Here is a 55,345-nt window from a genome sequence, read left to right as displayed (position 1 = left end):
GGATTTGTGTAGAAGAGACAGCACCTTTCGGAGGGATCAAAAAATATGAAATAATCGGGATAAGCCGTCATATCTATCTTCATCTATCTTTTCTTTTTCTTCCAGATGTACAGCATACTTGTCCCATATCAGGCATTTTTCCCCCACCCAGGGTGGAGTAGTGGGCTTGCCTCCTTCCCAAAACTGTACTTTTTTAGCGACTCTGGGATTGGCCCGGTGTCTGAACAACCATCTTAACTCTTTTCCAGTTATACTTTTTATATTTCCTCTTCTCTCTCCCTCTAAACTCACACTCACAAACTGACTACTATTTTTATTTGTGTTTATATCATCATTATTTATGTTTATATCATACTTTTCAACGACGCTTTCCATATTAATACCGTCAAGTATGAAATGTATATGTATATCCCGAGTTAATTCATTATCACCTATGCTTATCCACGATATTCCACCTTTACATTTCCTTCCTACAAGTTTACGTCTGTATGTTGTGGATTCGATCACACTTCGATATTTATTATCCAGATTTAGATGTCTAAAGAAGCTTTCTTCATATTTTTTGTAGTTATCATTTTCAATGTATTGGAATTCCTTATAAATATCACGCTGTATTTTTATATGTTCCAGATTTTTTTCATCCATATCTTCAAGAAAATCAGCCATATTTTCTAATTCTGAAGGAATTAAATAACTAGCAATCGTTACCGGAGGATAACCTTTATTATCATAATGTTTTTTTGTATCTTCAAAAAATTTTATTGTATATTGATATCTCCTTATTACTTCAATAGATAACCCATATATTAAATCACCTTTATAAAACCTTTCTCTATAAGGAGGAATAAATGGCATATATTACCTCACTCAATACCCAATATATTTAAAATGATTTTTTATATCACCTGTTATTTAAAATAGTGTATTCATTAGTATAGTTTTTAAAATTAAAATACCCGATTAAGTAAAAATCCTGCCAACCGCTCCAAAAACAACTGTATAAATAAACATGGGGTGCTATAATTCAGATTATTGTCTTAATACCGAAATATTATGCAGATAAATCCTGTTGAACAAGGCTTCATCCTATCCCGTCATTGGAAAGACACCCCATCCGGTATTGAATTGGTGTATTGGTTAGCCACAGTTAAAGGTAGCCGACGAATTATCATTCCTCACCAAAAAGCCATCGCTTTTTTTCCTCAACGTGATTTGCATAAAGCGCAGCCTCTGCTAACTCAAGAACGATCTTGTGAGTTCAAGACATTACCACTGAAAGATTTTAATCGCCAAGCTGTCTCCGCTTTGTATTGTTCGCAATATCGTCAATTACAACATTTGGAGAAAGTATTCAAGGATCAGGGCATTCCGCTTTACGAAACTGATATCCGCCCACCGGATCGTTTTATGATGGAACGCTTTATTACCGCTCCCGTCTGGTTTCATCAGAAGCCAGACGGGAGCTATCAGATGAAACCGAATCCTGATTATCGACCCAACTTGAAATGGGTTTCTCTGGATATCGAAACCAGTCAGCATGGCGAGTTGTATTCCATCGGTTTAGCAGGGTGTGGTGAGAAAACCGTGTTTATGCTAGGACCAGAAAATGGTGAAAAGCGAGAACTGGATTTCAATCTGGAGTATGTTGCCAGCCGCCCACAACTGTTGGAAAAACTAAATGAATGGCTGAAAGTCTACGATCCCGATGCCATTATCGGTTGGAACCTGATCCAATTTGATTTAAAGGTGTTACAGCAACATGGCGAACGCTATAACATTCCTCTGCGATTTGGTCGTGGTGGTAGCCTGCTGGAATGGCGCGAGCACAGTTTTAAGTCTGGACACTTTTTTGCCTCAACAGAAGGTCGTTTGATCATTGATGGTATTGATGCACTGAAGACAGCCACCTGGAATTTTCCCTCATTTAGTCTTGAATATGTTGCTCAGGAGTTATTGGGAGAAGGGAAAGCGATTGATAGCCCTTATGATAGGATGGATGAAATTAACCGTCGCTTTCAGGAAGATAAACCGGCACTCGCCCACTACAATTTGCAGGACTGTATTCTGGTTAACCGAATTTTTGAGAAAGCAGATCTTATCGCATTCTTACTGGAACGAGCGACGGTAACAGGATTGGCTGCGGATCGGACCGGAGGTTCTGTTGCCGCATTCACCCATCTTTATCTGCCGAAAATGCACCGTATGGGTTATGTCGCTCCCGTTCAGCCAACGGATTTCACGGATCACAGTCCGGGTGGTTTTGTGATGGATTCCTTTCCAGGCTTATATGATTCGGTACTGGTATTGGATTACAAGAGCCTTTACCCTTCCATTATCCGTACTTTCCTTATTGATCCCGTCGGGCTGGTAGAAGGTCTTGCCCATCCAGATAATAAACATTCTGTGCCCGGTTTCCGGCAAGCGTTTTTTTCCCGTACACAGCACTGTCTGCCTGATATTGTCACGCAAATCTGGTATGAACGTGATAAAGCAAAAAAACAGCAGAATGCCCCACTGGCTCAAGCTTTGAAAATTATTATGAATGCCTTCTATGGTGTACTCGGAGCCTCAGGCTGCCACTTTTTTGATTCACGCCTGACATCATCCATTACGATGCGTGGGCACCAGATTATGCATCAAACCCGCGATTTGATTGAATCGCAAGGGTATCAGGTTATTTATGGCGATACGGATTCCACATTTGTCTGGCTGAAACGCCCTCATTCCGAAAAAGAGGCCAGCCTGATTGGTCACTCGCTGACACAGTTTGTCAATCAGTGGTGGAAAAATTATCTCAAAACCCAATTCAATCTTGAAAGCACACTGGAACTGGAATTTGAAACTCACTATCGGCGTTTTCTTATGCCGACAGTAAGGGGCACAGAGGAAGGCAGTAAAAAACGTTATGCGGGTTTGAGTGGCAACAAGATAGTATTCAAGGGATTGGAAACAGTAAGAAGCGACTGGACGCTATTAGCACAAACATTCCAGCAAGAGCTGTATTCCCTTATTTTTCATCAGCAACCTTATCAAGATTATATTCGTGATTATGTCGCCCGCACATTGGCAGGTGAATTCGATAAGCGACTGATTTATCGAAAACGGCTACGGCGAAAACTGGCTGATTATCAGCGCAATGTTCCCCCTCATGTCAGAGCAGCCCGTCTGGCTGACGAGTATAATCAGCGGAAAAACCGCCCATTACAGTATCAAAATGGCGGTTGGATCAGCTATATCATCACGCAATCCGGGCCTCAACCACTGGAAACCCTGACTTCACCACCAGATTATGAACACTACATTAATAAACAGATTATGCCGATTGCTGATGCTATCTTGCCATTTCTTCAGGATGATTTTATAACCTTGTTGACGGGGCAAATGAACCTGTCTTTTGATTAATTGATATTTTTGCAGGTGACGACTTGCTCAGCTTGAATTAACATAACGTCCCTCTAAAGGGAAATGACCCTTTTATGACCTATTTTTTCCGAAAAAAGTGATGAAAGGTGTCACTGAAACGAGTCAGAAAAGCTAGTCATAAAAACTAACCCTATCGATAACTAATGATGATCGATATCCAACAAAAGCAGCCATCCTGCAACCATAAATAACATTATCTAACAGAAAACTGAGCCAAAATTTATGCCATTTACTCTTGGTCAACGCTGGATAAGCGATACAGAAAGCGAACTTGGATTAGGTACAGTCGTGGCGCTTGACGCGCGCATGGTAACGCTGCTTTTTCCAGCCAGCGGAGAAAACCGCCTCTACTCACGCAATGATTCCCCTATTACCCGTGTTATGTTTAATGCAGGTGATACCGTGACCAGTCACGAAGGCTGGAAACTCAAGATCGATGAAGTTCAGCCAGAGAATGGCCTGCTGATCTATGTCGGTACTCGTTTAGATACTGAAGAAGAAAATGTCAGCCTGCGGGAAGTATTTCTGGATAGTAAGCTGACGTTTAACAAGCCACAAGATCGCCTGTTTGCCGGGCAGATTGACCGAATGGATCGCTTTGCGTTGCGTTTCCGTGCCCGTAAGCATCAAAGCGAACAATTTCGTCTGGCAGAGAGTGGACTACGTGGTATTCGTGCCAGCTTGATTCCTCATCAGTTACACATTGCCAACGAAGTCGGCAAGCGCCACGCTCCCCGTGTATTATTGGCAGATGAGGTCGGCTTAGGTAAAACCATCGAAGCCGGGATGATTATTCATCAACAATTGATGGCTGGCCGTGCAGAACGTGTATTGATCATTGTGCCAGACAGCCTCCAGCATCAATGGCTGGTGGAAATGCTGCGCCGTTTCAATTTGCGTTTCTCCCTGTTTGATGATGACCGTTATGCCGAAGCCCGGCACGATAGCGATAATCCATTTGAAACAGAACAATTGGTTATCTGCTCTCTGGATTTTGTTCGCCGCAACAAACAGCGATTTGAACATCTGCTGGAAGCAAGTTGGGATTTGATGGTCGTAGATGAGGCCCATCATCTGGCATGGAGTGAGCAAGCGCCAAGCCGTGAATACCATGTTATCGAGCAATTGTCAGAGCAAATTCCATCTGTACTGCTGCTGACCGCAACGCCAGAGCAATTGGGGCAGGAAAGCCATTTTGCCCGTTTGCGTCTCCTCGATCCGAATCGTTTCCACGATTATCAGGCTTTTATCGATGAACAACAAAAGTATCGCCCAGTTGCTGATGCGGTAACTCTGTTACTATCCGGCGAGATACTAAGCAATGACCAGCAAAACCTGATTGTTGAACTGATCAATGAGCAAGATATTGAACCTCTGCTGAAAGCGGCTAACAGTAATCAGGATGAAGAGAGTGAGAACGCTCGCCGTGAGTTGATCTCTATGTTGATGGATCGCCACGGCACCAGCCGCCTGCTGTTTCGTAATACCCGTGGTGGAGTGAAAGGCTTCCCGCACCGTGAACTGCACGAAATTAAGCTGCCATTGCCAGCTCAATATCAGACTGCCATTAAAGTGTCTGAAATTATGGGCGCAAAAAAATCGGTAGAAGCACGCGCCAAAGATATGCTTTACCCAGAGCGGATCTATCAGGAGTTTGAAGGCGAAAACGCAACCTGGTGGAACTTTGACCCGCGTGTGGAATGGCTGCTTGGTTTCTTGCTGGCAAATCGCGATGAAAAAGTACTGGTGATCTGCGCCAAAGCACAAACCGCTCTGCAATTAGAACAGGTTCTGCGTGAGCGTGAAGGTATCCGCAGTGCAGTATTCCATGAAGGACTCTCCCTGCTGGAGCGCGACCGTGCCGCTGCTTACTTCGCTTCTGAAGAAGAAGGAGCACAAGTGCTGCTCTGTTCCGAAATCGGCTCCGAAGGCCGTAACTTCCAGTTCGCTAATCAGCTCGTGATGTTCGATCTGCCTTTCAATCCTGATTTATTGGAACAACGTATCGGTCGTCTGGATCGTATTGGTCAAAGCCGCAATATCAAGATCAGCGTGCCTTATCTGGAAAGCACCGCACAATCTGTTCTGCTGAGCTGGTATCACCAAGGTCTGGATGCTTTTGAACACACTTGTCCGACAGGTCGTTCCATCTATGATAAATATTATGAAACACTGTTGAACTTCCTTGCCAAGCCCAATGAGCAAACAGGCTTTCAGGAGTTTATTACCGAATGTCGCGAACACCACGAGAAACTCAAACAACAATTGGAGCAGGGCCGTGACCGTCTGCTGGAAATGAATTCCAACGGTGGCGAACAAGGACAAAAATTGGCTGAAGTTATTGCCGCACAGGATAATAATACCGATCTGGTGAATTTTGCTCTGAATCTGTTTGATATCATTGGTATTAATCAGGAAGACCGCAACGATAATATTATTGTCCTCAATCCATCTGATCATATGTTGGTGCCTGATTTCCCAGGGTTGCCGCAGGATGGTTGTTCTGTCACATTTGATCGTGAAAAAGCGCTGTCCCGTGAAGATACGCAATTCTTAAGTTGGGAACACCCAATCATCCGTAATGGTTTGGATCTTATCCTGTCAGGAGATACCGGAAGCTGTGCTGTTTCTATTCTGAAAAACAAAGCACTGCCAGTCGGCACACTGTTGGTTGAGTTAATTTATGTTGTCGAAGCTCAGGCACCGAAACATCTGCAATTAACCCGCTTCCTGCCACCAACACCATTACGCTTGTTGATGGATCTGAAAGGCACCAATCTGGCACCTCAGGTAGAGTTTGAAGGTTTCAACCGTCAGTTGAATGCTATCAATCGCCACAATGCCAGCAAGCTGGTTAATGCAGTTCAAAAAGAAGTTCATGCTATTTTGCAGCAATCTGAGCCCTTGATCGAGCAACAGGCGCGTGAATTGATCGAAAAAGCGAAAAAAGAAGCTGATGAAGTATTGTCCGCTGAGTTGTCACGTCTGGAAGCATTAAAAGCGGTTAACCCGAACATCCGTGATGATGAGCTGGAAGCGATTGAGTCTGAGCATAAACATTTACTGCTGAACCTTGACCAAGCAAACTGGCGTCTGGATGCTATCCGCCTGGTCGTAGTTTCTCACCAGTAAATAACTCTCGCCCGGCGACTGACAATCAATCACTGTTCATCAATAAGTCGTTATCAATAACACTTATCTTGCAACTAAGGGATATCCTCAAAGAGATATCCCTTAGTTTTTTACTTACTGTTGTCTTATTCGTTTTATCTTGATCAGTTCACGTTATTTTGATCTCACACACTCAATCATATACTGCTAGAATGCGCCCCGTTATTTTTTTGAGCAAATTTTTTCCGAACTCATTGGAGCTACTATGCTGGAGTCTTATAATCCCCCGACTGACCCTTGGTTACATGTGCTTTATCAGGATGAACACATTATGGTTGTCAATAAACCAAGCGGGTTGCTTTCTGTGCCGGGTAAAGCAGAGGAGCACAAAGACAGTATCATGACGAGGATCCAGGCTGAATTTCCAACCGCGGAATCTGTTCACCGATTGGATATGGCAACCAGTGGTGTCATGGTGGTTGCCTTAACCAAAGCAGCAGAGCGTGAACTCAAACGGCAATTCCGTGAGCGTGAACCGAAAAAAGTCTATATCGCACGCATTTGGGGGAAATTGGAACAAGAACAAGGGCTGGTTGATTTACCGCTGATCTGCGACTGGCCAAACCGACCAAAACAAAAAGTCTGCTTTGAAACAGGAAAATCGGCACAAACAGAATATCAGGTACTTGAATACGAAGCTCAGGCAACCCGCGTCAAGCTGGCTCCTATCACCGGACGCTCCCATCAACTTCGCGTACATATGTTAGCACTGGGAAATCCCATTCTGGGGGATCGGTTCTATGCCCATCAGCAGGCCAGGGAACTGGCACCCCGCCTGCAATTACATGCTCAGGAGTTATCGATCACTCATCCGGTCTACGGCTCTCCAATGCATTTTGAGTGTAAAGCTGACTTCTGATTACGGCTATTTATTTTTTATTGGCAATGACTATTACTTGAAGCCTTTCTCTTTTTTAATCAAATCGTAAGCGGCTTGAATAGATTGTGCTTTTTGTTTGGCAATTTCCATCATTTCCGGTGGTAAACCTTTTGCCACCAGCTTATCGGGATGGTGTTCACTCATCAGTTTCCGATAAGCCCGTTTAATCATTGTAGCATCATCATTTTGGTTAACACCCAATACCTTACACGCATCTTCCAACGTCGCCCGTTGTTGGCCAGGCCCCTGATAATGACCATGCTGCTGGTATTGTCCGCCGAAATGGCGTCCCCCTTCCATCATGGCAAGAAATTGTTCAAATTGGATGCGGGAAATTCCCAGTTCTTCCGCGATCACAAACAGCACTTTTCTTTCATTCGGATGCAGCTCACCATCAGCAAATGCTGCCTGAAGCTGAATTTCGAGAAATATTCTGACCAGATCAAAGCGTCCAAAGCAGGCTCGACGAAGTTGTCTCAGTGTCTCACGCAGTGGAAATTCAGGATGTTTACCTTCACGAAATGCTCGCTGTGCTGCAATCCGTGCCTCACCATGCAGTTGCATTCTATCCATAAGCTGACTGGCTAGCTGGATATCCGTTTCAGTCACCCGACCTTTCGATTTGGTCAGATGTCCCAATATCTGAAAGGTACTACGGAAAAACAGCGCTTGTCGGGATGGATTTTTGGCTGGCGTTCCCTGATTGCGTATTCTGATTTTGTCAAGAATGTGCCCTAGCAATACCCCAATAACAATGCCCCAGAAGCCGGCACCAGACGCAATACCAAATATTAACCCTAATAACTTTCCCCAATACTGCATATACTCTTCAATTCCTCAATGCCCTGAGCGAAATTTTGCATTATCATACTGTTCATCATTATCATACTATTCATTAAGCTCTGTGCCTAACAGCAAGATTAGTGAAATTTAACTTTACTCTGGCGCATATCTATCAAGTGCGTTAGTCTCTCAGCGTTTGTCGGCGTGATGCCACTGATGATGGAACCGCATAAGCATCTATGAATAAAAGTTACCCCACTTTGCTAGCCACTATGGTATGGGCAGCACTTTACAGTCAGCAAGCACACGCTGACCTTGCAGCACAGTGTATGCTGGGCGTCCCTGTTTACGACAAACCCATTATTACAGGGGACCCTAATAACCTCCCGATTCATATTCAGTCTGATGATACACATGGTGAATATCCCACTGCGGTTGAATTTGTCGGCAATGTAGATATCCAACAAGGCAACAAAACGCTGACAGCCGACAGAGTCAGATTCGAACAAACAGAAGATTCAGTTCCAGTACGGACTATTACCGCCACAGGGAATGTCAGATATGATGACCCCCAAATTATCCTGAAAGGGCCACGGGCCTGGTCTAACTTAACCACTAAAGACACAGACGTGGAACAAGGCAAATACCAAATGGTCGGTCGTCAAGGGCGTGGCAACGCTGATAAGATGATGCTGCGCAATGAAAACCGCTATACCATTTTAAATAATGGGGTGTTCACATCCTGTCTGCCGGGCAATGATAGCTGGAGTGTTGTGGGTTCAGAAGTCATTCTGGATCGTCAGGAAGAAGTGGCTGAGATTTGGAATGCCCGATTCAGAGTTGCCAATGTCCCCGTATTTTATACCCCTTACCTGCAATTGCCGATTGGTGATAAACGCCGCTCTGGTTTTTTGATCCCTAACGCCAGTTTTTCCAATAAAAACGGCATCCAGTTCCTGTTACCCTACTACTGGAACATTGCCCCTAATTATGATGCTACCATTACTCCACATCTGATCAGCAAACGTGGGCTTAAGTTTAATAATGAATTCCGTTACTTAACGAAAGCAGGTTCGGGAACTGTCGCCTTGGATTGGATTGGTAATGACCGCCTGTACGCAGATGATAAAAAATTCAATCTCAGACCTGAACGGGGCAGCAACAATCGCTGGTTATTCTACTGGAATCACAGCGGTGTCATGAACCAGGTTTGGCGTTTCAATGCCGAATATACTAAGGTCAGCGATCCTCACTATTTTACTGATTTCAACTCTCAATACGGTACTAGTACTGACGGCTATGCGTCACAAAAATTCAGTATTGGTTATGCGCAACAAAACTGGAATGCAACCTTAACAACCAAACAATTTCAGATTTTTACCGCCAGTGATAGCAGAAAAGCTTACCGTGCAACACCTCAGTTGGATCTGAATTATTATAAGAATGATTTGGGGCCATTTGATTTCCGCACTTATGCGCAATTTGCCAAATTTACTAGTGTAGGCAAAGATCAGCCAAACGCAATTCGCTGGCATCTGGAGCCATCCATTAATCTGCCACTTTCCAATCATTGGGCGAGCCTCAATAATGAAGTTAAGTTGATGGCAACCTATTATCAGCAAGATATTCCTGCTGCTCAAAAAAATTCTCAATTAGAAAAATCAGCAAGCCGCGTTCTGCCTCAATTTAAATCAGATGCGAAGATGGTGTTTGAACGTGCCATGTCTTTTAATCCGGCTTATACCCAGACACTGGAACCTCGCATCCAGTATCTCTACGTTCCTTATAAGAGCCAGAATCACATTTACAACTACGATTCTTCTTTGCTGCAAGCCAACTATACTGGCTTGTTCCGTGACCGTTTCTACAGTGGTCTGGATCGCATTTCATCAGCCAACCAGTTTACAAGCGGTATCACTACCCGCATCTATGATGAAGATTTAGTTGAACGTTTTAGCTTGTCTGTAGGTCAAATCTATTACTTTGAAGCTCCGCGTGTTAAAGATATAGAACCTACTCAGACAGGCCAAAGTACCGTTGGTACTAAGAAAAGAACAGGGTCTACAACTTGGGCCGGTGATGTTGAATGGAAGATCAGCTCATCATGGGGATTCAAAGGTGGAGTTCAGTACGATACCCGCCTGAATAAAGTCGCAATGGGTAATTCGATAGTGGAGTACCGACGTGATGCTGACCGTCTGATACAATTAAACTATCGCTTTGTTGATCGCGATTATATCCAGGCCACCCTCAGGAGCGCTCCGGCATACCAGCAGGGCATTTCTCAGGTAGGTATGGTAGGAAGTTGGCCGTTAGGTGATCGTTGGGCGCTCGTAGGAGCGTATTACTACGATACCAAAGAAAAGCAACCTGCCAGCAAGATGGTTGGTATGCAATATAGTACCTGTTGCTGGGCTGTGAATGTCGGTTACGAGCGTAAGATCGTCAACTGGAAGAACAACCAAAGTGAATATGACAACAAATGGTCACTCAATGTTGAACTCCGTGGCTTAAGCAATAATTACAGTTTAGGTAGCTTGAAGATGCTGCAACAAGGTATTTTGCCTTATCAACGTGCTTTCTGATACCAATTAAACACAATGTAAACACAATAACCCCGCCTTATGGCGGGATTGATATGATGGGAAACATATGAAGAACTGGAGAACGATTATTCTCGGGTTGATGTTTGCAATGAACACTGCCGCTGTTGCAGCTCCGCAGGAACTCAATAAGGTTGCTGCCATTGTGAATAACGATGTCGTACTGGAAAGTGACATCAACAACCTTTTAGAATCCGTTAAAATCAACGCAAAACAAGCTGGTCAACAAATACCAGATGCGAAAACATTGCGTCACCAGATCCTTGAACGTCTGATTATGGATGACATCATTCTGCAAATGGCAACACGGATGCAGCTCTCTGTCCCTGAGAAGGACGTAGATTCTGCTATCGAAAATATTGCTGCGCAGAATCACCTGAGCGTTGCTCAACTGAAACAACGTCTGGCCGCGGACGGTATGAATCTCGATACCTATCGCAATCAAATCCGCAAAGAGATGCTGATTGCAGAAGTACGTAACAACGAAGTACGCCGTCGTGTTTCTATCCTGCCACAAGAAGTTGACTCTATAGCTAATCAGCTCAGTAGCCATGATAATCAGAATACTGAATTGAATATCAGCCAGATTTTGATCCCTCTGCCAGAAAATCCGACACCTGCTCAGGTCGAAAAAGCAGAAGCTACTGTAAACAAAATTTTGTCTGAACTTAAAAGCGGCAGCGATTTCGGTAAACTGGCTATCACCTACTCCAGCGATACACAAGCCTTAAAAGGCGGCAATATGGGCTGGAACAAATTACAAGAGCTGCCATCACTCTTTGCCGAAAAACTCCGGTCAGCTCAGAGAGGACAGGTGATTGGCCCAATCCGTTCTGGTGTTGGTTTTCACATTGTGAAAGTTAATGACATCCGTGGCGGCAATGCATCCGTTGCAGTTACTGAAGTCAATGCTCGTCATATCCTGCTAAAAGTATCACCTGTTATGAATGATGATCAGGCCCGCGATAAATTGAGACAGATCCGGGAAGAGATCTTAAGCGGCAAAACTACCTTCGAAAAAGCAGCAAAAGAGTATTCTGAAGATCCAGGTTCTGCCCTGCGTGGCGGTGAACTAGGCTGGAATTTACCAAGTACTTATGCCCCTGCTTTCCGCGATGCTTTGGTTAAACTCCAGAAAGGTGAAATCAGCCAACCCATTCACTCTTCTTTCGGCTGGCATTTGATCCAATTACTGGATACCCGCAAAGTAGACAAAACTGATGCTGCACAAAAAGATCGCGCCTACCGATTACTGTTCAACCGTAAATTCAATGAAGAAGCGCAAACCTGGCTCCAGGAATTACGCGCCTCCGCTTATGTGAAAATTTTAGATGGCAGCGATGCACAATAATAAACCCATCATTATTACCCCCGGCGAACCAGCCGGGGTTGGTCCTGATTTAGTTATTGCCCTTGCACAATTTGAATGGCCTATCCAATTGGTTGTGTGCGCTGATCCTGAGCTTATGCTTTCTCGTGCCAGGCAACTGAATCTTCCACTGCACTTACAACCTTATTCTCCTGAACACCCATCTTCCTCACAAGCTGCCGGAACACTGACCATTCTGCCCGTTTTTCTCCATACTCCAGCTATTGCTGGTGAATTAAACCGAGAAAATGGTAGTTATGTCACAGAAACCCTGGTAAAAGCCTGCGATGGTTGCTTGAGGGGTGAGTTTTCGGCACTGGTGACAGGCCCTGTTCATAAAGGCGTTATCAATGAGGCAGGGATAGCCTTCACCGGGCATACTGAATTTTTTGCTGATCTTAGCCAATGTTCAAAAGTCGTTATGATGTTGGCGACAGAAGAATTACGGGTAGCATTGGCGACAACACATTTGCCCATTTTGGACGTTCCTAAAGCGATTACCTTTGATTCTCTGCGGGAAGTGGTAACTATCCTCAATCATGACCTGAAAACCAAGTTCGGTATCCAACGCCCTCATATTTATGTTTGTGGCTTAAATCCTCACGCTGGTGAAGGTGGACATATGGGGCGTGAAGAGATAGATGTAATTATTCCGGCATTAGACAGCTTAAGGGAAGAAGGTATTTGGCTGGAAGGTCCATTGCCTGCTGATACCCTGTTTCAGGCAAAATATCTGGATCATGCTGATGCTGTGCTTTCTATGTATCACGATCAGGGGCTGCCCGTGTTAAAATACCAAGGTTTTGGCAGGGCCGTGAATATTACTTTGGGGCTGCCATTCATTCGAACTTCTGTCGATCATGGCACAGCATTGGAGCTGGCGGGGACAGGTCAAGCTGATGTGGGAAGTTTTATCACCGCATTGAATCTAGCAATTAAAATGATACAAAACAGTAATGAATAATAAAGTCCACCAAGGGCATCATGCCCGTAAACGCTTTGGGCAAAATTTCTTAACCGACCAGTTTATTATTGATAGCATTGTCGATGCTATGAATCCACAGCCTGAGCAGGCTATGGTAGAAATTGGGCCGGGTCTGGGGGCCCTGACCGAACCGGTCGGTGAGCGTATGGATAAATTGACTGTCGTCGAACTTGACCGTGATCTGGCGGCTCGTTTACACGTCCATCCTAAATTGAAAGACAAGCTAACTATTATTCAGCAGGATGCCATGACCGTTGATTTTGGTCAGATTGCTAAAGCGCAAGGGCAGCCTCTGCGTGTATTTGGTAACTTGCCCTATAACATCTCTACTCCGTTGATGTTTCATCTTTTCAGCTATACTGATGCTATTGCTGATATGAATTTTATGTTGCAAAAAGAAGTGGTGAATCGTCTTGTTGCAGGGCCTGGTAGTAAAGCCTACGGGCGTTTAAGTGTAATGGCACAGTACTACTGCCACGTAATCCCTGTTCTTGAAGTACCACCTACAGCATTTACCCCGGCTCCGAAAGTGGATTCAGCCATAGTACGGTTAATCCCTCATAAGTCTATACCTTATCCGGTTCAGGATATTCGCAAGTTAGCCCGGATCACCACCCAAGCATTTAATCAACGACGCAAAACTATCCGTAATAGCCTGAGTGATCTATTTTCAGTTGAACAGCTATCTGAGTTGGGAATCGATCCGAGTACACGAGCTGAAAATATTTCGGTCGAACAATACTGTAAGATGGCTAACTGGTTATCGTCTCAACCTGAAACGGTCTAATTACCGAACATCCGTTGCAGTAACAGGAGGCAGCTATGCTCAACGAACCAAGAGTTTATATTCAAGTTCAAAGCACTTACGTAGAAAGCCAATCAGAGCCGGAACGGCAACGTTTTGTGTTTGCTTATACAATATCAATTCGCAATCTTGGGCATTTCCCGGTGCAACTCATTAGTCGTTACTGGTGTATTACCAACAGTAATGGTCACCAAACAGAAGTTCAGGGGGAAGGGGTTGTGGGAAAACAACCTGTCATCCCACCCGGAACGGAATATCGCTACAATAGCGGAACTGTTCTTGAAACACCTTTGGGGACCATGGAAGGTCACTATGAGATGATTGATCACAGTGGTCATCCATTTCGTGTGATTATTCCGGTGTTCCGATTGGCTATTCCAACACTGATAAATTAACTATGGCTACATACCTTATCGGCGATATTCATGGCTGTTATCGTGAGCTGATTGCGCTCTTACAACAGGTCGATTTTCATCCTGACAAAGATACGTTATGGCTAACGGGGGATTTAATCGCCCGTGGCCCTGATTCACTGGCTGTTCTGCGCTATGTTAAACAGCTTGGTTCCGCTGTTAAGTTGGTTTTAGGCAATCATGATCTGCATTTGCTGGCTGTGTATAACAAGATCAGCCGCAATAAACCCAAAGATCAATTGGATGAGTTGCTTGCTGCTCCAGATGTCGATGAGTTGGTTAATTGGCTGAGAAAACAGCCGGTATTACAGATCGATGATGAACTGAAGCTGGTCATGACACATGCAGGGTTGACTCCACAATGGGATCTGGATACAGCCAAAATGTGTGCCCGTGAAGTGGAAGCGATTCTGCGCAGTGACAGTTATCCCCTGTTTCTTAACGCTATGTACGGTGATATGCCCAATAGCTGGTCGCCCAAATTAAGTGGATTAGCACGGTTGCGCTACAGTACTAACGTATTAACACGGATGCGCTATTGTTTCCCGAATGGCCAGCTAGATATGATTTGCAAGTCTAAACCTGAAAATGCGCCTGCTCCACTGAAACCTTGGTTTGAATTACCACGCAATATCCCAGAGGATTATTCCATTGCGTTTGGTCACTGGGCAGCGCTGGAAGGTCGGGGCACGCCTGCCGGTATCTATGCTTTGGATACAGGTTGTTGCTGGGGAGGTAAACTGACTCTTTTACGTTGGGAAGATAAGCAGTATTTCAGCCAACCAGCTTTAGTGATAGCTTCAGATTGATTAGACTCGTGATATTTAGTCATGCCGGAGTGTCTTTTGACACTCCGTATCTCAAATCTGATTGGCAAATAAGATCATTTGCGTCGTTCTAGAATCTCAAAACAGTAGCCATGTGAGTTATGTTCATCTGCGTCATGGTATTCGGTAAAGATCGAGTTCCATTCATCTGGTTCATAATCAGGGAAATGGGTATCACCAATCACTTCTGCATCAATATGTGTCAGATACATGCGGTTAGCCAGAGGAATAAATTGTTCATAAATTTTACCTCCGCCTACCACCATGACTTCCTCAACATCACCTGCCGCAGCCAGTGCTTCTTCGACTGAGCTTACCCAAGTTACACGATCGTCACTGGCTGGCTGACGGCTGATTACGATGTTCAGACGCCCCGGTAAAGGACGACCAATCGATTCATAAGTTACCCTTCCCATTACGATCGGTTTTCCGAGTGTATTACGTTTAAACCAGGCTAAATCGCCCGGCAGAGCCCACGGCATGGCATTTTCCATACCAATAACTCGATCCATAGCCATCGCAGCAATCAAGCTGATATTCATTAAGTCACCTTACAGGCATGTAGTATAAAAACTGTGGACACTATACGGAAAGGGGTAGTGACAGTCGATAAGATTAGCAATTTATTCAGAACAAATAATTAGCCTATACATCTAATAGATTTCAGTAGGAAAGATTGCCCCTGGTCACATCAATAACGATATGACCAGGAGGACTCTTTGCAACTAAACAACAACTTGAAACTAACAGTAAATTGCAACCAAACTACAATTCTAATTCTATTAGCAAATATTATTTTTTGTCAGCCATCATATGATATGAAACGGCAATACCTGCGGCTTGACCAGCAAGTGAAGGCTCATCGCTGGCCAAGTAAATCCCCGCAATATAGTGATGATCAACAGCATATTTTCTGTATTTTTTCGCGTAACGCTCACCAATACGCAATAGACGCCCATCACTTAACTTAAATAATGCCTCATCAACAGCACCATTTCCCCATACTTCCAAGCTTTCGATAACACTATCATTTAGCTCAATCGAATTCGTTTCTGAGGTCACCGTACCAAGTGTATAAGATGAACCATTAGTAAATGTAATTTTAATACCACCAACTCTAGGTGCATTCCCAATTCTTTGTACATATCCAATTATGGATTGTATTTTATTGTATTTCCCATTAATTAAAGATGGCTTGAAAGGCTCCTGCATTGCATCATCTTCTGTAAGAGCCTGAATTCTCATTTTGTTAGTCTGACGATCAAATACAGTCGAATAACTGATAGTCTTAGGATAGAAACCACTTTCAAGGCTATTATTCTGTATATGCTCAATTAACTCAATACATTCTAAACCGTGTAATAAACAATATCCTCTTACAGATAATAAATTATTAGTGACACTCCCTGCTGTTGATGTGTTTATAGCATCGTTATATTCATTAGAATACATCGTATGAATATAGTTCTTGGCCTTACCTACTAATTTGTCGATAAGTTCTTTTAATTCATTGACTTCAATATCTGTCAGCCCAATATCTTTTTTCTTCTCTATTCCCATTTTCCAATAAGGGATCTGTAACATAATAGTATTAGTATACATTGGGAGAATCTGGTAATTTGTCCTATTATCAAAGGATTTGAATTTTTCATCTATACTCACCAGATATCTTGCCAAGAACATATATGCATCATGACTTTCCTGACTGCCAGGCGAGTTTTTCAGCATAGATTCTACATGTTCCATTTTCCCTTTGATCTCTTGTATATCTCCATTAAGTATTCCTTTAATGGTTTGTAAAACAGCATTCTCTATCATCTGCTCTACTTTTTGGAGAATTTGCTCCCAAGTATTGTCTTTCTGCTGAGGCCAAAATAGTCCTAACAGAAAGGATAATGCCGGACCTGGACCTGGAATAAATCCTATGCCACCAATAATAGCATCCTTTATGATTGACGACATATCCCATTCATAATCAGGAGTGGAGACTGCATAAAGATCCATAGCCATTACGTCCGTCAGTAAAGGCGATGTTTCATTTTCAGATACAGTAATAGGTGTGGTATTCATAATATTATTTTACCTTAATACCTTAATTAATATGTAGTTAAACAATAGCTTAATTGGATATTTCTTAAGTTAAAATCAAAGCATTTATTATAAATAGATTTTATATCATTATTTATTATATCCAGTAACAAAGGCCCGTTTATCTGTGTCATTATAAATGACGACTTTGCTGTAATATAAAGAGTTACCAGGTGCTTTTAATATTCCATCCTCTCCTGCTTTCACTGTGATAGAGGAAGATTCGAACCATTCTGATGTGAAAGAATGAGACCAATAAAAAACAGCCCTAACTGTTGGTGCAGGGCCAGAGTTGGCTATATAATAATCGGGACGTACTTCAGGAATAATAGGCGTGTCAATTCTTGTTGCCTGCACAGAAGAATGTGGTTCTATTGTTATATCACTATAATTACTGACTGTAAGGGGTTCTGATGCTGGTGTATTTGGGCCGTAAGTTGTCGATACTGGAGTAGGTTCGTTATTACTATTTGTAATTGTAATACCATTAACGCCGTTTGTATTTATATTTATTGTGATCATAAAATCCTTTCCTATTGTTAATGAGTAGTTAAAATATGATTTCTCTCTTGTAGAATATTAACTATTTTTATTTTCATGGTTTTTCATATATCATTATATAATTATAGGGTTATCTATAATTATGAATAGCTTCTCCTTACAGTGAATCCATTTATTTTATTAGTGGATATATTGAACCTATATGTTTTTTCCGCGGGTATTCTAAACATATTGGTAAGCAGTATGAAATATAAAAAATGGCAACTCGGATTAAAAATTATATTACTTATTTAAGTGTATGCTTTAATAATTAAATGCAGGGAATATTTATTGATAGATATTAATCTTAGCCGTGTAAGTGATAAGTCCTGTTATTATTCGTGTTACAGCCATATTTATTTATCTAAACCGAAGATATTTCCATAAGAAAGATTTAAATAATACGATTTACTGATTATTATCAATATCCGTTTTCTTTATTTCTCCTTCAAATCAGACATGCTAACGACCATGAAAAAGGCCTCATAAGAGACCTTACATCCCCGCCGGACTAATAACTAATTGCCCTGCCACCCCATGATCCGCCATTTCCAATATCTGGCTGTAATACATAAAAGGGTAATGTTCATACGATGGCTGCATCATATTTACCAGTAACTCTGTTCTGCCATCAACCCAGACAGTATCTTTCCAGCCATAATCCTGAGGTTCTGGCCGCACACCGTTGTGGTTGATGACCTTAAATCTGGCACCTTCAATATGGAAAGGTTGTGGAACCGAGGTAGTGACTACCCAACGTTCCCACGCCCCTTGGTGGCTGGTTATATCAATACGGCCTGAATGCAATAATGCGCCATTGATCCCTTGTGTTTCATCCCCTAAAACGATCTGCCGATTGCGAATCGAAGTATTAATTTCCGCCGTATCCACGACAAGCTGAGAGGGTAACGCTTCCGTGACCAGGGGTAATAATCCCCCCGATTTAATTGTCAGAACGTTCGTTGAACGTAATTTGTTGGATGGTTCAAACAGCCCTTTCAGGCGATCAATCATGCCAGCAGATTCACCTGCGGTAATAACCACGCTATCCACTTTTGACATATCCACCAGCACTTCACGACGTTCTCCCGGTGCAAGAAAAAGCGTCTGCACTGCAACTGGCGCAGGCAGTAGCCCCTGGTCGGTCGCAACCATATAAAAAGGTCTACCATCACTGAGTTGCAATTGGAAGCGGCGAGCATTGGCTGCATTCAATAAACGCAGTCTGATCCAGCCCTTGGCAACTTCAATAAAAGGATCTTCCACACCATTAACAACTAATGTATCACCAAGAAAGCCCTGAGCGGCAGAGGCTTTGTCATACCGGGGAGCGCCAAAATTGTCCAACCGTTTGTCTTGCAGAATAACGGGGAAATCATCAACCCCATAATGTTTAGGCAAAGGTAGGTTACGGCTGCTTTCATCTTCTACCAACCACATTCCCGCCAGCCCTGCATAAACCTGTCTCGCCATTCGGTGTGGTGTATTAGCGTGATACCAGCATGTCGCTGCCGGCTGCTCAATGGGAATGACGGGCGACCAATTTCCATTAGAGGGGATCAGACGTGTTGCTCCACCCATTAATGTTCCGGGGACTTGCAACCCACTCACCGTCATTGAAACAGGCTCCGACAAGCGGTTGCTATATATCAGCTTTACGTTATCTCCTTTACGGACACGAATAGTCGGCCCTAAGTAAAGCCCATTGATACCCCATACCGAAGCCTTATTTTTTCCATCAAAAGACCAGTTGGATTTCTGTAGAGCCAAAAACAGAGGCTGTCCGCCACGGGATTCCAGCAAAGGGGGAACAGGCAATGCTGTTTGTTGATCTTTATTAGCTCGAACCGCAAAAGGGAGCGCCCCTAAACACATTGCCAAACCAGATGCCTGAATAAATTGGCGCCGACTCAGTGACATATTTTCTCCACGGCAGGAATAATCTCCACGACAAGAAAGAATAGCATCCCAAATTGATTGCTTATGCACACTCAATAAATTTCGAGTTACATCACGGTGGTAAGTGATTGAATTCCCCAATGTAGGGATATTAGGATTTATTATTCTGTCGAATTACGTTCTATTGATTACGTTTTATCGATTACATTTAATAAAAACGCTAATTTATTAAAAAACAATCATATCGCGAATAGGGGATAAATTCTAAAACTATCTTAAATTTATAGTCAGAATTCATCCCCAAACCAGAAAGGAAAGGGCTGTAATGCTAGAATATTTAGTTTTAATTCAACTGACTACGTTTGTTAAGTTCGTCTACTTCTTTATCCAGCTCTTCAATCTTGGTTTGCATCATTTGGCGACAATATTCAGCCAATTCACGCACCTGCTCTTTTGTATATTTCGCCGTATCAATGGGAGGCAACATCTCAACAATAACAACACCATTGTTCCAACGATTGAGTTTTATTCTGTCATGGGTTGAGGAGACACAAACAGGTACAATCGGCACACCAGCCGCAATGGCCGCATGAAAAGCACCGGTTTTAAACGGCAGTAAACCACGCCCACGGCTACGAGTACCTTCCGGGAACATCCAGACAGAGACTCGATTCTTTTTGATCTGATCCACAACTTGTGAAATCGTTCCGTGCGCTTTTGTCCGGTTTTCCCTGTCAATCAGGATATTCCCCGTCAGCCAATACAACTGACCAAAGAAAGGGATAAAGAGCAGACTCTTCTTACCAACAGTCACCGTGCGTGGCTGTACGGCATTCGACATCGTTATCATGTCGTAGTTATTCTGGTGATTACCAATATAGATGCTCGAACCATATTGAGAAGAATCTTCAGGAATGCGCTCTATCAAAGTGATACCGAATATTTTATGTAGCTTGCCAAATGCCCGGCCAAAGGTCATCACATGGCGCGGATCTCGCGGACTAAATAAACAATAAATTCCACCAAATATACAGATCAAAATGGTGAACAAAATAACAATGATCCCACGAATAATGGTTAACATAGTTTTCTCTTGCAGTTTCCTGTAGCAAGGCAGGCCAGCGCCACACTGACCCGCTATTAAAGGTTATTTAAGATGTTTTTATTTATTACACACTCAACACTTCTACACGTTCAACACGCTGTAATCCGCGTGGCAGTGAAGTTCCTTTGCGTCCTCTCTCTGCCCGGAATTTCTGCAAATCCTCTGGGTAAAGCTGCAATTTGCGTTTACCGAAATAAAGCGTGATTGAGGATTTCGGAGACAGTACCAGCAACCAGCTCAACATATCTTCTCCTGAAGCGGCCTGAGAAGCGGTAATGGAAACAATTTTGTTACCTTTACCTTTTGAAAGCTGTGGAAGATCTGCGACCGGGAACATCAACATACGACCTGCTTTAGTGATAGCCAGTAACATATCATCCTGCTCATTGGTGATCTCCAATGGTGGCATGACCTTAGCATTCTGTGGCAACGTGATCAGTGCTTTCCCCGCCCTGTTTTTAGCAATCAGGTCATTGAAAGTACAGATGAAACCATAACCTGCATCAGATGCCATCAAAAATCTCTGATCGTCTTTCGCCATTAGCAGATGTTCAACTGACGCCCCTGCCGGTAATGCCAGTTTGCCGGTCAGAGGTTCCCCCTGCCCTCTGGCAGATGGCAAGTCCAATGGGTCAACGGAATAACTACGCCCCGTACTATCAATAAAGACCACTGGCTGATTACTCTTACCACGCACAGCACTACGGAAGCTGTCACCAGATTTGTAATTCAAACCCGCAGGATCGATTTCATGCCCTTTCGCACTACGTACCCAACCCATTTGAGACATAACAACAGTGATCGGCTCAGATGGCAGGATATCGTGATCGTTCATGGCTTTCGCTTCTGAACGCTCTTTCAGCGGAGAACGGCGCTCGTCACCATAGTTTTCCGCATCGGCAATAATCTCTTTTTTCAGCAGGGTATTCAGCTTACGCTCAGAAGCAAGGATAGCCTGAAGTTTATCCCGCTCTTTTGCCAGCCCATCCTGCTCAGCACGGATTTTAACTTCTTCCAGCTTCGCCAAATGACGCAGTTTCAGCTCCAGAATCGCTTCCGCCTGTGTTTCTGTTAATCCAAAACGCTGCATCAATACTGGTTTTGGTTCATCTTCACTACGGATAATATGGATAACTTCATCAATGTTGAGATACGCTGTCAGCAAACCTTCCAGAATATGCAGACGCTTAAGTACTTTTTCCAGGCGATGGTTCAGGCGGTTACGCACCGTTTCACGCCGGAAAACCAACCACTCACTGAGGATTTCAACCAGACCTTTTACACTTGGACGATTATCCAGACCAATCATGTTGAGGTTAACACGATAGCTTTTTTCCAGATCGGTTGTTGCAAACAGATGATTCATGACCTGCTCAACATCCACACGATTCGTTCTTGGCACAATCACCAAACGTATCGGATTTTCATGATCGGATTCATCACGTAGATCATCTACCATCGGCAGTTTTTTCGAACGCATCTGGCTTGCAATCTGTTCCAACACTTTCGCACCGGATACTTGATGTGGCAGAGCAGTAATAACAACATTGCCCTCTTCTTTTGACCACACGGCACGCATGCGTATTGAACCACGCCCATTTTTGTAGATTTTACGGATATCTTCTTTTGAAGTAATGATTTCTGCTTCTGTTGGATAATCCGGCCCCTTCACATACTCCATGACTTCATCAAGTGAACATTCAGGTTTATCCAACATAGCGATCAGCGCGTTTGCTACTTCACGTGTATTGTGTGGAGGTATATCGGTCGCCATACCAACAGCAATACCCGTAGTTCCGTTTAACAGGATATTCGGCAAGCGCGCAGGCAGCATTTTGGGTTCCTGCAACGTACCATCAAAGTTTGGCACCCAATCTACAGTACCGTGACCAAGTTCACTCAGCAGTAATTCTGCATACTTAGACAGGCGGGATTCGGTATAACGCATCGCTGCAAAAGATTTTGGATCATCTGGAGCACCCCAGTTCCCCTGGCCATCCACCAGTGGATAACGGTAAGAGAAAGGCTGCGCCATCAAGACCATTGCTTCATAACAGGCTCCATCTCCATGTGGATGGTATTTACCCAGTACATCACCGACAGTACGGGCAGATTTTTTGAATTTTGCACTGTTATTCAGCCCAAGCTCTGACATCGCATAGACAATACGGCGCTGAACAGGCTTTAAGCCATCACCAATAAAAGGCAGCGCCCTGTCCATGATGACGTACATGGAATAGTTCAAATAGGCGTTTTCAGTGAATGTATGGAGCGGTTGACGCTCTACACCATCGTGAGTTATCTCACTCATGTATTAATTTCCTCAGAATCTGTCTTGACTACCGTGCGCTACGCTTCTGTTGGTTATATCTAATGTTGGTTACACCTTATATTGGTCACACCTAAAGTTGTGCTACACAAACTGTGTTATAACCAAGCAGTGTTATAACTAAATGCGTTATAACTGGGTTGCGCTATAACTCAATCTCGATGGCATCACCCTTTTCTTGCAACCAATTACGGCGATCTTCCGAGCGTTTTTTCGCCAGAAGCATATCCATAACAGAGAGGGTTTCCTGATAATTCTCATCGTTGATAGTCAATTGCACCAGACGGCGAGTATTGGGGTCTAATGTGGTTTCACGTAATTGTATTGGGTTCATCTCACCTAACCCTTTGAAGCGCTGAACATTCGGTTTTCCACGCTTGCGGCTCAGGCGGTCTAATATCGCGCTCTTTTCACCTTCATCCAACGCATAGTGCACCTCTTTACCAAGGTCAATGCGATACAATGGAGGCATTGCCATATAAACATGACCACGTCTTACTAATGTCGGGAAATGGCGGACAAACAAGGCGCACAAAAGTGTTGCAATATGCAAGCCGTCAGAATCTGCATCCGCCAGAATACAAATTTTACCGTAACGTAATTGGCTGATATCTTCACTGTCAGGATCAATACCGATGGCTACGGAAATATCATGCACTTCCTGTGAAGCCAGTACCTCATCTGAAGAGACTTCCCATGTGTTCAGGATCTTACCACGCAGAGGCATAATCGCCTGAAACTCACGATCACGAGCTTGTTTGGCAGAACCGCCTGCGGAATCCCCTTCCACCAGAAACAGTTCGGTGACATTCAGATCCTGTGACGTACAGTCTGCCAGTTTACCCGGCAGTGCAGGGCCGTTGGTCAGTTTTTTACGCACGACTTTCTTTGCTGCACGCATACGGCGCTGTGCACTGGCAATTGCCATTTCAGCCAGTTGTTCAGCTTCCTGAATATGCTGGTTCAGCCACAGACTGAAAGCATCTTTGACAACGCCGGAAACAAAGGCCGCAGACTGGCGCGATGATAAACGCTCTTTGGTCTGTCCGGCAAATTGTGGGTCCTGCATTTTGAGAGATAACACGTAGGCACAGCGATCCCAGATATCATCTGCGGAAAGTTTAACACCGCGAGGCAGTATATTGCGGAATTCACAGAACTCACGCATTGCATCCAACAGCCCTTGACGCAAGCCATTAACATGGGTTCCACCTTGTATCGTCGGGATCAGGTTAACATAGCTTTCTCCCAACAATTCGCCACCTTCCGGCAGCCAGAGCAATGCCCAGTCAACCGCTTCGGTTTCACCGCTGAGAGTGCCCACAAATGGCGATTGCGGTAATGTTACCAGCCCATTGACGGCTTCCAGCAAGTAATCTGTCAGACCATCGGCATAACACCATTTTTGTGCTGTTCCTGCCAGTTTGTCCTTAAAGACAATCTCCACGCCAGGACACAAAACCGCCTTCGCTTTCAGAAGGTGGGTTAAGCGAGAAGTCGAGAAGCGAGGAGTATCAAAATAACTTTCATCCGGCCAGAAATGAACACTGGTGCCTGTATTGCGTTTTCCGCAGCTCCCGATAACTTCCAGCTCCTGCACCTTATCGCCATTTTCAAAAGCGATCTGATGAACCTGACTATCGCGACGAACGGTCACTTCGACTCGTTTGGAAAGGGCATTAACTACTGAAATCCCCACGCCATGCAATCCACCGGAAAATTGGTAGTTTTTATTGGAAAATTTACCACCTGCATGCAGACGGGTCAGGATCAACTCAACTGCGGATACTTTTTCTTCAGGATGGATATCAACCGGCATACCACGGCCATCATCTATCACTTCCAGAGACTGATCGCTGTGGAGGATCACTTCAATATGCTTCGCGTGACCAGCTAGCGCTTCGTCCACACTATTATCGATCACTTCCTGTGCCAGATGATTCGGGCGGGCTGTGTCGGTATACATTCCTGGACGACGACGAACTGGCTCCAGGCCACTGAGGACTTCAATGGCCTCTGCGTTATAACTAGATTGAGTCATGTTGTAATTCTGTCGGTTGCTTCATGATTTAAAGAGGGTCAATCAGTATTGATTACCCTGCGTTTCCCGGGTTACCGATTTATGGGTTGCGGCCTCACCCGAAAATCCATTGGGTAGATACTGTTGATAATACCAGTCACTTACTTGTTTTTGGCAATTTTTTTACTATCGCCACTGGTTAGCCCCAAGAAGTCAATAATTTGAGGAAAATAGTATTCGAAACCAATAAAAGCATGATTCCCACCTGATTCGACCGTCTGCCTGCACTGCATTAGGTATGCAACCGCCTGACGGTAATCCAGCACTTCATCCCCGGTTTGTTGCAATAACCAGATAAGATCCGGTGACTCCAACGGGTCAATGTGCATCACTTTGAGATCATAGATGTGGCTTTGTTCAAGAGTATACCGCTCTTTGGTATAGGGGTTCACGTTTTCCCCAAGATACTCCTGAAGAATATCGAATGGACGAACCGCAGGATTGACGACTACGGCTGGCAGGCCAAAACATTGTGAAAGCCAAATAGCCAGATAGCCACCGAGTGAAGAACCGACCAAACCAATCTGTTCCCCGGCACGACTTATTACCAGTTCTTCCAGCAAGGCGGCTGTATCTTCAGGATAAGGAGGTAATTGTGGCACCAACATATCTATTTCAGAATGCTGTTGGTGCAGCCATGTTTTCAGCGTATTTGCCTTCTCTGATTGTGGCGAACTGTTAAAACCATGTAGATAAAGTAACGTTGACATTAATACCCGTCCGAATCTAAATCCGGGAAAAATTCATTACTCTTGAGCCTGTGAAGCTGCGTTTGCAATTTCGCTTCTCCCTCGCCAGTCACAGACAATTCAAGATAACGCCAACCCGGGGCCACTGTATCAAGCATAAAATTAGTACAATGTGGTTTAAATTGCACACAAGTTGATGGCGTCGCCATAACACGAATACCATTCCACATATCATCCAGCTCCTGATGAATGTGCCCACATAGTATTGTTTTCACCTGCGGTTTATTTTTCAAGAATTCTGCTAATGCAGGAGCATTACGTAAACAGTGTTGATCCAACCAGGTGCAACCCGATAGTACAGGATGGTGGTGCAACATGACAATCGCATAACGATCCCTGTGCTCATCCAGACATTTTGTCATCCACTCAAGCTGGTAATCCGTTAATTCACCGTGAGGAACTCCTTGCACTTGACTGTCTAGCATGATTAATTGCCAGTGCTGACCAATGAATATTTGCTTAGAAAGAGGGAGCCCCGCGGCTGTCAGTACATCAACCATCGCAGGCTGATAATCATGATTACCGGGTAACCAAACGCAAGGGGCAGGCAAACGGGCAACACCTTCAACAAAATGTTGATAAGCACCGATAGTTTGATCCTGAACCAAATCACCTGTAGCAACTACCAAATCGAGATCGAGATTCTGCTCAAGGATCGCATCCAGCACAGCATGATAACTGCGATAGGTATTAACGCCTAGCAGCGAGTCACCCTTATTGGCGAAAAGGTGCATGTCGGTGATTTGCAATATTCTTGCTGTGGCGCCTTTTGCCACAGGTATTTCAAGCAGGCTTTCCAAATGGTTTCCTTTTCCTGTCGATCTATAGGAGATTATTCTAACGTGCTTTTTCACATAAGATCTGCTGACTGGGGCACACTTCGCGTTTCCCAAGGCAAATGAGAGATTATCTCTCCAACCACGCTTTTTTGAGTTTTTCATGGTGCAACGTCAGCCATTGTATTGCAATAACGGAAGCCGCATTATCGATAATTCCCTCCTCAACCCATTGGTAAGCCTGTTCACGACTGACAGCCAGCACCCGGATATCTTCATTTTCACCTTCCAGACCGTGAATACCAAAAGCAGTAGAAGAATCGACCTCCCCAACAAAAATATGCATACGCTCTGTTGTTCCTCCGGGGCTTGAAAGGTAACTCAATGCTGGTTGACAACGTTTGACCTCAATACCCGCTTCCTCCATCGCCTCACGGCGAACAACCTGTTCGGCAATTTCCCCTTCTTCGATCATGCCTGCAATCACTTCCAGTAACCACGGCGTTTGACTGGTTTCAATTGCCGGAATGCGGATTTGTTCAATCAGAACCACTTCATCACGTATCGGATCATAAGGTAACAAAACGCCTGCATGACCTCGCTCAAATACTTCACGTTTAATGGTTTCACTCCATCCTCCACAAAACAGACGGTGTCTGAATTGATATTCCGTCATTTTAAAAAAACCACGGTAGAGCGGCTTACGGGAAATAACTTCAACATCTTGTTTCGTAAAAGTACGTGGTTTTGTAGGAACAAGCGGTGAGGTAAAATCTTCACGCATAAAGACTCCTGATTGTTATCTTTTATTTACCTATTATTAAAATGTATTTTGTCATATTGGTCTAAATAAATTCGTTTTGAAGATACAAACAGACCAGAAAATAAGGCAATATGGCACAAACAGCCACCCTATCCTGCAAGTATTCTCTGCTAGAATCTGTAATATTGTTTTTTATGCAGAGGCAACTTAGGCAAAATAGCTGCACAACAAGGAACGCAAATGAAAAAATTGCTATCTCTTTTTATCGCTATAAATCTGGTAGGTTTCAGTACCTCAAGCCATGCAGAAGATCTATTGCAAATTTACAAACAGGCAAAAGAAACTAATCCTGAATTGCTTAAGGCACTAGCTGACCGCAATTCGGTTTTTGAAGGAATTAATATAGCCCGTAGTCCTTTGTTACCTCGGTTAGAGCTAGATGTGAGCGCTAAATATGGTAAGGCTTTCCGTAATAGCAAACAAGAAAACTATGGTACTAATGCAGATTTAACTCTGAGCCAGACAATTTTCGATATGTCCACATGGAACAAACTGAGTCAGGCTGAAAAGAATGCAGGAATTGCCGATATTACTTACCAAAAAACTCAGCAGCAGTTAATTCTGGATACTGCCAACGCCTATTTTGATGTTCTGAGTAAGATCGATTCTCTGACTTATACCGACGCCCAGAAAGCCTCACTGTATCGACAATTAGATCAAATAACTCAACGCTTCAATGTAGGGCTGGCTGCCATTACTGACGTGCAGAACTCCCGTGCCCAATATGACAGCATTCTGGCACAGGAAGTTTCTGATCGTAACAACCTGGACAATTCTCTGGAAAAATTACGTCTGATTACCGGGGTTTATTATCCACAGTTAGCTTCATTAAATATTGAACGCTTCAAAACAAATAAGCCTGAACCTGCCGAAGTTATACTAAAAGAAGCTGAAGCCCGCAATCTGAGCTTGTTATCCGCACGCTTGACACAAGATTTGAGACGCGAGCAAATTAAAGAGGCACAAACTGGCTACATGCCAACCATCAAATTATCGGCAAGTACAGGGGTCGGTAATGAACATCAACGTAACGGAGGATACAGCAATCAATATTCTGGAAACAATTCTGTCGGTGTATCCTTAAATCTGCCACTTTATAATGGCGGAGCAACCAGTTCTCAAGTTGAACAGGCCAAATATGATTTTGTCGCCAGTAGCCAAGAACTGGAAAATACTTATCGCAAAGTAATTCAGGATGTACGTTCTTCTACCAATAATATTGCGGCCTCTATCAGTAGTATTGAAGCTAACAAACAAGCTGTGCTCTCTGCCGAAAGTTCATTACACTCCACAGAGGCCGGTTATCATGTAGGAACCCGTACCATCGTTGATGTACTGAATTCCACCTCTAAGCTGTACGAGACAAAGCGAAGTCTCTCTAAAGCACGTTATGATTATCTGCTCAATCTGTTAATTAATCAGCAAGCCCGCGGTACTTTAAGTGAAGACGATCTGGCGGCACTGAACAACCTGTTAGGTTCACAGGTTCCAACTTCCGCCAGCAGTATTATTAAAGAGATGAAAACACCATCAATTCGATGAATTAATGCGCTATCGTTTTCAATTAAAAAAAGTTATATTAAAGACGCTATACTAAAAAAGCAGCCCGCCGTTGTGTGGGCTATTTTTTAATAAGATCCTCAGGAGCCGTCCCATTGCGCATCATTGGTGGGATTCGCTCTTAATCTGATACCTTTAAGATGGATGCCCCCTATGACAATGAAACGGACAAAAGAGATTAACCGTGATAATTTTCGTAAAGCATGGCGAAATTATCGTCTTGCACCTGTGGCACTCGCTGTCAGTGCGGTTTTCATGCTTTCTGCCTGTGAACAGAACGATGAAACGGTATCGCTTTATACCAATGCCGATGAGTGTTCCAAGGCAAATCCTTCTCAAAGTGAACAATGCACTATCGCTTATAACAACGCCCTGAAAGAAGCAGAAAAAACGGCACCGAAATACGCAACCCGTGAAGACTGTGTTGCTGAGTTTGGTGAACAACAATGTACTCAAGCCCCCGCACAGGCCGGTGTTGGTAATCAGGCTCAGGCACAAAGCAGCAGTGGTAGCTTCTGGATGCCGTTGATGGCAGGCTACATGATGGGTCGTTTGATGGGCGGGAACTCAGCTCCTTCACAACCGCTGTTCTCATCAAAATCTGCCAGTAGCCCAGCTAATGGCAAGTTTGTTGATGCAACAGGTAAGAGTTACGGCCCGGCTACGGCTGGCGGTCGTACCATGTCTGTACCCAAAACAGCAATGGCACCAAAACCAGCAACCACATCGACCATTACCCGTGGTGGGTTCGGTGATACAGTAGCAAAACAATCCAGTATGCAGCGCTCATCTGCTGGTTCAAGTTCCAGCTCTTCCCGTTCAATGGGCGGTTAAGTCAAGGTGAGTGATTAAATAAAGATGAAACGCATTAATATTAATGAACGCCCGGACTGGCGCGAAAAAGCAACAGAATATGGTTTCAATTTCCACACCATGTATGGCCAACCCTACTGGAGTGAAGAGGCTTATTATCAATTCAATCTGAGCCAGATTGAAGAAATTGAAGGCGTCACCGAAGAACTGCATCAGATGTGTTTGCAGGTTGTGGAAAAAGTCGTCAATAGCGAAGAACTGCTGACTAAGTTTCAGATCCCTAAGCATTGTTGGGAATTTGTCCGTTCTTCATGGGTAACCAGCCAACCTTCACTCTATTCCCGCCTGGATTTAGCCTATGATGGTCAGAATCCACCAAAATTGCTGGAAAACAATGCAGATACCCCGACATCGCTGTATGAATCTGCTTTCTTCCAATGGATCTGGCTGGAAGACCAGATGAATGCCGGCAATTTGCCCTCAAATGCAGATCAGTTCAATAGCTTACAAGAAAAACTGATTGAGCGTTTTGAACAGTTACGTGAAAAACACGGGTTTGGCCTGCTGCATATGGCGTGTTGTCAGGACAGTGACGAAGATCGTGGCACAATCCAATATCTACAGGATTGTGCTTCAGAAGCGGGTATTGCAACGGAATTCCTGTTTATTGAAGAGATTGGTCTTGGTGAAAAGGGACAGTTTACGGATTTGCAGGATCAAGTGATCAGCAATCTGTTTAAGCTATATCCGTGGGAATTCATGCTGCGTGAAATCTTCTCAACCAAACTGGCTGATGCGGGAGTCCGTTGGCTGGAGCCTGCATGGAAGAGCATTATTTCCAACAAAGCGTTACTGCCAATGCTGTGGAAGATGTTCCCGGATCATCCAAATCTGTTGCCTGCTTATTTTGCCGATGAACGTCCGGCAGAGATGAACAGTTATGTAATTAAACCTTTCTTCTCCCGTGAAGGAGCCAATATTCGTATTATCGAAAATGGCCGGGAAATTGCCAACGCCGATGGCCCATATGGTGAAGAAGGTATGATCGTTCAGCAGTTCCATTCCCTGCCGAAATTCGACAATAGTCATGCGCTGGTAGGTAGCTGGTTAGTCAATGATCAAGCGGCGGGTATCTGTATTCGTGAAGATCGTGAATTAATCACGCAAGATCTGTCCCGTTTCTACCCGCACATTATTCTGGATTAAGTCATCCGAATTGAGTTATTTATCCGAATTGGATTGTCAACATACTCAAAGAGCCGTCTTCAATACCTTCAACAGGCGTTGAAATTGGCTCTTTTTTATCCCATGTTCCTAACACATAGAAAAGTGGCAGAAAGTGTTCTGATGTCGGGTGAGATAGCTTACCATCTTCCCTGTCCAGGGCCTGCAATAAAGGATGTGGTTCCTCAAGGCTGGTCAAATTCTCGCGCACAAACTGTTCAAAAGACAGAGCCCATGAATAAGGCTCAGCTCCCACCTGCTCTGCAAGCTGGTTATGCACAACATTCCCGCTTCCTATGATCATAACGCCTTCATCACGGAGCATAGATAATTTCTTACCCATCTCATAATAGAAAGAAGTGGATTGATTACGATCTATACTCAATTGAATAACAGGAATAGCCGCATCAGGATACATTTTAGCTAATATTCCCCAAGAGCCGTGATCCAATCCCCATTCTCCAAAATCCGTTTCGACCTCAATGGGTTCAAGAATATCCTGTACCAATACAGCCAGTTCAGGAAAACCTTTCGCTGGATACTGTTTCTCATGTAACTCTCTGGGGAAGTTGCCAAAATCATGGATAGTTCTTGGTTGGACCATTGCCGTCACAGCAGTGCCGTTTGTATACCAATGCGCAGAAATCACCAGAATTGCCCTTGGTGTGGGTAACTTTTGTCCCAATTCGAACCAGGCACGTGAATAACAGTTGTCTTCAATGGCATTCACTGGACTACCATGACCAATGAATAACGCGGGTATTCTCAGGAGACTCATTTTCGTCCCTCATGCGGCAAATCAAACATGATAGTTATGATAATGACAAAAAAATTATGGCAAGATTATGAAGCTTCTTCCTTGAATGTGACCAATCAAAAAATAATGGAGCACTTCAAAAATACTGAAAGGCCACAGGGTGTGGGCTGCGGCCTTACAAGCGTACATGCGATATAACTGATATATTCTACCCCGTCCGGCCCTTTATGCCGAACTATTTTTACCCTTCATCCGTCAATTAGCAGTTTTATTAGCTGTATATTGAGAATTATGGGGTATTCCATGCTAGTGGAAGAAAATTTCAGTAGTAAAAAACAACTATGCTAAGTCAGCTAACCGCCTTTTCCATCTTAATACGATAGTCAACCAGATCGTCAATGGTGACCACTGGCATATCGTGCTGTTTTGCAAACTCAATAACCTCAGGCGCTCTAGCCATTGAACCATCATCGTTTGTCAGTTCACATAGCACCCCTGCTGGTTTGAAACCCGCAAGTTTCACTAAATCAATCGTCGCTTCGGTATGACCACGGCGGGTTAACACCCCCCCATTCTGTGCCCGCAGAGGGAAAACATGCCCAGGGCGATTCAGATCATTCGGTTGCGCGTCATCAGCTATGGCTGCACGAATGGTAGTAATACGATCTGCGGCAGAAACGCCGGTTGTTACTCCCTGTGCAGCTTCAATAGTGACAGTGAAAGCTGTCTGATATTGGCTGGAGTTGTTTTCGACCATCATAGGTAACTGCAATTGCTGACGGCGTTTTTCCGTCATACAGAGGCACACAATCCCGCTGCCATGGCGGATAGTTAATGCCATCTGTTCCACGGTCATAGTTTCGGCAACGAAAATCATATCGCCTTCATTTTCACGATTTTCATCGTCCAGTACCATTACACCATGGCCTGCACGCAAAGCAGCTATCGCACGTTCGACACGTTCAAATGGCGTACCATAAGAAGAAAGTAGCGTCTGATTCATGGTAAAAAAACCTCTTTTAAAATGTATGGATTACCAGAATCAGGGCGATTTTGAGGAGTTGATATTGCTTAAAAATACAGCAATAAAAACAACAGACGAGCGCAAGCGCCCGGTTGATACTGTTATTCTCTCCCATCCGGACTATTACCGTCGGCTCCAGAATCACACTGGATCTGCTGACCTCTGTTTTATCCTCATTAGTTCCTGACAACCAATTTTTGACAACACGTTTCTATCAAAAAAGGATAATGACAAACAGAGCGCTCGCGGGCTTCATGAAATCACTCGAAGTCATTTCACTTTACCGCCGGTAGGGACTTTCACCCTGCCCTGAGATAAACAATTTGACTATAACGTTTATAATTCATCAGAGCAATCGACAAAAGCAAATATAAAACCGATCTCTCAATCAATTGTGCTTTTGTCATCAGGTATTAAAATAGCAACAATACACTGTTTTGTTATTCATTTAACAGCCCTGTCATTTAAACAGCGCAGCCATTAAAAGGATGATCATCATGCTCGATACCAAAAAAATTGAACAAATTGCCCGCCAGATCCACAGTGCTATGCCGAAAGGCGTAAAAGAGTTCGGTGATGATGTAGAGAAAAAATTGCGTACTATATTGCAATCCCAACTGAGCAAACTGGATCTCGTCAATCGTGAAGAGTTTGATATCCAGACTCAGGTATTACTGCGTACCCGTGAAAAATTGGTTAGTATGGAACAGCGTCTGAGTGAACTGGAAGCTCGCCTCAAAAGCCAACAACCAAGTGCTGAAAAGAAAGCGGAATAACGGTATTGAGGAGAATTGCGACAAGAAACAATTCTCCTGCTTATTCAGGCAATGCCGTTTATGTCACAAGTTAAATCACAAAAGGAACATAACGGCATTATGATGCAGGTATATTACTGATTTTTAATTATTTTTATGATATTGGTCGTTGAGATCCCATCTTCAAAATTTAGTACCTTCACTTCTCCACCAGCAGCCCAGACTTCTTTGCTACCGGCAATCTCTTCTGGCTTGTAATCCCCGCCTTTAACCAGAATATCAGGCAAAATTCCCGCAATTAAGCGCTGTGGTGTATCTTCTTCAAATGCCACAACCCAATCCACCGATTCCAGCGCAGATAATACAAGCATCCGTTGTTCCAGTGGATTCACGGGCCGAGTCTCCCCTTTCAGGCGCTTGGTTGAAGCATCACTGTTCACGGCCACGATCAGACGATCGCCCAGTTTACGGGCATTGGACAAATAAGATACATGACCCGCATGGAGAATATCAAAACAACCATTAGTCATCACGATACGTTCACCGCGCTGACGCGCCTGTTCAACGACCTCTTTCAGACGTGATTCATTCATCACACCAAAACCTGTTTCTGCACGACCGCGTACTGCGTTTTCCAGCTCTACCTGAGAAACAGTAGATGTTCCCAATTTTCCAACCACGACCCCGGCGGCTGCATTAGCAAGATAACAGGCCTCCGCCAATGGTTTTCCTGCTGCGATTGCCGCTGCCAAAACACCAATCACTGTGTCACCAGCCCCCGTTACATCAAAAACTTCTTGTGCCTGCGTTGGCAAATGCAGCGGTGGCTGTCCCACACATAGCAGGCTCATGCCTCGTTCAGAGCGGGTGATCAACAGGGCTTTCAGTTCCAGATCCTGTACCAGTTGCGTGCCTTTCTGCACCAACTCGTCATCATCTTTGCAATGACCAACCACGGCTTCAAATTCTGACATATTCGGTGTCAGTAATGTTGCACCACGGTAACGTTCAAAATCGTTGCCTTTGGGGTCGATCAAAACAGGAACACCTGCTTCATTCGCCAATGTGATCATTGCCTGAACCTGATTCAATGCTCCCTTGGCATAATCTGAAAGCACCAGCGCACCGATATTTGGTAAGGATTGCTGGATTTTTTCCAACATTGGTTGTGCGTCTACGTTCTGGAACCCTTCTTCAAAATCCAGACGGATCAGTTGCTGATTACGGGATAAAATACGTAGCTTTGTGATGGTTGGATGCGTTGCCACAGGAACAAAATCACACTGAACTTTCACACTACTGAGTTTTTCGCTCAATGCCCGTGCAGCATCATCAATACCCGTCAATCCCACCAAATGTGAATGGGCACCCAGTGACGCGATATTCATGGCGACGTTAGCCGCCCCTCCCGGACGCTCTTCAATGGTATCGACCTTAACGACAGGAACCGGAGCTTCCGGTGAAATGCGGCTGGTTGGGCCGTACCAATAACGATCTAACATGACATCGCCAACAACCAAAACACCTGCGCGGTGAAAATCAGGGAGTGCTACGTTCATCCCATGCTCCAAATATCAAAATAAATTGTTGCGGATATTACCATAACCAACCTAAATACCAGCAAGAACCTCAGAAAAAGCCTATTTCTCTCTGGCTTATTCAACCCGATTAGCACCAAGCCACTTCTGCCAGCTATTGTGCACCCGTGTTTTCTGCTGACTGAAACGTTCAACAGAGACACGATTGGGTAACGCCTGCAAAGTAAGATAATGCAGTTCATTGCGCAAGCTGATATAAGCCTGTGTTAATGCCACTGCCTCCTGTTCATCCATAATATTGTGTTCAGCCATGAGTTCAAAAATGCGAACATTATCAGACCAGCGGGTCAATTTGGCATTTTCCTGTGCATAACGCAGTACTTGATATTGAGCGATAAATTCAATATCGGTGATCCCTCCAGGATCGGCCTTAATATCAAACTGGTCATGTTGATGACTTCCCAAATGTCGGTACATTTTTTCGCGCATCTCACGTACCTGCCGACGCAGTAGATCAGGATCACGCGGCATACATAAGGTTTCCCGACGAATGCGTTCAAAATCCGCCCGCATTTTTTCATCACCAAATACCATACGGGCCCGAATCAATGCCTGATGTTCCCATGTCCACGCTTCGTTTTTTTGATAATCATCAAAAGCCTCAAGGGTACTGACCAACATCCCTGATTCACCGGACGGACGCAAACGGGCATCAACTTCATACAATATGCCCGAAGCCGTTCGGGTACTGAACAAATGAAGAATGCGCTGAGCAAGACGCAAATAGAATTGACGGGCATCAATAGAACGAGCACCATCAGTCATTACACCCATCGGACAATCCAGTAAAAATACCAGATCCAAATCAGAACCATAACCCAGTTCCCAACCGCCCAATTTACCATAACCAATAATGGCAAAACCAAGCCCCTGACGCTGAGATAAATGGGTCGGTACACCATAACGTTTTACCATCTGATACCAGGCCTGTTGGACTACCGCACCGATAATCGCTTCGGCCAAATAAGTCAGGTGATCACTGACTTTCATAATCGGCAAGGCTCCGGCTATGTCTTCTGCGGCTATCCGCAATAATTGCGCCTGTTTGAATTGCCTCAACGCCTCCAGCAATTGTTCCTCATCATCTTCCGGGATGCGCAATAAATATTGGTACAGTTCATCCCGATAAGCCTCCAGAGGCAAAGGCTCGTACAACGACGTAGGATCGAGTAATTCATCTAATAATAAAGGATGACGGCTAAGCTGGCTGGCAATCATCGGAGAGGCGGCACACAGGCGGATAACATGGGTCATCACCTGTTCTGATTCCAGCATCAGCTCCAGATAAGTGGTTCGGCTAACGATACTGAGCAGCAAAGGAATAATCCGCTCCAACACAGTATTTGTATCTTCCCTTGCCCCCCTTTTCTTTGTCGCAATCTTTACCAAAAGGCGCGGCATCAAATGATCCAGCACATCACGCCCCCGTGGGCCAATGGTACGCTTACTGATGTCATGACGTAACAATGCAACCATATCGAGCATTTTCTGGGCTTCAAACTCATTCAGATGAGGAACAAGCGCCATCAGCTCATCCCTGTTCAGGTTTTCCTGCCATAAACTTTTAAACGGTATATGTGCAGCTTCCTCATTATTTTCTTCCGCTTCATCTCCTATCAGGTGTTGAAAAATGTCCCGGACGGCAGACATTTTTTTTGCTACTTCCACAACTAAATCATCCCAGTCAGCAAATCCCATGCCCCAAGATAAACGGGCACGGTCCAGCGTATTTTCCGGTAAAGTTTGTGTCTGTTGATCACGAATGGATTGCAGCAGATTCTCCAACCGACGCAAAAACAGATAACTTTCTTCCAGTTGCCTGACCTGCTCTGACGTCAATAATGCTAATGTTTCGATGGATTTCAGTGTCAGTAATAATGAGCGGGATTGCAGGCTTGGTTCTCGGCCTCCACGGATCAATTGAAATACCTGCGTGATAAATTCAATTTCCCGTATCCCTCCCGCTCCCAGTTTAATATTGTCTTTTAAACCCCGCCGGCGCACTTCCCGTCCAATCATACCTTTCATATTGCGTAAAGATTGGAGCACACCGAAATCAATGTAACGACGAAAGATAAATGGCCTCAACATCTGGCGTAGTTCATAACAATATGCCTGATCATCAGGTCCCAAAATCCGGGCCTTTATCAAAGCGTAACGCTCCCAGTCCCGTCCCTGTTCCTGATAATAATCCTCCAGCGCCGGAAAGCTGAACACCAACGGCCCACTGTCACCAAACGGACGTAATCGCATATCAACACGATAAACAAAACCATCCACCGTCTGTTGATCCAATACCTTGATAAGTTTCTGCCCCAATCGGGTAAAAAACTGGGAGTTATCCATCTCGCGACGACCGCCCTGGGTCACACCATTTTCTGGATATGCAAAAATCAGATCGATATCAGAGGAAAAATTAAGTTCTCCTCCTCCCAGTTTCCCCATGCCCAGGATCAGCAACGGCTGCGCTACCCCCGCTTGATCAGTCGGTATTCCCCAATCCTGACAACAATGCCGATACAACCAATCGCGGGCAGCGATAATTAGACTTTCAGCTAACACACTTAATTGTTGCAGCGTTTGCTCTGTCGTACTTATTTGCAGCGCTTGCAACCATGCGATTCTCACCAGCATCTTGTGCCGAAAAAGACGCAGAGCCCGCATCAGTGAATTCTCATCACCAACCACTGACAAAGACAGATTCAACCAATCTGCGTAATGTTGCCATTCATCAGGCTGAGGGGGATTTTGACGCATTTCAACCAACCATGCAGGACGTGACAGTATGTTTTCTGCGACAAAATCACTCAGTACCAATGCTGCCTGTTCATGAGGAGCAAAAACTTCTGTTGTTTCTGTTGTTTCCGTCGATTGCTGAAAATTCGTAATAACCTGTTGTAATTGTTGAGTTAAAATTGATGAAAGTGGCAACATAAGTCAGGTTTTCCTTTTTTTAATTATTATTGAGCCATCAACCACTGAGTCAACGCCAGTTTGCATTGCAGCCATTTTGCGCTGTAACACAATACTTCTGCATCACTTACTTCTGCATCACTTGCAGAAAGCGCCTCTTTTAATTCAGATAATAAACCCAGTGCCGGAACCGTTTCTCCCTGCTTTTCAGTCAGAAGTTTTACCCATTCCAGAGTCTGTTCTAATCCTGTTTTTCCTGCGGCTATTCCTGCCAGCCACTCTTCTTCCTGCGCCTGCCACTGCTCCAGAATTCCGGCAAGAAGAACAGATAACGGTTGCTGCCATTCGAGTTTTTCAGGTGTTTTTCCTTCCACCCACTTGGCAGGAGATTTATGACTGGCAAGAGCATATCCCCGCGCAGCTTTACTCTTGTTCGCCAGCCGCAAGCCACCCTGTATTGCCAGTTCATCTGCTAATAACAACACATCTGACACATTGCCTGTTTTCAACTCCAGTTCAAACTCACAAATTGGCGAGGTTCTCTCTCCAGCCCGGATTTCCCCCTGATCCAACACAACTTCAATTTCACTCTGACCATAATTCACAATCCATTTTTCACGGCAAAAATTTGTAGTGAACAACTCAGTCAATTGAGCCTGCAATTGGGTAAGGTCAGTATTCTCAGGCCAGATTTCAGCAGGAAAGCGGGCTAAATCCAGTTCTGGCTGCTGAAGAGGAACATTAAATTCCGGCCGCTGATGGAGACCTCCGATAACTCGCCCTGCTGTTTTGATAGTCATTTCATACTGTTCACCGAAACCACGGATACGCAATCCCATATCCCAACGGCGCAATTGATTATTCTGTGTTTCAAAATAAATATTAGTTAAATATTGTGGTGAAGTGTAATGATTAGGAAGCTGAAACAACTGGTTGCGAATTGCCAATATCGTTTCGGGTTTTACAGACAGTTTCAACTCTACCTCTACAGAACGCATATTTTTTTCTCTCAATTAGGGCCTGTTGATGTTTTATGTTCATCATTTATTCCGCCCACATGGGTAGCCAGACAATGATAAACGCCAGCGCTAACATACTGGCGTAATTTCGCTCTAATTTATCGTATCTTGTCGCTATTGCACGAAAATGCTTGATTCTTGCAAACGTATTTTTGAATAATAAACCCAAAATAGCTTTTTTTGACCAGGCATTAAAACGTCGAAATACCGTGTTCCATTTTCCAAATTCATCCGGTAAGTCACACCATGGAATACCCGTTCTTATGCGGTAAAGAATACCTCCGAAAGTGAGGCGATGTTCTTCTTTGTTGTAGACAAGTCCATTTTGTTGCATGAATAAAAATAGCTTATTCCACAAAGGAGCTGGTAACATAGTTCTCGGCATGGTGTTCTCAAGGTAACGGTTTTTTGGCGAAAACAAGGATACCCGATCATCATGCCGTTCAAACTCCCTTCACAAAACGTCAACAGCCCCTACTTCCCCAAAGTAATCCAACGATGTAATGGATTGCAGCGTTGGTTAAAAGGCGTGATAACCCGTAGTGGACTCAATAAGGCAGCAGTAGCGCTGGCAAATAAAAATGCCCGAATAGCGTGGGCACTAATCAACCAACAATCAAGTTATGAAGCGCGATGAGTCACCCTTTATGTAGCAAAAGTCCATAAGTTGATGTCATTGGCAGGTAGTACCGACTCTCTGTGAACCTGGTAACCCGGTCAGTCTATCGAGACTATCGAATTAATGAGAACAGAGAGTGCGGATTTTCATCAGGGCTCGCTGAAGCCGAAGATATGTTTGCGACTACGTTGTCAGAAAAATTTACCCACTCACTTGAATTAAGTCGGTGTCCATATATACCGGGTTAATGTATTAGCCCGGTAACTCGGAGAAGACAAGCGGAACGCGTCAGTGTGTCCCAAGCAAACCAGAATGTTTGTCATCTAATGTTACTAAATCAAAAGTTAGTATGAAGTTTCATATTATTGAGCAGTTATTGTGTATTAAAGAACCCCCTTTTAAAATTCAATAGAACTCAAACCAAATACTAAAATCCATTAATAGAACCGTATTAAATGTGCAAAACCATAATAAATCATATAATAATAAGCATTTCTATAAAGAAATTTTTTATTTTGAATGAAACGTAAATTTCAATAAATAAACATAGGAAATAATCACAATGATAAACAATAAAACTATCATACTGAGCATATTATTAAGCATAGCTAATATAACTGGCTCGTCAGGATTGACTATTTGGATAGATAAGACACTAAAGGAAGGAGGAGAAATATTAAATACGTACGCACCAATGTTTTCTTATTTAATAGGGCTATCCATCGGTTGCATGACGATATCTTTTCTTATTAGAAAAATAAGAAGTGTTTTCCTTAAGAAAAATATCTTTATATTATCTTTATCATTGGCAGCAATAAATTGCTTTCTATTTTCAAAAGAATGGATGGTTATATCAGTCTGGGTTGATGCTACCCATAGGATTATATGGGGAGTAATGAGTGGATTTACTGTTATATTAGGAAGAAATATTCTTATAACAGAAGGAAACGAAAAAAAAACAAATAAAAGCTTTTCTATTTTAAGCCTTGCTTTATTATGCCTTCCATTTTTAATTCCAATTACGTTCTCTTTTTTTAATTTAAATAATCGCACATCTGCAGATCTATTTTCTTTCATTATATATATGATATCTTTTGTTGTTTACTTAGTTTTAAATAAGGATAAAACCATTAAAAAAAATGACGCATTCCCAATTTCATCACTTAAAAAAAATAATCGCATAGTTATTCTTTCTTTTTTAAATTTAGTAATAATAAATGTCTGTTTTTTTTTACTATTAATGATTATGCCTGCAATACGAATAATGTATTTTAATTACATTGATATGACTAAAATGTATATAATATTATTAATGATATGGTTTCCTTGTGCCATTGTTATTATAATGGTAACAAAATCAACTAAACTTGAAAAAAAAATAATAATAGGGAATATGATGCAATTAATTTCCCTTGGATTATGCTTCATCTCTATGAATATAAATTCTGGAATATTATATGTTATTTTTATGCTACTAATATTCTTAGCAAATATGATCATGCAACCTATTTTTTTTTCCTACTTAGGATTATATTCTAAAAACTCTCTTTATACTTTTGGAATGCAATCAGGTAGTTATGTATTTATAACAACAATTATTCTTTTATATACTGTTTTTATAAATTTAAAAACAGATAAAATAATAATCGGATTTACTTCTTTGATAATTTTATCTGTAATAAATTCCATTGTATTTATCTTTACTGCAAAAAGAATTAAACATAAATACAATATCAATAATATAAAATAAATTTTTTACAAAAAAATAATAAATCCAGTTTTATAGACAGTAAAACTGTCCTAATTAGACGTTGAGTTAATTCAATGAATACAAAATTAAACTGACATATTTTCTATTGCTTTTCAAAAAAATCGTTTTCTTTGTGAAAGCATTCAAAATAAAGTTCAATTGAAAATATTATTTACCTCAGATAACTAAAAGATAAATTATTTTATTGAAATTAATGGAATATTATTTTAAAAATAAAGAAAAACCAAGGAAATATTATTCATGCATTAAACATTAATAGATTCTAAATAGACTTCGAAATAAATAGAAAAGCACTTGATTCCTCGTGCTGAGAGAAGTTAATCTTTATTCCAGTCTTAGCATTTCAATTATGAGGCGTTGTTTAGTTATTATATTATAGTAATTATAATATAAAAAAGTAGTGATTTAATATTTTAGCAATCAATCAGCAATTTGATTGAGTAGATTTCTAAGTTTGACTAAACCATAAAAAAACTCATGATTTTAAGATGATAATTTTCAATATAAATTATAACCATTATGGCTCAAAAAGCTGGAAGTTTAAAGAGAAATGCCACTATGAATTCCGCAAGAAAATTAAGAGAATTATTGAATGATAACAAGCTAGAACTGATATTAGAGGCTCATAATGGACTGTCCGCCCGCGTAGTTGAAGAGGCTCATTATGCTGCAATATGGGCCTCTGGGTTATCTATTTCCAGTTCTATGGGGCTACGAGATTGCAATGAAGCATCTTGGAGCCAAATAATTAATATTGTTGAGTTAATATATGATGCAGTGAATATACCTATTTTGTTCGATGGTGATTCCGGTTACGGAAACTTTAACAATGTTCGTCATATTGTTAAACGACTATCACATTACGGTATAGCTGGTATATCTATAGAAGATAAATTATTTCCTAAAATGAACTCGTTTATCAGTGGTGGACATACCCTTACACCATGTAATGAGTTTATTGGTAAAATTAAAGCAGCACAGGATACCAAAACTAACGATGATTTTGTCGTAATTGCCCGCACTGAGGCATTGATTGCTGGGCTGGGTGTGGATGCCGCATTAGAGCGTGCAGAACGCTACCATGCCGCTGGTGCTGACGCAATATTCATTCATTCCAAAAAAAGCGATGGTATGGAAGTTATCGATTTTGCTAGAAAATGGAACCGTCGTTGTCCTCTGGTTGTAGCACCTACTACATATACAGCACTAGCATTAGAAACATTAGAACAGGCCGGAGTTTCGTTTTATATCTGTGCTAACCATTTAATGCGTGCGTCACTACATAATATGAAAAGTATTGCTTGTGAGATTAAAAAACAACAAAGCATTCACTATATTGATTCTCAACTTTCCAGCTTGAATGAAGTTTTTAATATTTTAGATTATGAAGAACTGAAAACAGCGGAACATAAATATGGTCTCTACGTTTAATTTTTGTTGATTTTTTCAACTATAACCTATGAGATTTAAATCTAATGAAAATAGATACCCATGTTCACTTATTAGTGAGCAAAAAACAAATGACAGTCGATATACAGACAATTAATTATATTCTAGATATTGCCAAGACTAGTCAAATATCTGCATTATGTATTACCGAACATATTGAAGCTGTCGGTTATGATAATTTAATGCGTGCATTGTTTATTGATAATTTACTTCACGCAGAAATATTCCCAGAATATATTTTAACCCGCCAGGGAATAAAGCTTTATCCTGGAGCGGAATTACAGCTTGTTAATGGTACAAATATTGGTGTTCATACTTCGCTTGATACGTTACTGAAACTTAATCATAACGCAGGAGCTTATACTCTGTCTGAATTATATGATGAACTTTCTACATATGGTGGTTGGTTTACCTTGGTAGCACATCATATTTTCTGGCCGAATAAAACCTATCCTGACCATGACGAATTAGCTCGTTACATAAATGCCATTGAAGTACCTGCGAAAGATTTGGACAATGCAGAACAATATATTGCATTGTCACAAAAATATGGACTGTCAACCACTGGTGGATCCGATTCCCATACCTATATCCAGATTGGTGCTTGTCATAGCATTCTGAGTGAGGACGAATGCAGTGATCAACATCCGCTACGATATGCCTTTCGTAGGAATCATCAATATCACCATTTTTCCAATTGCAGCAAGCGTCTGGTTGAAATGTCTAAAATCTATCGTACTACTATTATGGCTTAGGAAACTATCATGAATATACAAAATATATCTTTCCCGAAACAACACATATCTTCCATTCTCTCTAGCCGTAAAATGACACTGGAACAGCTAGCAGGAATTGCAAACATTCATAATGATGATATCGTTTTCCCTTCATTTCAGGCATTGAAAAATTTTTCCGATCATATTGCTGTACCGTTAAGTGTGTTTTATCGGGAAGAACCGTGTAGCGATTTGGACGATGGAGTAAAAATTGCACGCCGTGATGAAACATTCAGTCGTGATGAAATCCGTGATGGTGTGCATTATTACACCTATCATCATCTAGTAACCACCAAAGCGGATCCTGGATTAATGGCATTACGCCTAGACTTACATAGTAATGAAACCCAGCCACTACGACTTAATTCCGGGCATGGTACACGAGAAGTGGTATATGTAACACGCGGTACAGTACGAGTACAGTGGCTGGATGGTGCACAGCAACAGCATGAAGAAATTCTAAATGAGGGAGATTCTATTTTTATTACCCCGTTTGTGCCACACAGTTTCACTAACCATTCGAAACAGGAAAAATCCGAAATTATTGCCATTAATTATGAATAGTGTCGTTGATGACTACTTTTTCCAGTGCCTCAGATAAAACTGAGGCGCTGTATCTCATCAAACAATAAAGATAGTCGTTATTAATTGCACTGGGAATATGTGAGAATTCACTATTAATTGCGGATGTTACTGATTAAAAGAAGCTATATTCCACTTCGTATGTATGTGGACAACTTAGTATTGCACAAATTTGGGTAACTCATACGAAGTCAGACTGTATTGGAGATGTTGATGGGTTTCTAAAATAATCAGAATGGTTGAATTACCATATATGCACCGCATGAAGCGAATATAGTATTCACTACCTTGTGCATTCATTTGATTCAGGAATGCAACATGTACAACATAGGATTTATTGGTTTAGGCCGTATGGGGCATGCGATCTGTTTACGGCTGTTGTCCCAAGATACTGTTTTGCATATTTATAACCGTACACCAGAAAAAGCAAAAAATCTGTTGGATAGGGGTGCAGTTTGGTGTAACTCTCCAGCGGAACTTAGTGCCATGTGCGACATTATTATTTTATGCCTTTCAGGGGATAAAGTAACTGAAGCACTACTGACCAATAGCGAGCATGGACTGCTACATCAATGTCGCTATGGTTGCATGATTATTGATACCAGCACTATATCCCCAAAAAGTGCAGCGCATAATGCCCATATTGCTGAGATGAAAGGAAAAAAATATATATCCTGTCCAGTTTCTGGTGGTGTGGAAGGAGCGAATAACGGTACATTGGCAGCAATCGTAGCTGTACAACCTGCGATACGTGCGATAATTGAACCCTTTATTAGCCGATTTGCCGATAAAATTACTTGGCTAACAAATCACTCTGATGCACAAAAATTAAAAATAATTAACAATCTCGCTGAAAGTATCAATTTATTGGGAGCATTTGAGGTGCTGAACATAGGCTTGACACACGGTCTTGCCTTAGATGAGTTGCACAGTGTTCTAACTACCTGTCGTGGGCGTTCAGCTTATATGGATGTAGCTCTGCATTATCTCAAAAATAACCTCAGACCTAGTGATGTGTCATTAGCAGTTCGCTGTAAAGATTTATATCTAGCAAGTAGCTTAGCTGATATTTCTAGAAATTACCCAATATCTGACGCAGCAATCAGGCTATTCAACCAAGTGAAGGAAAAATATGGCGATGAACAGGATCAGTGTGAGTATTTCAAATTCATTAATGAGGAAAAGAAATTAAATGACCATTAATCATAATATAATTCTCGAAGATACCACGCTCCGCGATGGAGAACAGGCTCCCGGAGTTGCTTTCACTGGTGAAGAAAAACTGGCTATTCTTGATGCACTGATCAGCAGTGGTGTGCAATGGATTGAAGCAGGTATAAACGCTATGGGTGGCAGTGAAAGCCGGACGCTACGTATGATGCTCGAGCGTGTTGAGGACAGCGATATTCACCTTATAGGCTGGAACCGCGGAGTGAAGGAAGACATTTCCGCTTCGCTAGACCTAGGATTTAACCATATTCATATTGGACTACCAACCTCAGCAATCCATCTTGACGATAGCTTGGCTAAAAGCCGCTCTTGGTTGGTTAGTCAGGCCTGCCAGTTAGTAGATTACGCCAAACAACGGGGTGCATTTGTTTCCATCAGCGCCGAGGATGTTGGGCGTTCTGAACTTGATTTTGTTATAGAATATGCCGCTGCCGTTAAAGAAGCGGGAGCTGATCGCCTCCGCCTGTCTGATACAGTTGGTATCCTTACACCACAGCAATATAGTCACATAATTGAGCAACTAATCCATAAAGTGGATATTGATACTCAATGCCACGCACATAATGACTTTGGTTATGGTGTTGCCAATACTATTGCTGGGTTGTGCGCTGGTGCGCGCTATTTCCATACTACTATTAACGGTATTGGTGAACGTGCAGGAATGCCTGATATGGCTCAAACCGTAATGACACTATTAGTCCATTATGGTGTAGATTTGGGAATTAATACCACTCACTTGAAAGTACTAGCTCAGAAAATCGCCAGTGCATCAGGAGTTAAGATATACCCTTGGCAACCAATTATCGGTTGCAATGTGTTCGCCCATGAATCGGGTATTCATGCTAACGGTACGTTAAAAAATGGTTCCACGTTTGAGCCGATAGATCCCAAAATGGTCAATGGTGAACGTAGAATCGTTATTGGCAAACATTCTGGCAAAGCGTCACTGAAGTATGCTCTAGACTATCAGGGGCACTCTTGGGATGAAAAACGACTTGGAGAGCTGCTAGCACTTGTACGCGAAGTAGCGACACTGAAAAAAGGTGATCTATCATATCAGGCTGTTTGTCTCCTGTATGACAGCCTAATGCAGAGAGATGCATAACTATGATATCGCTAACCCGTAAAACTATTGAGCAACTGTTGGCTCGGCGTAAAATGGTACTTGCCGACATTGGCCATTTAGTTTGTGTCAGAGATGACAGTATAGAAATCGAGAATTTCGAGCAGCTTTTCGCATTAAGTCAACACACTTCTTTATTGGCTAGTGAATATATTGCAGCATATCATAGAGAAAATACAGTACAAAACGAACTGGTAACCATTACTCGTAAGGACAGCCTGTATACACGTATTAAAGGCGATTTACTCCGTGGAGGCTACTATTACCGTCATGTACTTACCACACCACTAGATCCCAATTTGTTGGTATTACGAACTACACCGTTAAGCACTCGGCATCAAGCTCGGCCAAATGCCGGGCATCATGTGAAAGAGGTAGTGTATATACTGTCAGGCAAAGTGGGGATAATTTGGCAAAATACTTCGGGTATTATACGACACAGCAATTTGGGCACTGGTGATTCGATCTACATAGACTCATGGGTACCACATGCTTTTTATGCTATCGAGCCAGAGTCACAGATTCTAGCCGTGGACTACCTCTAATTCAGGACTCACCTCGTTTGAAACTTCAATAACACAACCGGGGAGTCTTATAGACTGTTAAATTCTAGCCGACGCGGCGATATTCTCACCTAAACAATCATATAGATGGCACAGTACAAAGACATCTCAGCCATGTCTGCTGGTATCTCACTATGAATAATTGGATTTACTAGTTAGGTTAGGAACAAAAGGGAAGCTAACCTCTGCAATTTCTAATACCAGAGCAAGTTGAAATATGTTAACTGGGGCCTGTTGATGTTTTATGTTCATCATTTATTTCACCCACATGGGTAGCCAGACAATGATAAACGCCATCGCTAACATACTGACGTAATTTCGCTCTAATTTATCGTATCTTTTTGCTATTGCACGAAAATACTTGATTCTTGCAAACGTATTTTCCACTAAATGACGGTAACGATATAAACAGTTATCAATCTTCTTATCCGATTTGCGGCTGTTTTTCCTGTAGGGAATGACCGGCGTCGCGCCTGCTTGATTGACGACTTCCCTGAAGGCTTCGCTATCGTAACCCTTATCGGCAATCACAAAATCTGTGACCGGGGCTTGCGCGACGAGACTTTCAGCATGAACGATGTCATGGGTTTGTCCCTCTGAAAGCTCGAAATGCACAGGGAAACCATAACTGTCTACGGCTAAATGGATTTTGGTTGAGAGCCCGCCACGACTTTTGCCAATGGCTTCATCTTCCTCTGAGGCTGCCCCCGCACTATGCTGATGTGCACGGACAATGCTGCCGTCAATAAACAACCATTCGGTATCAGTGTCTTCAGACAATATTTTGAATAATAAACCCAAAATAACTTTTTTTGACCAGGCATTAAAACGTCGAAATACCGTGTTCCATTTTCCAAATTCATCCGGTAAGTCACGCCATGGAATACCCGTTCTCATGCGGTAAAGAATGCCTTCGAAAGTGAGGCGATGTTCTTCTTTGTTGTAGACAAGTCCATTTTGTTGCATGAATAAAAATAGCTTATTCCACAAAGGAGCGGGTAACATAGTTTTCGGCATGGAGTTTCAAGGTAACGGTTTTTTGGCGAAAACAAGGATACCCGATCATCATGCCGTTCAAATTCCCTTCACAAAACGTCAACAGACCCTAATCCTAATACAGGGCGGATCATATTTAACCCTAACCACAATTTTTTTCAGGAACAAGAAAAATAAACCACAACTGAGTATCTCAACAATAATTGTGTGACATCGCCAAGTAATCGTATTACTCCACCAAAAAAACGCTAACAATGCCTGTATTCGGTCAGTTAAATGAGGATTCATTCTGGTTTACTGATTGCACCCGCAAACTTTACTCTTTACTATCAGTTTGCAACCCTATCAGTTTGTAACCCATACACCAAAAACAGTAGAAGACAGAATGCAAAAATTACATCGATTACTTATTTTATTACTCGGTCTTACACTTCCATTATCCGTGTATGCTGAGGAAAAACGTTATGTCTCTGATGAATTATCAGCTTACACTCGCAGCGGCCCCAGTAATCAACATCGCATTATGGGTTCATTAAATGCCGGTGCTGAGGTTGTTCTGGTCAATCCAAAATCAGAGAATGGCTATTCACAAATAAGGGATAATAAAGGGCGTACAAGCTGGATCTTAACCAGTGAGCTCAGCGCTATTCCTAGCCTGCGTGAACGCATTCCCGCTATGGAGCAGAAGATCAAAACTCTGACCGAACAATTGGCTAATATTGATAATAGCTGGAATCAACGCACCGCAGAGATGCAGAACAAAGTGGCAGCCAGCGATAAAATCATCAACGATTTAAAAACAGAGAATGCAAAGCTCCAGAGCAAGCTGACTGTAGCGGAGAAAAAAGTCGAAATCGCCAACTTACAACTGGATGATAAGCAAAGAGCCATTATTTTGCAGTGGTTCATGTATGGTGGTGCAGTTGCAGGTATTGGTTTATTGTTAGGTCTTTTACTGCCACATATCGTTCCACGTCGTAAACGCAAAGATCGTTGGATGAACTGATTTAAAGGCGGTAAGTTTAAGGACACAAGAGTGAAAGTTTATTTGGTTGGTGGTGCCGTTCGTGATCAACTGCTGGATCTGCCGATTACAGAAAGAGACTGGGTTGTCGTTGGTGGCAACCCGGAAGAACTGTTATCTCAGGGATACCAACAAGTTGGAAAAGATTTTCCGGTTTTTCTGCATCCCAAGACTCATGAAGAATATGCACTGGCACGGACAGAGAGAAAATCCGGTCAGGGGTATACCGGCTTTACCTGTTACTCGGCTCCCGATGTTACTTTGGAAGAAGATCTGTTACGTCGGGATCTGACCATTAATGCCATTGCACAAACTCCTGAAGGTGAATTGATCGACCCTTATCACGGTACAGAAGATCTTAAGTATCGTATCCTGCGTCATGTTTCGGAAGCGTTTTCAGAAGACCCACTACGTGTACTGCGTCTGGCACGTTTTGCTGCCCGATTTGCTCATTTAGGCTTTTCCATTGCTAAAGAAACGCAAACACTGATCTCTGAAATGACAGCGAGCGGTGAGTTATCATCGTTAACACCTGAACGGGTTTGGCGGGAAACGGAAAAAGCACTCGCCTCACAATCTCCACACGTTTATTTCCAGGTGTTACGTGACTGTGGTGCTCTGGCGCTCCTTTTCCCTGAAATCGATAATCTGTTTGGTGTGACTTCTATGACGAAGGATATGGGAATTCATTCTCTGAATATCCTGCAAATGTCCACACAACTGAGTACTGATATCGATATCCGCTTCGCCTCACTTTGCACTCACACCGGAAACAAACAAATTAAGCAGATGTGCGAACGGTTGCGCGTACCTCATTCAGTACGTGACCTTGCTGGTATCGTGGCGCAATATTATGACTGGGTACATATTGCTGAACAATTATCGGCAGAAAAATTGTTAATACTGTTCAATACCATTGACGCGTGGCGAAAACCTCAACGTATCGAGCAATTAGCTGTCTGTAGTAAAGCCGATGCCCTGGCCTGTACAGAGCTAAAAGCATCTGTTTATCCACCTGAAAAATATTTGCGGGAAGCTTTTGCGATTGCCAGCCAGGTTAATGTTCAGCAGATCATTGCCCGTGGTTTTCAGGGGGCTGAAATCCGTACAGAGTTAGAGCGACAACGACAACTCGCCATTACTCACTGGCAACAAAATCAGCATTAACTCGCTCTGCGTTCAATCATGACACCGACACTTTTTGCTTGTGCTACTGCGCCTGGTTTACTGACTTTAATTCTGATCCACGGCGCCTTAAACTGCTTCAGCAAAACATCAGCCACTTCTTCTGCCACACGTTCAACTAAAGCAAATCGCTGATTTTCCACATGCCGGATCACTGTTTCACTGACTTTGGCATAGTCCAGACAGTGCTCAACATCATCACTGGAAGCTGCACATTTATTGTCCCAACCTATTTCGATATCAAACACCAGCTTTTGCTTAATTGTTTGTTCCCAATCATATACGCCAATGGTAGTAATGACGCTTAATTGTTCAATAAATACGATATCCATCACGCCGTTTCTCCGTTTTTCGGTTCACCGGATACCACTTCCGGCTAAATGTGCGTATTATCCATTGTTATAGTAAAGAAAACGACCTTTATTCATTGGAGATATCTTATGAGTGCTATCGCGCTTGGTATGATCATCTTCGCGTATCTGTGTGGCTCTATATCCAGCGCGATATTGATCTGTCGTCTGGCAGGATTACCCGATCCTCGCCAGCATGGTTCCGGTAATCCGGGAGCAACAAATGTACTGCGTATTGGCGGCAAAGCTGCCGCGCTGGCAGTACTGATCTGCGATGTACTGAAAGGCATGATCCCTGTTTGGCTGGCATATAAACTCGACATTCAACCTTTTTATTTAGGCATTATCGCTATCGCTGCCTGTTTAGGACATATTTACCCAATCTTTTTCCATTTCAAAGGAGGCAAAGGTGTCGCCACCGCATTCGGCTCTATTGCTGCCATTGGTTGGGATTTAATGGGATTGGTTGCCGGGACATGGGTACTGACCGTATTATTGAGCGGCTACTCCTCATTAGGCGCAATCATTGGTGCCCTCGTCGTGCCTTTCTACGTCTGGTGGTTCAAACCGGAATTCACCTTTCCTGTCGCAATGCTTTCATGTCTGATACTTATGCGACACCATGATAATATCCAACGTCTCTGGCGAGGCCAGGAAAGCCGCATCTGGCAAAAACTGAAAAAGAAACAGGAAATGACAGATAAAGAGAAACTCCAGGCAGCTAAAGAAAAAAAAGAAGAACAACAACAAGACGAGTGATACATACAGCCCCAACAGGGGCTGTTTCTTTCCTGTTTCACGCCTTCCAGAGATAACAAATTCCAAGAACCAACTTGTATATGTTTGGCTCAGAGAATACCCCCGAAGATCGAGAACGTTATATATCTGCTAAACTTCAAACAACTAATAACGTAAGTGACAACCATCACCTGTGAAGGGGGTTATATGAAAGCACTTGTTTATCACGGAGCCGGAAAAAAACTCTGGGAAGAAAAAGCGCCACCCCAACTTATCGAACCAACAGATGCTATTATCCGCATCGTCAAAACAACAATCTGCGGCACAGACCTGCATATCCTCAAAGGAGACGTTCCTACTGTCGAGCAAGGCCGGACATTAGGACATGAAGGCATTGGGATCGTTGAGTCAGTTGGAGAATCAGTCCGCAATATCAGGGTCGGTGATAAAGTGATTATTTCCTGTATCACCGTCTGCGGTAGTTGTATTCATTGTAAACGTCAGCTTTATGCGCACTGTAAAGATGGTGGCTGGATCCTGGGGCATAAGATTGATGGTACACAGGCAGAAAAAGTACGTATTCCCCATGCTGATAACAGTCTTCATCCCCTGCCAGATGGTGTCGATGAAGAAGCTGCCTTAATGCTGAGTGACATCCTGCCAACAGGCTTTGAAATTGGGGTTATCAATGGCAGAGTTCAACCCGGAAATACTATCGCCTTGATTGGTGCAGGGCCTGTCGGACTATCGGCACTACTGGCATCACAATTCTACTCTCCGGCACACATCATCATGATCGATAATGATGATAACCGTCTTAGTGTCGCTCAGCAGCTCGGCGCTAACACAATCATCAATCCGACACGACAAAACGTAGCAGAAATTATCAACAAACTGACTGGTGGCTTTGGTGTAGACGTTGCTATTGAGTGTGTGGGTATCCCTGCAACTTTCAAAATATGTCAGGACATCATTGCAGCGGGTGGATTTATTGCTAATGTGGGAGTCCACGGTAAATCTGTCGATTTACATCTGGAAAATCTCTGGATCAAAAACATCACTATTACCACAGGACTGGTCAATACAAGCAGTACTCCCATGCTATTGAAAAGCGTTCAATCCGGCCGAATCGCACCTGAAAAGCTGGTCACTCATTATTATCCATTGGATGAAATAGAAACCGCTTATGACGTATTTAGTCATGCAGCCCAAGAAAAAGCATTGAAAATCGTCTTGTCAGCATAATTGATATAGCAGGAAGCGTGGCTAAACTACACTTCCTGCTAAATCCCCAACTTGGGGATTAATATTTAATCTTATTTAGTCGGGAGATAAAACATAAACAACTATTTGTTATTCAACAACTGTTTGATGTCCTGCTTTTCAGCTTCTTCCGCCAGCATTGGAAAATCTTTCACTGTCCAATAGCGTTGTGGCACAGGTAGGTTTTTCATCTTATCCGTTGGCCATAACTGGAATTCTGCCAACTTATCCAGCGAGAAATGTTGATAAGACTCAGGCAAAGAGAGACGTAAAGCAAACTTCTCTTTATCAAATGGCATTGATGGATAGCGATCATCCTGGGTTTCATAGTTCCTGCGCAGCAACAGAAATTTTTGCGGAATACGCTGATAACTGTTCCACCATACACCATCAACCTTATCAAGCATCTCTTTTGTGCCTGATCTATTGTAAGCACCCAGTTCATGTAATGTGATTGGTAAAATACTTGCGATCGCAGCAGAAAACTGACTTACGGAAGATGCCTGACCTTGCAAAATCAGCGTCAATGCCAATCTCGCACCCAACAAATTGGAATAGAGGTCTTCCGGGGAAAATGCCGAAACAGCTTCTGAGAATCCGGGAATAGACTGATAGCCGTACCATTGGGCAATTTCATGCCAGGCGGCTAACTGAAAAGCCAGTTTTGCGGCCAGATAAGCACTCAAAGTATAACGTTCAGCGGGATCTTCCGGCGGTGTAAATGCAAAAAAGTGGATCTTACGCGCTGCAAGCTCATTATCCAGCGTCAGCACCCACTCTTGCCCAAGGTGAGCATAAATCTGGCTAAATAAATAAAGGGTATAGTCTGCGGTATCCCTTACATGAGAAATATCAATAAACCCGCCTTTCTCGGTATATAGCAAACCAATTTTTTCATTACTGACCCCTAATAACGCAGCACTCGCTCCCAAAACACTATCGTTATAGTGATGCTTTCCTAGTTTTTCAGTTTCAACAATATTGTCGATGCTATAGAGAGGCATAGGGATCCCCAATGCCTCTGCTTTAAGGTTGTAACCGAATACACAGCACGCTCTTAATCCCTCAGGAGGTTCAAGAGGGCTCAGAACTGGCCAATCAGTTTCCGCCTGTTCATCTGTGTCACTTCTGAGCATCGGCTCGACAGGCGTAGGTGTAACAGGGGCTGATTTACTTTGGCACGCTATCAACAGAAAACTTAGAAACAATGTTACCCAATGCTTCAAAATGCTTCTCCAACCTGAAAATAGAACCCGGTACTGTCTTTTCCGATACCAAAATCTAACCTGACGTTCATACGTGGTTTAAACTCAAAACGATAGCCCACGCCAATTGAAGGAAGCCAATGCCTTTCACCCAATTTTGAAGGGGTATCACTCAATGTTCCCGTCCCTATCCAACCAACAATACCGTGGCGCCAGTCCAGCTTATGCCTTAACTCCAATTGAGTGGTGAAGATGTTTTTGTCGCGATAGCGCCCTTCATAGTAGCCACGCATACGCCGACTATTCCCCAACAGAGATAATTGGTTCCACGGTACATCACCTGCACTAAAACGGGCATAATTATCAAAGGCTAGCACAGTTTTTTCAGATAGCGGGTGATAAGTCGAAAACTGTAATTGAGTGATATGAAAATGATGATCTGCCCCTAATTCAGGGGAAAAATAGGTATAAATAAGCTCAATAGTTTGACCATGCTGAGGGTTAGGCAAAAAATCCCGTGTGTCATAACTGAAATATGCACTGACACCAGAACTTATGACAGAAGGACCACCAACGGACTGTGCAAAATATTTCTTTGCCTTGGCATTGGTGTCACTGGCATTGACGGATGAGAAATTCCAGCCTAATCCCATGTAGGTTGCATCCGCAACGCGATAAAGCACACGGGGGCGAATATCAAACTCCTGCGAGCGATAGCTTTCTTTATTGCGATTCTCCTTCCCGGCACGATAACCTTGCCCCCAATAATAGGTAGGGATGTTATTGAGCGTACCGGAAATAAATAACCTCCATTGATCATTGGCAAGAAAATTGTAATTGGTAAAATTCAGGCCAAATGCACCCGTGGATGATCCAAAACCACTGAGCCCCAGAGAAGAATTTTGACTGATATGATCGCTACTGTCAGGGCGATAAAGCCCAACCACCGCCACACCAATCCCCACGCCCATTTCAGGCGTATAAAAAGGACCGGGTAACACACCCCAGTCAATTTTCTTACTGGCATCGAATTGATTACTGCCGCCTAACTCTTCAAGCCAGCCATCAATTTTTTGCCGATCAGGCAAGATATCCGCATAAGCTGATGTGGCTATAAAAATAAGAAGGCTGGATATTACCCTGTCTCTTGATCACATCTA

The 55,345-nt window shown here is 43.0% G+C and carries 46 protein-coding genes, 1 pseudogene and 1 riboswitch; of the genes and pseudogenes, 25 read left to right on the top strand and 22 right to left on the bottom strand.

Annotated features, from left to right (window positions below):
• Positions 1-36: 36 nt before the first annotated feature.
• Positions 37-855: a hypothetical protein gene (locus ABLA85_RS13375; protein WP_367964824.1), complete on the bottom strand. Its 819-nt coding sequence runs from the start codon at positions 853-855 to the stop codon at positions 37-39.
• A 198-nt stretch (positions 856-1,053) separates the two neighbouring features.
• On the opposite strand from ABLA85_RS13375, the gene ABLA85_RS13370 reads away from it, so the two are divergent.
• From ABLA85_RS13370 to rluA, 3 genes are all read left to right on the top strand, one after another.
• Positions 1,054-3,402, top strand: coding sequence for a DNA polymerase II (locus ABLA85_RS13370; RefSeq protein WP_367964822.1), 2,349 nt, complete (start codon positions 1,054-1,056; stop codon positions 3,400-3,402).
• A 243-nt stretch (positions 3,403-3,645) separates the two neighbouring features.
• Positions 3,646-6,555, top strand: a complete 2,910-nt coding sequence (gene rapA / locus ABLA85_RS13365; protein ID WP_367964820.1) for an RNA polymerase-associated protein RapA — start codon at positions 3,646-3,648, stop codon at positions 6,553-6,555.
• 244 nt (positions 6,556-6,799) lie between these two features.
• Positions 6,800-7,453, top strand: coding sequence for a bifunctional tRNA pseudouridine(32) synthase/23S rRNA pseudouridine(746) synthase RluA (gene rluA, locus ABLA85_RS13360; RefSeq protein WP_367964818.1), 654 nt, complete (start codon positions 6,800-6,802; stop codon positions 7,451-7,453).
• A 33-nt stretch (positions 7,454-7,486) separates the two neighbouring features.
• On the opposite strand, the gene djlA is transcribed toward rluA, so the two are convergent.
• The gene (gene djlA, locus ABLA85_RS13355) at positions 7,487-8,296 is read right to left on the bottom strand and encodes a co-chaperone DjlA (protein ID WP_367964816.1); all 810 of its coding nucleotides are present in this window, start codon (positions 8,294-8,296) and stop codon (positions 7,487-7,489) included.
• 200 nt (positions 8,297-8,496) lie between these two features.
• Here djlA and lptD point away from each other — a divergent pair, with 200 nt between their 5' ends.
• The 6 genes from lptD (at position 8,497) to apaH (ending at position 15,241) form a co-directional block, all read left to right on the top strand.
• Complete coding sequence (gene lptD / locus ABLA85_RS13350) at positions 8,497-10,842, top strand: LPS assembly protein LptD (RefSeq protein WP_367964814.1); 2,346 nt, start codon at positions 8,497-8,499, stop codon at positions 10,840-10,842.
• 67 nt (positions 10,843-10,909) lie between these two features.
• Positions 10,910-12,211: a peptidylprolyl isomerase SurA gene (gene surA / locus ABLA85_RS13345; RefSeq protein ID WP_367964812.1), complete on the top strand. Its 1,302-nt coding sequence runs from the start codon at positions 10,910-10,912 to the stop codon at positions 12,209-12,211.
• The gene (pdxA, locus tag ABLA85_RS13340; protein WP_367964810.1) at positions 12,201-13,193 is read left to right on the top strand and encodes a 4-hydroxythreonine-4-phosphate dehydrogenase PdxA; all 993 of its coding nucleotides are present in this window, start codon (positions 12,201-12,203) and stop codon (positions 13,191-13,193) included. The genes surA and pdxA overlap by 11 nt, the downstream gene beginning before the upstream one ends.
• On the top strand, positions 13,186-14,001 hold the full coding sequence (gene rsmA / locus ABLA85_RS13335) for a 16S rRNA (adenine(1518)-N(6)/adenine(1519)-N(6))-dimethyltransferase RsmA (RefSeq protein ID WP_367964808.1): 816 nt from the start codon (positions 13,186-13,188) through the stop codon (positions 13,999-14,001). The genes pdxA and rsmA overlap by 8 nt, the downstream gene beginning before the upstream one ends.
• A gap of 35 nt (positions 14,002-14,036) precedes the next feature.
• Positions 14,037-14,414, top strand: coding sequence for a Co2+/Mg2+ efflux protein ApaG (gene apaG, locus ABLA85_RS13330; RefSeq protein ID WP_367964806.1), 378 nt, complete (start codon positions 14,037-14,039; stop codon positions 14,412-14,414).
• 2 nt (positions 14,415-14,416) lie between these two features.
• Complete coding sequence (gene apaH / locus ABLA85_RS13325; protein ID WP_367964804.1) at positions 14,417-15,241, top strand: bis(5'-nucleosyl)-tetraphosphatase (symmetrical) ApaH; 825 nt, start codon at positions 14,417-14,419, stop codon at positions 15,239-15,241.
• Positions 15,242-15,315: 74 nt separating this feature from the next.
• Here the strand turns inward: apaH and folA are convergent, their stop codons facing one another.
• The 10 genes from folA to nudF form a co-directional block, all read right to left on the bottom strand.
• The gene (gene folA, locus ABLA85_RS13320) at positions 15,316-15,801 is read right to left on the bottom strand and encodes a type 3 dihydrofolate reductase (protein ID WP_367964803.1); all 486 of its coding nucleotides are present in this window, start codon (positions 15,799-15,801) and stop codon (positions 15,316-15,318) included.
• 250 nt (positions 15,802-16,051) lie between these two features.
• Positions 16,052-17,329 carry an insecticidal delta-endotoxin Cry8Ea1 family protein gene (locus tag ABLA85_RS13315; RefSeq protein WP_367964801.1) on the bottom strand — a complete coding sequence of 426 codons (1,278 nt, stop codon included), beginning with the start codon at positions 17,327-17,329 and terminating at the stop codon, positions 16,052-16,054.
• Positions 17,330-17,437: 108 nt separating this feature from the next.
• Positions 17,438-17,869, bottom strand: coding sequence for a JHE-like toxin PirA (locus tag ABLA85_RS13310; protein WP_367964799.1), 432 nt, complete (start codon positions 17,867-17,869; stop codon positions 17,438-17,440).
• A 513-nt stretch (positions 17,870-18,382) separates the two neighbouring features.
• Positions 18,383-19,807, bottom strand: coding sequence for a cell division protein FtsP (gene ftsP / locus ABLA85_RS13305; RefSeq protein WP_367964797.1), 1,425 nt, complete (start codon positions 19,805-19,807; stop codon positions 18,383-18,385).
• Between the two features lie 322 nt (positions 19,808-20,129).
• Positions 20,130-20,870, bottom strand: coding sequence for a 1-acylglycerol-3-phosphate O-acyltransferase (locus ABLA85_RS13300; protein ID WP_367964795.1), 741 nt, complete (start codon positions 20,868-20,870; stop codon positions 20,130-20,132).
• 85 nt (positions 20,871-20,955) lie between these two features.
• Entirely contained in the window at positions 20,956-23,202 is a 2,247-nt protein-coding gene (gene parC / locus ABLA85_RS13295; RefSeq protein ID WP_367964793.1) for a DNA topoisomerase IV subunit A, read from the bottom strand.
• 163 nt (positions 23,203-23,365) lie between these two features.
• Complete coding sequence (parE, locus tag ABLA85_RS13290) at positions 23,366-25,261, bottom strand: DNA topoisomerase IV subunit B (protein ID WP_367964791.1); 1,896 nt, start codon at positions 25,259-25,261, stop codon at positions 23,366-23,368.
• A gap of 140 nt (positions 25,262-25,401) precedes the next feature.
• Positions 25,402-26,010: an esterase YqiA gene (gene yqiA / locus ABLA85_RS13285; protein WP_367964789.1), complete on the bottom strand. Its 609-nt coding sequence runs from the start codon at positions 26,008-26,010 to the stop codon at positions 25,402-25,404.
• Positions 26,010-26,849, bottom strand: a complete 840-nt coding sequence (gene cpdA / locus ABLA85_RS13280; RefSeq protein WP_367964832.1) for a 3',5'-cyclic-AMP phosphodiesterase — start codon at positions 26,847-26,849, stop codon at positions 26,010-26,012. Before cpdA ends, yqiA begins: the two co-directional genes overlap by 1 nt.
• Positions 26,850-26,955: 106 nt before the next feature.
• Positions 26,956-27,609, bottom strand: coding sequence for an ADP-ribose diphosphatase (nudF, locus tag ABLA85_RS13275; RefSeq protein WP_367964787.1), 654 nt, complete (start codon positions 27,607-27,609; stop codon positions 26,956-26,958).
• Positions 27,610-27,828: 219 nt separating this feature from the next.
• On the opposite strand from nudF, the gene tolC reads away from it, so the two are divergent.
• The 3 genes from tolC to ABLA85_RS13260 all read left to right on the top strand — a co-directional run bounded on the left by tolC (position 27,829) and on the right by ABLA85_RS13260 (position 31,227).
• Positions 27,829-29,190: an outer membrane channel protein TolC gene (tolC, locus tag ABLA85_RS13270; protein WP_367964785.1), complete on the top strand. Its 1,362-nt coding sequence runs from the start codon at positions 27,829-27,831 to the stop codon at positions 29,188-29,190.
• Between the two features lie 171 nt (positions 29,191-29,361).
• Positions 29,362-30,042, top strand: coding sequence for a DUF1190 family protein (locus ABLA85_RS13265; protein ID WP_047679303.1), 681 nt, complete (start codon positions 29,362-29,364; stop codon positions 30,040-30,042).
• 24 nt (positions 30,043-30,066) lie between these two features.
• Positions 30,067-31,227 (top strand): glutathionylspermidine synthase family protein, encoded by a 1,161-nt coding sequence (locus tag ABLA85_RS13260; protein WP_367964783.1) that lies wholly within the window; start codon positions 30,067-30,069, stop codon positions 31,225-31,227.
• A 19-nt stretch (positions 31,228-31,246) separates the two neighbouring features.
• Here the strand turns inward: ABLA85_RS13260 and ygiD are convergent, their stop codons facing one another.
• Both ygiD and ribB read right to left on the bottom strand, forming a co-directional pair.
• Positions 31,247-32,023 carry a 4,5-DOPA dioxygenase extradiol gene (gene ygiD, locus ABLA85_RS13255; RefSeq protein ID WP_367964782.1) on the bottom strand — a complete coding sequence of 259 codons (777 nt, stop codon included), beginning with the start codon at positions 32,021-32,023 and terminating at the stop codon, positions 31,247-31,249.
• A 328-nt stretch (positions 32,024-32,351) separates the two neighbouring features.
• Complete coding sequence (gene ribB / locus ABLA85_RS13250; RefSeq protein ID WP_367964780.1) at positions 32,352-33,005, bottom strand: 3,4-dihydroxy-2-butanone-4-phosphate synthase; 654 nt, start codon at positions 33,003-33,005, stop codon at positions 32,352-32,354.
• A 120-nt stretch (positions 33,006-33,125) separates the two neighbouring features.
• Positions 33,126-33,347, bottom strand: a riboswitch (FMN riboswitch).
• Positions 33,348-33,523: 176 nt separating this feature from the next.
• Between ribB and ABLA85_RS13245 the strand changes: the two genes are divergently transcribed.
• Positions 33,524-33,802, top strand: coding sequence for an accessory factor UbiK family protein (locus ABLA85_RS13245; protein ID WP_367964779.1), 279 nt, complete (start codon positions 33,524-33,526; stop codon positions 33,800-33,802).
• A 113-nt stretch (positions 33,803-33,915) separates the two neighbouring features.
• On the opposite strand, the gene hldE is transcribed toward ABLA85_RS13245, so the two are convergent.
• The 4 genes from hldE to ABLA85_RS13225 form a co-directional block, all read right to left on the bottom strand.
• Entirely contained in the window at positions 33,916-35,340 is a 1,425-nt protein-coding gene (hldE, locus tag ABLA85_RS13240) for a bifunctional D-glycero-beta-D-manno-heptose-7-phosphate kinase/D-glycero-beta-D-manno-heptose 1-phosphate adenylyltransferase HldE (protein WP_367964778.1), read from the bottom strand.
• Positions 35,341-35,436: 96 nt separating this feature from the next.
• Positions 35,437-38,313, bottom strand: coding sequence for a bifunctional [glutamate--ammonia ligase]-adenylyl-L-tyrosine phosphorylase/[glutamate--ammonia-ligase] adenylyltransferase (gene glnE, locus ABLA85_RS13235; RefSeq protein WP_367964776.1), 2,877 nt, complete (start codon positions 38,311-38,313; stop codon positions 35,437-35,439).
• A gap of 26 nt (positions 38,314-38,339) precedes the next feature.
• The gene (locus ABLA85_RS13230) at positions 38,340-39,290 is read right to left on the bottom strand and encodes an inorganic triphosphatase (RefSeq protein ID WP_367964774.1); all 951 of its coding nucleotides are present in this window, start codon (positions 39,288-39,290) and stop codon (positions 38,340-38,342) included.
• A 46-nt stretch (positions 39,291-39,336) separates the two neighbouring features.
• A complete protein-coding gene (locus tag ABLA85_RS13225; RefSeq protein ID WP_367964772.1) occupies positions 39,337-39,696 on the bottom strand; it encodes a transposase in 360 nt (119 codons plus the stop codon).
• Positions 39,697-39,828: 132 nt separating this feature from the next.
• On the opposite strand from ABLA85_RS13225, the pseudogene ABLA85_RS13220 reads away from it, so the two are divergent.
• From ABLA85_RS13220 to ABLA85_RS13185, 8 genes and pseudogenes are all read left to right on the top strand, one after another.
• Positions 39,829-39,948 (top strand): annotated as a pseudogene (locus tag ABLA85_RS13220) (IS110 family transposase); the annotation flags it as partial.
• A gap of 544 nt (positions 39,949-40,492) precedes the next feature.
• The gene (locus ABLA85_RS13215; protein ID WP_367964770.1) at positions 40,493-41,680 is read left to right on the top strand and encodes a hypothetical protein; all 1,188 of its coding nucleotides are present in this window, start codon (positions 40,493-40,495) and stop codon (positions 41,678-41,680) included.
• A gap of 540 nt (positions 41,681-42,220) precedes the next feature.
• Positions 42,221-43,132 carry a phosphoenolpyruvate mutase gene (gene aepX / locus ABLA85_RS13210; RefSeq protein ID WP_367964769.1) on the top strand — a complete coding sequence of 304 codons (912 nt, stop codon included), beginning with the start codon at positions 42,221-42,223 and terminating at the stop codon, positions 43,130-43,132.
• Between the two features lie 89 nt (positions 43,133-43,221).
• Positions 43,222-43,905: a PHP-associated domain-containing protein gene (locus ABLA85_RS13205; protein WP_367964767.1), complete on the top strand. Its 684-nt coding sequence runs from the start codon at positions 43,222-43,224 to the stop codon at positions 43,903-43,905.
• Between the two features lie 9 nt (positions 43,906-43,914).
• Positions 43,915-44,490 (top strand): cupin domain-containing protein, encoded by a 576-nt coding sequence (locus tag ABLA85_RS13200; RefSeq protein WP_367964766.1) that lies wholly within the window; start codon positions 43,915-43,917, stop codon positions 44,488-44,490.
• A gap of 306 nt (positions 44,491-44,796) precedes the next feature.
• Positions 44,797-45,711: an NAD(P)-dependent oxidoreductase gene (locus ABLA85_RS13195; protein ID WP_367964764.1), complete on the top strand. Its 915-nt coding sequence runs from the start codon at positions 44,797-44,799 to the stop codon at positions 45,709-45,711.
• A complete protein-coding gene (locus ABLA85_RS13190) occupies positions 45,701-46,843 on the top strand; it encodes a hypothetical protein (RefSeq protein WP_367964762.1) in 1,143 nt (380 codons plus the stop codon). Before ABLA85_RS13195 ends, ABLA85_RS13190 begins: the two co-directional genes overlap by 11 nt.
• A gap of 2 nt (positions 46,844-46,845) precedes the next feature.
• A complete protein-coding gene (locus ABLA85_RS13185) occupies positions 46,846-47,406 on the top strand; it encodes a cupin domain-containing protein (RefSeq protein ID WP_367964760.1) in 561 nt (186 codons plus the stop codon).
• 273 nt (positions 47,407-47,679) lie between these two features.
• Here ABLA85_RS13185 and ABLA85_RS13180 read toward each other — a convergent pair whose 3' ends face one another.
• Positions 47,680-48,441 (bottom strand): IS5 family transposase, encoded by a 762-nt coding sequence (locus tag ABLA85_RS13180; RefSeq protein WP_367964758.1) that lies wholly within the window; start codon positions 48,439-48,441, stop codon positions 47,680-47,682.
• Between the two features lie 364 nt (positions 48,442-48,805).
• On the opposite strand from ABLA85_RS13180, the gene ABLA85_RS13175 reads away from it, so the two are divergent.
• Complete coding sequence (locus ABLA85_RS13175; RefSeq protein ID WP_367964757.1) at positions 48,806-49,426, top strand: TIGR04211 family SH3 domain-containing protein; 621 nt, start codon at positions 48,806-48,808, stop codon at positions 49,424-49,426.
• Positions 49,427-49,456: 30 nt separating this feature from the next.
• Positions 49,457-50,611 (top strand): multifunctional CCA addition/repair protein, encoded by a 1,155-nt coding sequence (locus tag ABLA85_RS13170; RefSeq protein WP_367964755.1) that lies wholly within the window; start codon positions 49,457-49,459, stop codon positions 50,609-50,611.
• Here the strand turns inward: ABLA85_RS13170 and folB are convergent.
• Positions 50,608-50,961 carry a bifunctional dihydroneopterin aldolase/7,8-dihydroneopterin epimerase gene (folB, locus tag ABLA85_RS13165; protein WP_367964830.1) on the bottom strand — a complete coding sequence of 118 codons (354 nt, stop codon included), beginning with the start codon at positions 50,959-50,961 and terminating at the stop codon, positions 50,608-50,610. The two genes, ABLA85_RS13170 and folB, sit on opposite strands and share 4 nt — an antisense overlap.
• Before the next feature lie 108 nt (positions 50,962-51,069).
• Between folB and plsY the strand changes: the two genes are divergently transcribed.
• Complete coding sequence (plsY, locus tag ABLA85_RS13160; protein WP_367964754.1) at positions 51,070-51,738, top strand: glycerol-3-phosphate 1-O-acyltransferase PlsY; 669 nt, start codon at positions 51,070-51,072, stop codon at positions 51,736-51,738.
• A 186-nt stretch (positions 51,739-51,924) separates the two neighbouring features.
• Entirely contained in the window at positions 51,925-52,962 is a 1,038-nt protein-coding gene (locus ABLA85_RS13155) for a zinc-dependent alcohol dehydrogenase family protein (protein WP_367964752.1), read from the top strand.
• Positions 52,963-53,063: 101 nt separating this feature from the next.
• Here ABLA85_RS13155 and ABLA85_RS13150 read toward each other — a convergent pair whose 3' ends face one another.
• Together ABLA85_RS13150 and ABLA85_RS13145 are read right to left on the bottom strand one after the other, a co-directional pair.
• The gene (locus ABLA85_RS13150; RefSeq protein WP_367964828.1) at positions 53,064-54,209 is read right to left on the bottom strand and encodes a DUF4056 domain-containing protein; all 1,146 of its coding nucleotides are present in this window, start codon (positions 54,207-54,209) and stop codon (positions 53,064-53,066) included.
• Positions 54,203-55,321 (bottom strand): BamA/TamA family outer membrane protein, encoded by a 1,119-nt coding sequence (locus ABLA85_RS13145; RefSeq protein WP_367964826.1) that lies wholly within the window; start codon positions 55,319-55,321, stop codon positions 54,203-54,205. Before ABLA85_RS13145 ends, ABLA85_RS13150 begins: the two co-directional genes overlap by 7 nt.
• Positions 55,322-55,345 lie beyond the last annotated feature (24 nt).

It is taken from the genome of Xenorhabdus sp. SGI246 (assembly GCF_040838225.1).
GTDB lineage: Bacteria > Pseudomonadota > Gammaproteobacteria > Enterobacterales > Enterobacteriaceae > Xenorhabdus > Xenorhabdus indica.
The sequence above is the reverse complement of the archived record's forward strand: the minus strand, read 5'-3'. Positions and strand labels throughout refer to the sequence as shown.

Bases quoted from the DNA above. Each gene is read 5' to 3' on its own strand.
- ABLA85_RS13375 (WP_367964824.1), bottom strand. From the start codon at position 855: ATGCCATTTATTCCTCCTTATAGAGAAAGGTTTTATAAAGGTGATTTA.
- ABLA85_RS13370 (WP_367964822.1), top strand. From the start codon at position 1,054: ATGCAGATAAATCCTGTTGAACAAGGCTTCATCCTATCCCGTCATTGG.
- rapA (WP_367964820.1), top strand. From the start codon at position 3,646: ATGCCATTTACTCTTGGTCAACGCTGGATAAGCGATACAGAAAGCGAA.
- rluA (WP_367964818.1), top strand. From the start codon at position 6,800: ATGCTGGAGTCTTATAATCCCCCGACTGACCCTTGGTTACATGTGCTT.
- djlA (WP_367964816.1), bottom strand. From the start codon at position 8,296: ATGCAGTATTGGGGAAAGTTATTAGGGTTAATATTTGGTATTGCGTCT.
- lptD (WP_367964814.1), top strand. From the start codon at position 8,497: ATGAATAAAAGTTACCCCACTTTGCTAGCCACTATGGTATGGGCAGCA.
- surA (WP_367964812.1), top strand. From the start codon at position 10,910: ATGAAGAACTGGAGAACGATTATTCTCGGGTTGATGTTTGCAATGAAC.
- pdxA (WP_367964810.1), top strand. From the start codon at position 12,201: ATGCACAATAATAAACCCATCATTATTACCCCCGGCGAACCAGCCGGG.
- rsmA (WP_367964808.1), top strand. From the start codon at position 13,186: ATGAATAATAAAGTCCACCAAGGGCATCATGCCCGTAAACGCTTTGGG.
- apaG (WP_367964806.1), top strand. From the start codon at position 14,037: ATGCTCAACGAACCAAGAGTTTATATTCAAGTTCAAAGCACTTACGTA.
- apaH (WP_367964804.1), top strand. From the start codon at position 14,417: ATGGCTACATACCTTATCGGCGATATTCATGGCTGTTATCGTGAGCTG.
- folA (WP_367964803.1), bottom strand. From the start codon at position 15,801: ATGAATATCAGCTTGATTGCTGCGATGGCTATGGATCGAGTTATTGGT.
- ABLA85_RS13315 (WP_367964801.1), bottom strand. From the start codon at position 17,329: ATGAATACCACACCTATTACTGTATCTGAAAATGAAACATCGCCTTTA.
- ABLA85_RS13310 (WP_367964799.1), bottom strand. From the start codon at position 17,869: ATGATCACAATAAATATAAATACAAACGGCGTTAATGGTATTACAATT.
- ftsP (WP_367964797.1), bottom strand. From the start codon at position 19,807: ATGTCACTGAGTCGGCGCCAATTTATTCAGGCATCTGGTTTGGCAATG.
- ABLA85_RS13300 (WP_367964795.1), bottom strand. From the start codon at position 20,870: ATGTTAACCATTATTCGTGGGATCATTGTTATTTTGTTCACCATTTTG.
- parC (WP_367964793.1), bottom strand. From the start codon at position 23,202: ATGAGTGAGATAACTCACGATGGTGTAGAGCGTCAACCGCTCCATACA.
- parE (WP_367964791.1), bottom strand. From the start codon at position 25,261: ATGACTCAATCTAGTTATAACGCAGAGGCCATTGAAGTCCTCAGTGGC.
- yqiA (WP_367964789.1), bottom strand. From the start codon at position 26,010: ATGTCAACGTTACTTTATCTACATGGTTTTAACAGTTCGCCACAATCA.
- nudF (WP_367964787.1), bottom strand. From the start codon at position 27,609: ATGCGTGAAGATTTTACCTCACCGCTTGTTCCTACAAAACCACGTACT.
- tolC (WP_367964785.1), top strand. From the start codon at position 27,829: ATGAAAAAATTGCTATCTCTTTTTATCGCTATAAATCTGGTAGGTTTC.
- ABLA85_RS13265 (WP_047679303.1), top strand. From the start codon at position 29,362: ATGACAATGAAACGGACAAAAGAGATTAACCGTGATAATTTTCGTAAA.
- ABLA85_RS13260 (WP_367964783.1), top strand. From the start codon at position 30,067: ATGAAACGCATTAATATTAATGAACGCCCGGACTGGCGCGAAAAAGCA.
- ygiD (WP_367964782.1), bottom strand. From the start codon at position 32,023: ATGAGTCTCCTGAGAATACCCGCGTTATTCATTGGTCATGGTAGTCCA.
- ribB (WP_367964780.1), bottom strand. From the start codon at position 33,005: ATGAATCAGACGCTACTTTCTTCTTATGGTACGCCATTTGAACGTGTC.
- ABLA85_RS13245 (WP_367964779.1), top strand. From the start codon at position 33,524: ATGCTCGATACCAAAAAAATTGAACAAATTGCCCGCCAGATCCACAGT.
- hldE (WP_367964778.1), bottom strand. From the start codon at position 35,340: ATGAACGTAGCACTCCCTGATTTTCACCGCGCAGGTGTTTTGGTTGTT.
- glnE (WP_367964776.1), bottom strand. From the start codon at position 38,313: ATGTTGCCACTTTCATCAATTTTAACTCAACAATTACAACAGGTTATT.
- ABLA85_RS13230 (WP_367964774.1), bottom strand. From the start codon at position 39,290: ATGCGTTCTGTAGAGGTAGAGTTGAAACTGTCTGTAAAACCCGAAACG.
- ABLA85_RS13225 (WP_367964772.1), bottom strand. From the start codon at position 39,696: ATGCCGAGAACTATGTTACCAGCTCCTTTGTGGAATAAGCTATTTTTA.
- ABLA85_RS13215 (WP_367964770.1), top strand. From the start codon at position 40,493: ATGATAAACAATAAAACTATCATACTGAGCATATTATTAAGCATAGCT.
- aepX (WP_367964769.1), top strand. From the start codon at position 42,221: ATGGCTCAAAAAGCTGGAAGTTTAAAGAGAAATGCCACTATGAATTCC.
- ABLA85_RS13205 (WP_367964767.1), top strand. From the start codon at position 43,222: ATGACAGTCGATATACAGACAATTAATTATATTCTAGATATTGCCAAG.
- ABLA85_RS13200 (WP_367964766.1), top strand. From the start codon at position 43,915: ATGAATATACAAAATATATCTTTCCCGAAACAACACATATCTTCCATT.
- ABLA85_RS13190 (WP_367964762.1), top strand. From the start codon at position 45,701: ATGACCATTAATCATAATATAATTCTCGAAGATACCACGCTCCGCGAT.
- ABLA85_RS13185 (WP_367964760.1), top strand. From the start codon at position 46,846: ATGATATCGCTAACCCGTAAAACTATTGAGCAACTGTTGGCTCGGCGT.
- ABLA85_RS13180 (WP_367964758.1), bottom strand. From the start codon at position 48,441: ATGCCGAAAACTATGTTACCCGCTCCTTTGTGGAATAAGCTATTTTTA.
- ABLA85_RS13175 (WP_367964757.1), top strand. From the start codon at position 48,806: ATGCAAAAATTACATCGATTACTTATTTTATTACTCGGTCTTACACTT.
- folB (WP_367964830.1), bottom strand. From the start codon at position 50,961: ATGGATATCGTATTTATTGAACAATTAAGCGTCATTACTACCATTGGC.
- plsY (WP_367964754.1), top strand. From the start codon at position 51,070: ATGAGTGCTATCGCGCTTGGTATGATCATCTTCGCGTATCTGTGTGGC.
- ABLA85_RS13155 (WP_367964752.1), top strand. From the start codon at position 51,925: ATGAAAGCACTTGTTTATCACGGAGCCGGAAAAAAACTCTGGGAAGAA.